Origin of the sequence: Stutzerimonas stutzeri (genome assembly GCF_024448695.1) — a bacterium.
GTDB classification, from domain to species: domain Bacteria; phylum Pseudomonadota; class Gammaproteobacteria; order Pseudomonadales; family Pseudomonadaceae; genus Stutzerimonas; species Stutzerimonas stutzeri_T.
The window spans coordinates 1-50,353 of the sequence record NZ_JAMOHY010000023.1 but is presented as its reverse complement, the minus strand read 5'-3'; the positions used below and the strand labels follow the sequence as shown (position 1 = coordinate 50,353).

At 62.9% G+C, this 50,353-nt stretch carries 40 protein-coding genes; 26 read left to right on the top strand and 14 right to left on the bottom strand.

Features of this window, described 5'->3' with window-relative positions; translation table 11 throughout:
• Window positions 1-154: 154 nt before the first annotated feature.
• Complete coding sequence (locus NAV32_RS14525; RefSeq protein ID WP_256053509.1) at window positions 155-1,606, bottom strand: glyceraldehyde-3-phosphate dehydrogenase; 1,452 nt, start codon at window positions 1,604-1,606, stop codon at window positions 155-157.
• 158 nt (window positions 1,607-1,764) lie between these two features.
• Between NAV32_RS14525 and mfd the strand changes: the two genes are divergently transcribed.
• From mfd to ureC, 10 genes are all read left to right on the top strand, one after another.
• Window positions 1,765-5,214 (top strand): transcription-repair coupling factor, encoded by a 3,450-nt coding sequence (gene mfd, locus NAV32_RS14520; protein ID WP_256053508.1) that lies wholly within the window; start codon window positions 1,765-1,767, stop codon window positions 5,212-5,214.
• 59 nt (window positions 5,215-5,273) lie between these two features.
• A complete protein-coding gene (locus tag NAV32_RS14515; protein WP_423836438.1) occupies window positions 5,274-7,580 on the top strand; it encodes a DEAD/DEAH box helicase in 2,307 nt (768 codons plus the stop codon).
• Between the two features lie 30 nt (window positions 7,581-7,610).
• Window positions 7,611-8,162, top strand: coding sequence for a hypothetical protein (locus NAV32_RS14510; protein ID WP_256053506.1), 552 nt, complete (start codon window positions 7,611-7,613; stop codon window positions 8,160-8,162).
• A 176-nt stretch (window positions 8,163-8,338) separates the two neighbouring features.
• Window positions 8,339-9,352, top strand: coding sequence for a ligase-associated DNA damage response exonuclease (locus tag NAV32_RS14505; protein ID WP_256053505.1), 1,014 nt, complete (start codon window positions 8,339-8,341; stop codon window positions 9,350-9,352).
• Between the two features lie 46 nt (window positions 9,353-9,398).
• Window positions 9,399-11,096, top strand: a complete 1,698-nt coding sequence (locus NAV32_RS14500) for an ATP-dependent DNA ligase (RefSeq protein WP_256053504.1) — start codon at window positions 9,399-9,401, stop codon at window positions 11,094-11,096.
• Window positions 11,097-11,483: 387 nt separating this feature from the next.
• Window positions 11,484-12,317, top strand: coding sequence for an urease accessory protein UreD (locus NAV32_RS14495; protein WP_256053503.1), 834 nt, complete (start codon window positions 11,484-11,486; stop codon window positions 12,315-12,317).
• A 51-nt stretch (window positions 12,318-12,368) separates the two neighbouring features.
• A complete protein-coding gene (ureA, locus tag NAV32_RS14490) occupies window positions 12,369-12,671 on the top strand; it encodes an urease subunit gamma (protein ID WP_256053502.1) in 303 nt (100 codons plus the stop codon).
• 11 nt (window positions 12,672-12,682) lie between these two features.
• Window positions 12,683-13,237: a GNAT family N-acetyltransferase gene (locus NAV32_RS14485; RefSeq protein ID WP_256053501.1), complete on the top strand. Its 555-nt coding sequence runs from the start codon at window positions 12,683-12,685 to the stop codon at window positions 13,235-13,237.
• Window positions 13,234-13,539: an urease subunit beta gene (locus NAV32_RS14480; protein ID WP_256053500.1), complete on the top strand. Its 306-nt coding sequence runs from the start codon at window positions 13,234-13,236 to the stop codon at window positions 13,537-13,539. The genes NAV32_RS14485 and NAV32_RS14480 overlap by 4 nt, the downstream gene beginning before the upstream one ends.
• 105 nt (window positions 13,540-13,644) lie before the next feature.
• Window positions 13,645-15,345 carry an urease subunit alpha gene (gene ureC / locus NAV32_RS14475; protein ID WP_256053499.1) on the top strand — a complete coding sequence of 567 codons (1,701 nt, stop codon included), beginning with the start codon at window positions 13,645-13,647 and terminating at the stop codon, window positions 15,343-15,345.
• Window positions 15,346-15,397: 52 nt separating this feature from the next.
• Here the strand turns inward: ureC and NAV32_RS14470 are convergent, their stop codons facing one another.
• Together NAV32_RS14470 and NAV32_RS14465 are read right to left on the bottom strand one after the other, a co-directional pair.
• Complete coding sequence (locus NAV32_RS14470) at window positions 15,398-15,841, bottom strand: hemerythrin domain-containing protein (protein ID WP_256053498.1); 444 nt, start codon at window positions 15,839-15,841, stop codon at window positions 15,398-15,400.
• Window positions 15,842-15,927: 86 nt separating this feature from the next.
• Window positions 15,928-16,194 carry a DksA/TraR family C4-type zinc finger protein gene (locus NAV32_RS14465; RefSeq protein ID WP_256053497.1) on the bottom strand — a complete coding sequence of 89 codons (267 nt, stop codon included), beginning with the start codon at window positions 16,192-16,194 and terminating at the stop codon, window positions 15,928-15,930.
• Window positions 16,195-16,491: 297 nt separating this feature from the next.
• On the opposite strand from NAV32_RS14465, the gene ureE reads away from it, so the two are divergent.
• The 11 genes from ureE to pdeM all read left to right on the top strand — a co-directional run bounded on the left by ureE (window position 16,492) and on the right by pdeM (window position 28,427).
• Window positions 16,492-16,992 (top strand): urease accessory protein UreE, encoded by a 501-nt coding sequence (gene ureE / locus NAV32_RS14460; RefSeq protein ID WP_256053496.1) that lies wholly within the window; start codon window positions 16,492-16,494, stop codon window positions 16,990-16,992.
• Complete coding sequence (locus NAV32_RS14455) at window positions 16,989-17,666, top strand: urease accessory protein UreF (protein WP_256053495.1); 678 nt, start codon at window positions 16,989-16,991, stop codon at window positions 17,664-17,666. The genes ureE and NAV32_RS14455 overlap by 4 nt, the downstream gene beginning before the upstream one ends.
• Window positions 17,667-17,734: 68 nt before the next feature.
• Window positions 17,735-18,349: an urease accessory protein UreG gene (gene ureG, locus NAV32_RS14450; protein WP_256053494.1), complete on the top strand. Its 615-nt coding sequence runs from the start codon at window positions 17,735-17,737 to the stop codon at window positions 18,347-18,349.
• Between the two features lie 29 nt (window positions 18,350-18,378).
• Entirely contained in the window at window positions 18,379-18,951 is a 573-nt protein-coding gene (locus NAV32_RS14445) for a HupE/UreJ family protein (RefSeq protein WP_256053493.1), read from the top strand.
• 246 nt (window positions 18,952-19,197) lie between these two features.
• Window positions 19,198-20,466, top strand: coding sequence for an urea ABC transporter substrate-binding protein (urtA, locus tag NAV32_RS14440; protein ID WP_256053492.1), 1,269 nt, complete (start codon window positions 19,198-19,200; stop codon window positions 20,464-20,466).
• A gap of 156 nt (window positions 20,467-20,622) precedes the next feature.
• Window positions 20,623-22,194, top strand: a complete 1,572-nt coding sequence (gene urtB / locus NAV32_RS14435; RefSeq protein WP_256053491.1) for an urea ABC transporter permease subunit UrtB — start codon at window positions 20,623-20,625, stop codon at window positions 22,192-22,194.
• Window positions 22,191-23,270 (top strand): urea ABC transporter permease subunit UrtC, encoded by a 1,080-nt coding sequence (gene urtC, locus NAV32_RS14430; RefSeq protein ID WP_256053490.1) that lies wholly within the window; start codon window positions 22,191-22,193, stop codon window positions 23,268-23,270. Before urtB ends, urtC begins: the two co-directional genes overlap by 4 nt.
• Window positions 23,267-24,079, top strand: a complete 813-nt coding sequence (gene urtD, locus NAV32_RS14425) for an urea ABC transporter ATP-binding protein UrtD (protein WP_256053489.1) — start codon at window positions 23,267-23,269, stop codon at window positions 24,077-24,079. Before urtC ends, urtD begins: the two co-directional genes overlap by 4 nt.
• Window positions 24,080-24,247: 168 nt before the next feature.
• Window positions 24,248-24,946 (top strand): urea ABC transporter ATP-binding subunit UrtE, encoded by a 699-nt coding sequence (urtE, locus tag NAV32_RS14420; RefSeq protein WP_256053488.1) that lies wholly within the window; start codon window positions 24,248-24,250, stop codon window positions 24,944-24,946.
• Window positions 24,947-25,085: 139 nt separating this feature from the next.
• Window positions 25,086-27,674: a ligase-associated DNA damage response DEXH box helicase gene (locus NAV32_RS14415; protein WP_256053487.1), complete on the top strand. Its 2,589-nt coding sequence runs from the start codon at window positions 25,086-25,088 to the stop codon at window positions 27,672-27,674.
• A 96-nt stretch (window positions 27,675-27,770) separates the two neighbouring features.
• Window positions 27,771-28,427 carry a ligase-associated DNA damage response endonuclease PdeM gene (gene pdeM / locus NAV32_RS14410; RefSeq protein WP_256053511.1) on the top strand — a complete coding sequence of 219 codons (657 nt, stop codon included), beginning with the start codon at window positions 27,771-27,773 and terminating at the stop codon, window positions 28,425-28,427.
• A 24-nt stretch (window positions 28,428-28,451) separates the two neighbouring features.
• Here pdeM and NAV32_RS14405 read toward each other — a convergent pair whose 3' ends face one another.
• The 7 genes from NAV32_RS14405 to cysM form a co-directional block, all read right to left on the bottom strand.
• The gene (locus NAV32_RS14405) at window positions 28,452-28,685 is read right to left on the bottom strand and encodes a hypothetical protein (protein WP_256053486.1); all 234 of its coding nucleotides are present in this window, start codon (window positions 28,683-28,685) and stop codon (window positions 28,452-28,454) included.
• 142 nt (window positions 28,686-28,827) lie between these two features.
• Window positions 28,828-28,995 carry a hypothetical protein gene (locus NAV32_RS14400; RefSeq protein ID WP_256053485.1) on the bottom strand — a complete coding sequence of 56 codons (168 nt, stop codon included), beginning with the start codon at window positions 28,993-28,995 and terminating at the stop codon, window positions 28,828-28,830.
• A gap of 93 nt (window positions 28,996-29,088) precedes the next feature.
• Window positions 29,089-29,628: a DUF2058 domain-containing protein gene (locus NAV32_RS14395; RefSeq protein ID WP_256053484.1), complete on the bottom strand. Its 540-nt coding sequence runs from the start codon at window positions 29,626-29,628 to the stop codon at window positions 29,089-29,091.
• 107 nt (window positions 29,629-29,735) lie between these two features.
• Window positions 29,736-30,551, bottom strand: coding sequence for a nucleoside triphosphate pyrophosphohydrolase (gene mazG / locus NAV32_RS14390; RefSeq protein WP_256053483.1), 816 nt, complete (start codon window positions 30,549-30,551; stop codon window positions 29,736-29,738).
• A 190-nt stretch (window positions 30,552-30,741) separates the two neighbouring features.
• Window positions 30,742-32,985 carry a GTP diphosphokinase gene (gene relA, locus NAV32_RS14385; protein WP_256053482.1) on the bottom strand — a complete coding sequence of 748 codons (2,244 nt, stop codon included), beginning with the start codon at window positions 32,983-32,985 and terminating at the stop codon, window positions 30,742-30,744.
• A gap of 100 nt (window positions 32,986-33,085) precedes the next feature.
• A complete protein-coding gene (rlmD, locus tag NAV32_RS14380; RefSeq protein ID WP_256053481.1) occupies window positions 33,086-34,441 on the bottom strand; it encodes a 23S rRNA (uracil(1939)-C(5))-methyltransferase RlmD in 1,356 nt (451 codons plus the stop codon).
• 46 nt (window positions 34,442-34,487) lie between these two features.
• The gene (gene cysM / locus NAV32_RS14375; RefSeq protein ID WP_256053480.1) at window positions 34,488-35,390 is read right to left on the bottom strand and encodes a cysteine synthase CysM; all 903 of its coding nucleotides are present in this window, start codon (window positions 35,388-35,390) and stop codon (window positions 34,488-34,490) included.
• A gap of 174 nt (window positions 35,391-35,564) precedes the next feature.
• Here cysM and NAV32_RS14370 point away from each other — a divergent pair, with 174 nt between their 5' ends.
• Window positions 35,565-37,361 (top strand): gamma-glutamyltransferase family protein, encoded by a 1,797-nt coding sequence (locus tag NAV32_RS14370; protein WP_256053479.1) that lies wholly within the window; start codon window positions 35,565-35,567, stop codon window positions 37,359-37,361.
• Between the two features lie 51 nt (window positions 37,362-37,412).
• On the opposite strand, the gene NAV32_RS14365 is transcribed toward NAV32_RS14370, so the two are convergent.
• Complete coding sequence (locus NAV32_RS14365; RefSeq protein WP_256053478.1) at window positions 37,413-40,166, bottom strand: ATP-binding protein; 2,754 nt, start codon at window positions 40,164-40,166, stop codon at window positions 37,413-37,415.
• Between the two features lie 99 nt (window positions 40,167-40,265).
• Window positions 40,266-40,892, bottom strand: a complete 627-nt coding sequence (locus tag NAV32_RS14360; protein ID WP_256053477.1) for a trimeric intracellular cation channel family protein — start codon at window positions 40,890-40,892, stop codon at window positions 40,266-40,268.
• Window positions 40,893-41,012: 120 nt separating this feature from the next.
• Between NAV32_RS14360 and NAV32_RS14355 the strand changes: the two genes are divergently transcribed.
• Window positions 41,013-41,933, top strand: a complete 921-nt coding sequence (locus NAV32_RS14355; RefSeq protein WP_256053476.1) for an HTH-type transcriptional regulator ArgP — start codon at window positions 41,013-41,015, stop codon at window positions 41,931-41,933.
• Between the two features lie 49 nt (window positions 41,934-41,982).
• Entirely contained in the window at window positions 41,983-42,696 is a 714-nt protein-coding gene (locus NAV32_RS14350; protein WP_256053475.1) for a 4'-phosphopantetheinyl transferase family protein, read from the top strand.
• Window positions 42,697-42,754: 58 nt separating this feature from the next.
• On the opposite strand, the gene NAV32_RS14345 is transcribed toward NAV32_RS14350, so the two are convergent.
• Both NAV32_RS14345 and NAV32_RS14340 read right to left on the bottom strand, forming a co-directional pair.
• A complete protein-coding gene (locus NAV32_RS14345; protein ID WP_256053474.1) occupies window positions 42,755-44,356 on the bottom strand; it encodes an ATP-binding protein in 1,602 nt (533 codons plus the stop codon).
• Window positions 44,353-45,072, bottom strand: a complete 720-nt coding sequence (locus tag NAV32_RS14340) for a response regulator (RefSeq protein WP_256053510.1) — start codon at window positions 45,070-45,072, stop codon at window positions 44,353-44,355. Before NAV32_RS14340 ends, NAV32_RS14345 begins: the two co-directional genes overlap by 4 nt.
• Window positions 45,073-45,785: 713 nt before the next feature.
• On the opposite strand from NAV32_RS14340, the gene NAV32_RS14335 reads away from it, so the two are divergent.
• Both NAV32_RS14335 and NAV32_RS14330 read left to right on the top strand, forming a co-directional pair.
• Window positions 45,786-48,680 carry a ribonucleoside-diphosphate reductase subunit alpha gene (locus NAV32_RS14335; protein WP_256053473.1) on the top strand — a complete coding sequence of 965 codons (2,895 nt, stop codon included), beginning with the start codon at window positions 45,786-45,788 and terminating at the stop codon, window positions 48,678-48,680.
• Between the two features lie 345 nt (window positions 48,681-49,025).
• Window positions 49,026-50,273 (top strand): ribonucleotide-diphosphate reductase subunit beta, encoded by a 1,248-nt coding sequence (locus tag NAV32_RS14330; RefSeq protein ID WP_256053472.1) that lies wholly within the window; start codon window positions 49,026-49,028, stop codon window positions 50,271-50,273.
• Window positions 50,274-50,353: the final 80 nt, after the last annotated feature.

Genomic DNA, 50,353 nt, shown 5'->3' with positions numbered 1-50,353 from the left:
CCTTCGGCTAATCCAGGCTACAAAATATGGGACGCCGTGCAATCTCGTAGGATGGAATCGCCGAAGGCGCTTCCGTCGTTTACCTGAATCCGGAGTCGAGCGCGACTGAATGAAAAACGGGAGCCGAAGCTCCCGTTTTTCATTCAGGCCAGTCTCAACGCGGGAAGGCGGGCGGGTTGACTCCGGCCATGTCTTCCATGACACGCACGACCTGGCAGCTGTAGCCAAACTCGTTGTCGTACCAAACGTACAGGACGACACGGTTGTCGCAGCTGATGGTTGCCTCGGCATCGACGACACCGGCATGGCGCGAGCCGACGAAATCGGTCGACACCACTTCCTGGGAGTTGACGAAGTCGATCTGCTTCTGCAGATCCGAGTGCATGGCCATCTGGCGCAGGTACTCGTTGATCTCTTCGCGAGTGGTGGCCTTCTCCAGGTTCAGGTTGAGAATCGCCATGGAGACGTTGGGTGTCGGTACGCGAATGGCGTTGCCGGTCAGCTTGCCCTTGAGCACCGGCAGTGCCTTGGCAGCAGCTGTAGCGGCACCGGTTTCGGTGATGACCATGTTCAGCGCGGCGCTGCGGCCACGACGACTACCCTTGTGAAAGTTATCGATCAGGTTCTGGTCGTTGGTGTACGAGTGAACAGTTTCGACATGACCGTTGACGATGCCGTACTGATCGTTGACTGCCTTGAGCACCGGCACAATGGCGTTGGTGGTGCAGGATGCAGCGGAGATGATCTTGTCATCGGCGGTGATATCGCCATGGTTGATGCCGTGCACGATGTTCTTCAGCTCACCCTTGCCCGGCGCGGTCAGCACCACACGTGCAACGCCAGGGCACTTGAGGTGCTGGCTGAGGCCTTCGGCGTCACGCCACTTGCCAGTGTTGTCGACCAGCAGCGCGTTTTCGATGCCGTACTGGGTGTAATCCACCGAGGACGGATCGTTGGAGTAGATCACCTGGATCAGGTTGCCATTGGCGGTGATGGTGTTGTTCTCGGCATCGATATGGATGGTGCCATCGAACGGGCCGTGAACCGAGTCGCGGCGCAGCAGGCTGGCACGCTTGACCAGATCATTCTCAGCGCCCTTGCGCACGACGATGGCGCGCAGACGCAGGCCATCGCCGCCGCCGGTTTTCTCAACGAGGATACGCGCCAGCAAACGGCCAATACGGCCAAAACCGTAGAGCACCACGTCAGTGCCCTTGCGGCCTGCGGTATCGGTGCGCTTGCCCGCAACTTCTGCCAGCTCGTCACGCACGAACTGGTCCAGAGTACGGCCATTGCCTTCGGCCTTGAACTTGCCCACCAGCTTGCCCAGGTCGACCGAAGCGGCGCCCAGGTTCATGTCGGTCATGGTGGTGAGGATCTGGTGGGTTTCGTGGACGGACAGTTCCGCCTCATCCGCCTGGCGGTGACGTGCAAAGCGATGCGCCTTGAGAATGGCGATCACCGAGCGGTTGATCAGACCACGGCCATAGATGGAGGTCACCACGTTGTTGTTGCGGTACAGCTGGCCAATCAGCGGAATCATCGCTTCGGCGAGCGCTTCGCGGTCAATCCATTCACCAAGACACTGGTCGGGCTTCTGAGTCACGGGCAGTTCCTTCCAACATGTAGGGGCTGAGAAAAAGGGCTACATTATGCCGACACACCCCAACGCCGGCAAATGCAAAGGACGAAACACTGACAGCCACGCCCTACGATAGTTACAATCCCGGAGATCTATTTCCCCGTCCGGAGTCACGTCCACTCGTGTCCGTATTGCGCCTTCCGCCCATGCCTGCCGCCAGCGGCAAGCAAACCTGGGGCAACCTTCCCGGAGCAGCACTGAGCCTGGCCATTGCCGAATCCGCCAGCCGCGCAGAGTGCTTCACCCTTCTTCTCACCGCCGACAGCCAGAGCGCCGAACGCCTCAAGGAAGAACTCGCCTTCTTCGCTCCGGAGCTGCCGGTGCTGCATTTCCCCGATTGGGAAACGCTGCCCTATGACGTGTTCTCGCCGCATCAGGACATCATTTCCCAGCGCATCGCGGCGCTCTATCAACTGCCCGAGCTGACCCACGGCGTGCTGGTGGTGCCGATCACCACCGCATTGCACCGCCTGGCGCCAAAGCGCTTTCTGCTGGGCTCCAGCCTGGTGCTGGATGTCGGTCAGAAGCTCGACGTCGAGCAGATGCGTTTGCGACTGGAGGCGGCGGGCTATCGCTGCGTGGACACGGTTTACGAGCATGGCGAGTTCGCTGTGCGCGGCGCGCTGATCGACCTCTATCCGATGGGTAGTGCCCTGCCTTATCGCATCGATCTGTTCGACGATGAAATCGAAACGCTGCGCACTTTTGATCCAGAGAACCAGCGCTCCATCGAAAAAGTGGACTCCGTGCGCCTGCTGCCCGCCCGCGAGTTCCCGCTGAAAAAGGAGTCGGTCACCGGCTTCCGCGCGCGCTTCCGTGAGCGTTTCGACGTGGATTTCCGCCGTTGCCCGGTCTATCAGGACCTTTCTACTGGTATTACTCCGGCAGGCATCGAGTACTACCTGCCGCTGTTTTTCGACGAAACCTCGACCCTGTTCGATTACCTGCCGGACGACACCCAGGTGTTCTCCCTGCCCGGCATCGAGCAGGCTGCCGAGCATTTCTGGAAAGATGTGCGCAACCGCTACGAAGAACGCCGTGTCGATCCCGAGCGCCCGCTGTTGCCGCCGGCTGAACTCTTCATGCCGGTGGAGGATTGCTTTGCCCGGCTGAAACTCTGGCCACGCATCGTCGCCAGCCAGGAGGACGTGGAAACCGGCATAGGCCGCGAGCGTTTCCCCGCCAGCCCGCTGCCGGAGCTGGCCATCGAGGCCAGGGCCAGCGAGCCGCTGGGTGCGCTGCGGCGTTTTCTCGACGAATTCCCCGGTCGCGTGCTGTTCACCGCCGAATCGGCCGGTCGCCGCGAGGTACTGCTGGAGCTGCTGGCACGGCTGAAACTGCGCCCGCAGGAAGTCGATGGTTGGCCAGGCTTCCTGCAAAGTCAGGAGCGCCTGGCGATCAGCATCGCCCCGCTGGACGACGGCCTGCTGCTGCAACAGCCGCAACTGGCGTTGATCGCCGAAAGCCCGCTGTTCGGCCAGCGCATCATGCAGCGCCGCCGCCGCGAGAAGGTCCGAGATGCCGGCGAGAACGTCATCAAAAACCTCACCGAGCTGCGTGAAGGCGCGCCGGTGGTACATATCGACCACGGTGTCGGGCGCTATCAGGGGCTGATCACCATGGAATTCGACGGCCAGGCCGCCGAATTCCTCCAACTGCAATACGCCGAAGCAGCCAAGCTCTACGTGCCTGTGGCGAGCCTGCACCTGATCGCCCGCTACACCGGCAGCGACGACGCCCTGGCGCCGCTGCACCGGCTGGGTTCGGAAACCTGGCAGAAGGCCAAGCGCAAGGCCGCCGAGCAGGTGCGCGACGTTGCCGCCGAACTGCTCGACATCTATGCCCGCCGCGCCGCTCGCGAAGGCTATGCCTTTCAGGACCCGCAGCTGGACTACGACACCTTCAGCGCCGGCTTCCCCTTCGAGGAGACGCCGGATCAGCAGGCGGCCATCGAAGCGGTACGCCGCGACATGCTCGCGCCCAAGCCCATGGACCGGCTGATCTGCGGCGATGTCGGCTTCGGCAAGACCGAAGTAGCCATGCGCGCCGCCTTTATCGCCGTCCACAGTGGCCGCCAGGTGGCCGTTCTGGTGCCCACTACCCTGCTCGCCCAGCAGCACTACAACAGCTTCCGCGACCGCTTCGCCGATTGGCCAGTGCGGGTCGAGGTGATGAGCCGGTTCAAATCCGCCAAGGAAATCCAGGCCGCGGTGCAGGAGCTGGCCGAGGGCAAGGTGGACATCCTCATCGGCACCCACAAGCTGCTGCAGGACGATGTGAAGTTCACCAACCTTGGGCTGGTGATCATCGACGAGGAACACCGTTTCGGCGTACGCCAGAAGGAACAACTCAAGGCCCTGCGCAGCGAGGTCGACATTCTCACCCTGACTGCCACGCCGATTCCGCGTACGCTGAACATGGCCGTGGCCGGCATGCGCGACCTGTCGATCATCGCCACGCCGCCGGCGCGCCGGCTGTCGGTACGCACCTTCGTCATGGAGGCCAACAAGCCGACCATCAAGGAGGCGCTGCTGCGCGAGCTGCTGCGCGGCGGTCAGGTTTACTACCTGCACAACGATGTGAAGACCATCGAGAAATGTGCTGCCGATCTGGCCGAGCTGGTGCCCGAGGCACGTATCGGCATCGGCCACGGACAGATGCGCGAGCGCGAGCTGGAACAAGTGATGGGCGACTTCTACCACAAGCGCTTCAACGTGCTGGTGGCCTCGACCATCATCGAAACCGGCATCGACGTACCCAGTGCCAACACCATCATCATCGAGCGCGCCGACAAGTTCGGTCTGGCCCAGCTGCACCAGCTGCGTGGTCGCGTCGGGCGCAGCCACCACCAGGCCTACGCCTACCTGCTCACCCCGTCGCGCAAGAGCATGACTCCGGACGCGGAAAAGCGCCTGGAAGCCATCGCCAATGCCCAGGACCTGGGTGCAGGCTTCGTCCTGGCCACCCACGACCTGGAAATCCGTGGTGCCGGCGAGCTGCTTGGCGACGGCCAGAGTGGGCAGATTCAGGCGGTCGGTTTCACCCTTTACATGGAAATGCTCGAACGCGCGGTCAAGGCCATCCAGAAAGGCGAACAGCCGAACCTGGATCAACCCCTGGGTGGCGGGCCGGAAATCAATTTGCGCGTGCCGGCGCTGATTCCCGAAGACTACCTGCCGGACGTGCACGCGCGGCTGATCCTCTACAAGCGCATTGCCAACGCCACCGATCAGGACGGTCTCAACGAGCTGCAGGTGGAGATGATCGACCGTTTCGGCCTGCTGCCGGAGCCGGCCAAACACCTGGTCCGCCTGACGCTGCTCAAGCTGCAGGCCGAGAAACTCGGCATCACCAAGATCGACGCCGGCCCACAGGGCGGACGCATCGAGTTCGCCGCCGATACGCCGGTTGACCCGATGGCGCTGATCAAGCTGATCCAGACCCAGCCCAAGCGCTACAAATTCGAGGGGGCGACGGTGTTCAAGTTCCAGGTGCCCATGGAGCGACCGGAAGAGCGTTTCAACACGCTTGAAGCGCTGCTCGAACGCCTGACCCCGGCACCTGATCAGTGAAATCAACCACCGGCGCCCGGGCCGTCCCGACACAGAGCGGCCTTCACGGTGAGCTGCAAATAGCGCCCGGCCAGCCGGGCCGCGCTGGCCCCCGGCCACGCCTGACCCTGGGCAGTCATCAATCACTTAACTACCAGCCCGGCAACGGTCGGATGGTCAACGAACAGCAGCATCGCGCCGGTCTCAGCTTCAGCTATGGCCGCATGCTGGTGCACGGCAAGAGCAAGGGCGACGAGCGTTTCCTCCAACTCGACGGCGAGGACCGTCAGGCAATCACCCGCAACCCCAAGGCCGAGCAGGCGTTGCGTCAGCGTCTGCAACAACTGGGTCTGCGCCCTGCCCTTCGCCAGAGCCTGGCGCTGCCGAAGGATTCGGCGGAGATGTACGACCTGTCCGGCGAGGCCGCCTGGCTGCACTTTGTTCAACAGCAGCTGCCGCAACTTCGCGACGAAGGCTGGGAGATCGTCATCCAGCCGGGTTTTGCTTACGACCTGACAGATATCGAACACTGGTACGCCGAGGTCGAGGAATCGCCGGAGCACAGTTGGTTCGAGCTGGTTCTGGGAATCGTCGTCGAAGGTCAGCGCATCAGTCTGTTGCCGGTTCTGTTGGACGTGATCCGCAAGACCCCGACGCTACTGGCTGCGGAACAACTGGCCCAGCGCCGCGACGACGAGGTGATGCGCATCGCCCTCGGACGCCGCGACCGCGAACATCCGCTGCAGGTTCTGCTGCCCTTCGGTCGACTCAAGCCGATTCTCGCCACCCTGGGTGATCTCTATTTGCAGCAGCCCGAGATGGGCGACGGCCTGCGCCTGGGTCAGGCCGATGCCGCACGCCTGATCCACCTCGACACGCTTGCGCTGGAGTGGCGAGGCGGTGAGCGCCTGCGCGAATTCGCCGAGCGCCTGCGCGATTATCGTCAACGGCCCTGCCTGCCACCGGTAGGCCTGAACGCCGTACTGCGCCCCTATCAGCTGCAAGGTTTGTGCTGGATGCAGACCCTGCGCGAGCTGGAAACAGGCGGCATTCTCGGCGACGACATGGGGCTGGGCAAAACCCTGCAGGCGCTGTCCCATCTGCTCACGGAAAAGCGGGCCGGTCGCCTGGATTGCCCCGCGCTGGTCGTGGTGCCCACCAGCCTGATCCCCAACTGGCAGGATGAGGCAGCCCGCTTCACGCCCGACCTGCGGGTACTTACCCTGCATGGCCCGAACCGCCTGAATCACTTTGCCGAGCTGGCCGACTACGACCTGCTACTGACCACCTATGCGCTGCTGCCCCGGGATATCGAACATCTGGCTGAACAGCCTCTGCATGTACTGATTCTTGATGAGGCGCAGAACATCAAGAACGCCACCAGCAAGGCCGCCCAGGCCGCCAGCCGGCTACAGACCCGGCAACGCCTGTGCCTGAGCGGTACACCGCTGGAGAACAACCTTGGCGAACTCTGGTCACTGTTCCATTTCCTGATGCCCGGCTGGCTGGGCACCGCCAAGGAATTCACCCGTACCTATCGCACCCCCATCGAAAAGCACGGCGACAGCGACCGTCTGCAGCATCTGGCCGAGCGTATCCGGCCCTTCCTATTGCGGCGCCGCAAGGAGCAGGTCGCCCACGAACTGCCACCCAAGACCGAGATCCTGCATTCGGTCAACCTGACTCCGGCGCAGCGCGACCTCTATGAGACGGTGCGCCTGGCCATGGACCGCAAGGTGCGCGAGGAGATCGACCGCAAGGGTCTGGCGCGCAGCCAGATCATCATTCTCGAAGCCCTGCTCAAGTTGCGTCAGGTCTGCTGCGATCTGCGTCTGGTGAAGGGCGGAACCGCACGTGTTGCTCGCGGCGGCAGCTCGGGCAAGCTGGACAGCCTGCTGGAGATGCTGCAGGAGCTGATGATCGAAGGCCGCCGCGTACTGGTGTTCTCGCAGTTCACCTCGATGCTGGCGCTGATCGAGGAACAGTTGCTCCAGCGTGATATTCCCTATGTGAAGATCACCGGCGACACCCGCGACCGCCGCACGCCGGTGCAACGCTTCCAGAACGGCGAGGTGCCGGTCTTTCTCATCAGTCTCAAGGCAGGCGGAACCGGGCTCAACCTCACAGCCGCCGACACCGTGATCCATTACGATCCCTGGTGGAACCCGGCTGTGGAGGACCAGGCCACCGACCGCGCCTACCGCATCGGTCAGGACAAGCCGGTGTTCGTCTACAAACTCATCGCACGCGGGACCGTGGAAGAGAAGATCCAGCAGTTGCAGGCGCGCAAGGCCGAATTGGCGACCAGTGTGCTGCAGGGCACGGGCGGCGCGGACTGGACACTGCAGGAAAGTGATATCGAGGCGCTGCTGGCGCCGCTTGGCTAGAATCCGGTCAGCCGTACAAAGGAGATATTCATGAGCCGCTACGAAATCGCCTTTTCCGGGGAGCTGGCGCCCGGTGCCACGCTGGAGCAGGTCGAGGCCAACCTGACGCGACTGTTCCAGGCCGATGCCCAGCGCATCGCCCTGCTGTTCTCCGGTCGGCGCGTCGTGATCAAGCAGGACCTGGATTACGACAGTGTCGAGAAATACCGCCAGGCCATGGCCCGCGCCGGGGCGGTTGCCGAGGTGCGCCCCATGCCGGTGGAAGTCGAGGAAATCGAACTGGCGCCGCCACCTGAGGAAACGCCCACCACCCCGCAGGCCCGTGAGCCCGGCGCAACGCTCAAGCCGTTGGAAGTCACACCGCGCGATGAATACATGGCTGCCTTCATCGATGTTGCAGCACCGGACTTCGGCATAGCCCCGGTGGGCACCGACTTGCAGGACAGGCATCCCGCGACTCCGGCGCCATCACTGGACCTGTCGCAGTTCAGCCTGGCGCCGGTAGGCAGCGACATAAGCGAGCGCCGTCGGGCAAGTGATGTGCCTGCACCGGACACCTCGCACCTGAAGCTGGTGGACTGACGGCAGCCTGCTGACCTGCCTGACGGATTTCAATCCGCCAGGCACAGACCGTCCGACGATGCTTCGCGAGGGCGGAGAAATTTCCGCCCTACAAATTCGGCTACGTTCAGGTGCACGCCGAACTCCGGCCGCCTCCTCAAGCTCCAAATCTGCAAGCGCTCAAAATGGCTGTGTCCATGGATCTTGTCGTTGCCCGTCCCGAAGGCCTCTATTGTCCGCCCGGTGATTTCTACATCGATCCCTGGCGACCGGTGCAGCGCGCGGTCATCACTCATGCTCATGGCGATCACGCCCGCTGGGGCATGGGCCACTACCTGGCGACCGCCGCCAGCGAAGGCATCCTGCGTTCGCGTATAGCCGCCGACATGCCACTGCAGACCCTGGCCTATGGTGAATCCATCCAGCACCACGGCGTCAGGCTCAGCTTTCATCCCGCCGGCCATGTGCTGGGATCGGCCCAGGTGCGACTGGAATACAAGGGCGAAGTCTGGGTCGCCTCGGGCGACTATAAGGTCGAGCCGGACGCGACCTGCGCGCCCTTCGAGCCGGTTCGCTGCCACACCTTCATCACCGAATCCACCTTCGGCTTGCCGATTTACCATTGGCCAACACAGGCCGAGGTGTTTCGCGACATCAACGACTGGTGGCGCGCCAACGCCGCGACAGGTCGCGCCAGCGTGCTGTTCTGCTACGCCTTCGGCAAGGCACAGCGGATTCTTCATGGGCTGGATGAAAGCATCGGCACCGTGGTGGTGCATGGTGCGGTCGAACCGCTGAACCGGGTCTACCGCGAGGCAGGCGTGTATCTGCCGCCCACGCTCTACGCTGGCGATCTGAAGAAAGGCGATCCACGTCTGAAACAGGCCATCATTCTCGCCCCGCCCTCAGCCGGCGGCAGCACCTGGATGCGCCGCTTTGGCGATTACGCCGATGCCTTCGCCAGCGGCTGGATGATGCTGCGTGGCACGCGCCGTCGGCGCGGCGTCGATCGCGGCTTCGTACTGTCCGACCATGCCGACTGGCCGGGTTTGCTCTGGGCCATCGAGCAGACGGGCGCCGAGCGGGTGATGGTCACTCATGGTTCGGTACCGATTCTGGTGCGTTACCTGCGCGAGGTGCGCGGTCTCGATGCCCAGGCCTTTGACACCGAATATGGCGATGAGGACGATACCGCCCGGGAGGCTGAATGACCTACCTGCTCATTCGCATTGCGCCGGGTCACGCCCGGGGTATGAAATGAAAGCCTTCGCCATGCTCTACAGCCGCCTCGATGCCACCACCTCGAGCAACGCCAAACTCGCTGCCATGCGCGATTATTTCCGCGCAGCCGACCCCGCCGATGCGGCCTGGGCGGTGTATTTCCTGGCCGGAGGGCGCCCGCGTCAGCTGGTGCCGACCAAGGTGCTCCGTGCCACGGCCATAGAAGTCGCGCAGTTGCCCGAGTGGTTGTTCGAGGAAAGCTACCAGGCGGTCGGCGACCTGGCTGAGACCATCTCCCTGCTGGTGCCGCAAGCCACACACAGCTCCGATGAAGGCCTGGCCGTCTGGCTGCAGGACAAACTGCTGCCCCTGCGCGGCCTGTCCCCCGAAGAGCAGGTCGCGCGCCTGCCCGAGTACTGGGCGCAGCTGGATCGGTTGAGCCTGATGGTCAGCCTCAAGCTGATCACCGGTTCCTTTCGGGTCGGCGTCTCCAGGCTGCTGGTCACACGTGCTCTCGCCTCCCTCGTCGACCTCGATCCCAAACGCGTCGCGCAGCGGATGGTGGGCTATACCGACCTGTCCCATCGACCCAGTGCCGAGGGCTACCAGATGCTGATCGCCGCCGAATCGGAGCACGAGCATGCCCAGCGTGGTGGCCAGCCCTATCCGTTCTTTCTGGCTCACCCGCTGCAGGCGCCCGTGGAGCAGTTCGAGAAATTGCTCGGCGACCCGGAAAACTGGTTGGTCGAGTGGAAGTGGGACGGCATCCGCGCGCAACTGGTCAAGCGCGACGGTCAGATCTGGATCTGGTCGCGCGGCGAGGAACTGCTCAGCGAACGCTTTCCGGAACTGTGCGAACTGGCCAGCCATCTGCCGGACGGCACAGTGATCGACGGCGAAATCCTGGTCTGGAAGCACGCGGCGGAGAAGGTAGACGCCGCGCTCGGTAAAAGCGTTTCCTCGACGCCAGAGCGCTTGGGCGTACAACCATTCGCGCTGCTGCAACAGCGCATTGGCCGCAAGAATCTCACCGCGAAGGTGCTGCAGGACGCACCCGTCGCCCTCCTCGCCTATGACCTGCTGGAATGGCAGGGTGAAGACTGGCGCCCACGCCCCCAGCACGAACGCCGCAGGCAGCTCGAATCGCTGCTGAAGGATTGCAGCTGCCCGCAGCTGATGCTTTCCCCGCGGGTACAGGGTAGCGACTGGCCGGACCTCGCCCGCCAGCGCGAAGCGTCCCGCGCCCTGGGCGTCGAAGGAATGATGATCAAAGCGCAAGCGGCTCAATACGGCGTCGGTCGCACCAAGGATGTGGGAGTCTGGTGGAAATGGAAGATCGACCCCTATGCCATCGATGCCGTGCTGATCTACGCCCAGCGTGGTCATGGCCGGCGCGCCAGCCTGTACACGGACTTCACCTTTGCCGTCTGGGATGGCAAACCGGGCGACCCCGAGCGCAAGCTGGTGCCCTTCGCCAAGGCGTACTCCGGGCTGACCGATGAGGAAATGCGCAAGGTGGACGCCATCATCCGCAAAACCACGGTGGAAAAATTCGGCCCGGTGCGCAGTGTCACGCCGACATTGGTGTTCGAGCTGGGTTTTGAAGGCATCGCCGCCAGCAACCGGCACAAGAGCGGCATCGCCGTGCGCTTCCCGCGCATGTTGCGCTGGCGTCACGACAAGCCGGTGGATGAGGCCGATACGCTGGAGACGCTCAAGGAATTGCTGGGATGACAGTGCTCCGGCATCTGCGTACCAAAAAACCTGGCCGAACAAGTTCGGCCACCCCGGTCGCTGCACCACTTTCGAGCGCAACAAAAAAGCTGCATGCATCAGGCACCACACTGGTGCAACTTCGGAACGCCAAATCCCTTGGCCGCTCGTTGCGCTCAAAGGTATAGCGACCGTAGCGCCCTAAAATTCACTAGCAGGCCGTTGAAAAACGTAGGCGAGGCAGGCAAGACAAGGCAAAACAGGCGAGGAAGCAGAGTTTAGTGGTCTAAATGAGCATTCCGAGCCTGTTTTTAACGCAGTATTGCCAACGCAGGTAGTTTTTCAATGGCCTGCTAAAGGCACGACTATTGCTGGGCTGGGGTTCAACCATCAAAGAACCCATCCGCGATGACCGTGCTGACTCCACTGTTCACTCCTCACTGGCATGCCGAACTGGAACTCGGCTATGCCCGTTTCGGTGAATCCACGCGCCCGGTGCTGCGACGGCACAGCGGCCCCCTGCGGGTGCAGAAGCATCTGTATGCCGAAGGACCTGAAGTCTGCCAGCACATCATCGTGCATCCGCCCGGCGGGATTGCCGGCGGGGATCGGCTGGATATCAGCGCAACGGTAGGCGCCAACGCCTGGGTACAGCTGACCAGCCCCGGCGCAGCCAAGTGGTACCGCGCTGCCGGCCCGGCGTTTCAGTCGCTGCAGTTGCACGTCGAGGCTGGCGCCACGCTGGAATGGCTGCCGCAGGAAACCATCGTCTACTCCGCTGCACAGGCCGAACTCACGACCACCATCGAACTGGAAGCTGATGCCCGGCTGTTCTATTGGGACATGGTCGCCCTGGGGCGCCCGGCAGCGGACGAGCGCTTCGACGCGGGGCATTTCCAGGCGCGAGTGGATATCCGCCGAGACGGCGAGCTGCTATGGCACGAATGCCAGCGCCTGACAGGCGACGACGGCCTGCTGGATTCACCGATTGGCCTTGATGGCCAGCCCGTATTCGCCACGCTGATCGCCAGCGGCGAGATCGATGCTGAACTGCTGGAACGCTGCCGGATGCTGCCGAACCGGGTTCGCGGAGATCTGACCCAACTGCCCGGGCTCATCATCGGGCGCTGCCTGGCCAGCGAAGCCCTGCATGCGCGTGCCTGGCTGATCGAGCTGTGGCGCCTGTTGCGTCCGGCATTGCTGGGGCGCGAGGCGCTGCCACCGAGAATCTGGAGCACATGAAACAACAGTGGGAAGGGCTTTGCCGTTACCACCCAATGAATGGAGCAAGCGATGGACCTCACACCAAGAGAGAAGGACAAGCTGCTGATCTTCACCGCGGGGCTGGTCGCCGAGCGACGTTTGGCCCGAGGCCTCAGGCTCAACTATCCCGAGGCGATGGCCTATATCTCGGCGGCGTTGCTCGAAGGCGCCCGCGATGGCCGGACGGTGGCAGAACTGATGCACTACGGCACCACCCTGCTCAGTCGCGAACAGGTGATGGACGGCGTACCGGAGATGATCCCGGAAATTCAGGTCGAGGCGACCTTTCCTGACGGCACCAAACTGGTCACCGTGCATCAACCTATCCCCTGAAATGCTGGTCAATGTCTACTGCGAACGACCTTGAACCGTTTTCGAAGGAACTCAACGTGCAGATACGTGACGCCCTGGACGCCGACCTTGAAGGCATCCTGCAGATCTACAACGACGCGGTGCGGAACAGCACCGCAATCTGGAACGACCGGCTTGTCGATCTCGACGAACGCCGCACCTGGCTGGCCGAACGCCATGCCCAGGGCTACCCGGTGCTGGTGTCCGTTGATGAGCGGCAACAGGTGATCGGCTACGCCTCTTTCGCCCCCTGGCGACCGCACGACGGCTTCCGCCATACGGTGGAAAATTCCGTCTACGTGCGCCCCGACCAGCGCGGCAGCGGCGTAGGACGCAGCCTGATGCTAACCCTGATCGAGCGCGCCCGGCAGCTGGGCAAGCACGTAATGGTCGCGGCAATCGAAAGCGAGAACCGCGCTTCGGTGCATATGCATCAGCAGCTCGGCTTCATGCACGTAGGGCAAATGCGCCAGGTCGGCTGCAAGTTCGATCGCTGGCTGGATCTGACCCTTATGCAACTGAATCTGAACAGGACGTCCGCTCCATGATTCCTGGCGAATACCGGATACAGGATGGCGAAATCGAGCTCAACGCTGGTCGCCGTACTCGGGTTCTGACTGTGGCCAACCGCGGCGATCGGCCGATCCAGGTCGGCTCGCACTATCACTTCTTCGAGGCCAACGACGCCCTGACCTTCGAGCGAGCCGCCGCGCGCGGCATGCGCCTGAACATCCCTGCCGGCACCGCCGTGCGCTTCGAGCCCGGCCAGAGCCGCGAGGTGGAGCTGGTCGAGCTGGCCGGCCAGCGTCGCGTGTTCGGCTTTGCCGGGCGGGTGATGGGCGCGCTCTGACGCAGCGTCATTTCGCAGGGTGGACAACGCCGAAGGCTTTTCCACCACCCAGATTGCCGGTGGACAAGCTTCGCGTTGTCCACCCTACGGACAGGATGAGATTCGATGAAAATTTCCCGCCAAGCCTACGCCGACATGTTCGGTCCCACCGTTGGCGACAAGGTGCGCCTGGCCGATACCGAGCTGTGGATCGAGGTCGAAAAGGACTTCACCACCTACGGTGAGGAAGTGAAGTTCGGCGGCGGCAAGGTGATCCGTGACGGCATGGGCCAGGGCCAGCTGTGCGCCGCCGACGTGGTCGACACGCTGATCACCAACGCGCTGATCCTCGACCACTGGGGCATCGTCAAGGCCGATGTCGGCCTCAAGGATGGCCGCATCGCCGCCATCGGCAAGGCCGGCAACCCGGACATCCAGCCAGACGTGAGCATCGCCATCGGTGCGGCAACGGAAGTGATCGCCGGTGAGGGCATGATTCTCACCGCGGGTGGGATCGACTCGCACATCCACTTCATCTGTCCGCAGCAGATCGAAGAAGCCCTGATGAGCGGCGTCACCACCATGATCGGAGGCGGTACCGGTCCGGCCACCGGGACCAACGCCACCACGGTCACGCCCGGCCCCTGGCACATGGCGATGATGCTCAAGGCCGCCGACGCCTTCCCGATGAACATCGGTTTCACCGGCAAGGGCAACGCCTCGCTGCCGGAGCCGCTGATCGAGCAGGTCAAGGCGGGCGCCATCGGCCTCAAGCTGCACGAAGACTGGGGCACCACGCCCGCGGCCATCGACAACTGCCTGAGCGTGGCCGACCAGTACGACGTGCAGGTGGCGATCCATACTGACACGCTGAACGAATCGGGTTTCGTCGAGACCACCCTCGGCGCGTTCAAGGGCCGCACCATCCACACCTACCACACCGAGGGTGCCGGTGGCGGCCATGCGCCGGACATCATCAAGGCTTGCGGTCTGCCCAACGTGCTACCCAGCTCGACCAACCCGACGCGGCCTTTCACCCGCAACACCATCGATGAGCACCTGGACATGCTCATGGTCTGCCACCACCTCGACCCGAGCATCGCCGAGGACGTGGCTTTTGCCGAGAGCCGCATCCGCCGCGAGACCATCGCCGCCGAAGACATCCTGCATGACCTCGGTGCGTTCTCGATGATCAGCTCCGACAGCCAGGCCATGGGCCGTGTCGGTGAGGTGATCACCCGCACCTGGCAGACCGCCGACAAGATGAAAAAACAGCGCGGCGCCCTGCCCGGTGATGGCGAAGGCAACGACAACTTCCGCGCCAAGCGCTACATCGCCAAGTACACCATCAACCCGGCGATCACCCACGGCGTCAGCCACGAGGTGGGCTCCATCGAAGTGGGCAAATGGGCCGACCTGGTGCTCTGGCGCCCGGCCTTCTTCGGCGTCAAGCCGACGCTGATTCTCAAAGGCGGCGCCATTGCCGCGAGCCTGATGGGCGACGCCAACGCCTCGATCCCGACACCGCAACCGGTGCATTACCGACCCATGTTTGCCAGCTACGGCGGCTCGCTGCATGCGTCGAGCTTCACCTTCATCAGCCAGGCAGCCTTCGAGGCCGGCGTGCCTGAGCAGCTGGGCCTGAAGAAGAAGATCGGCGTGGTGAAGGGCTGCCGCTCGGTGCAGAAGAAAGACCTGATCCACAACGACTACACGCCCGATATCCAGGTCGACCCGCAGAACTATCAGGTCCGTGCGGACGGGCAATTGCTCTGGTGCGAGCCGGCCGACGTGCTGCCGATGGCGCAGCGGTACTTTCTATTCTGAGCGGCTGTTCTGAAGCGACCGCTCTGCAGGGGCCGTGTCGCAGGGCACGGGTTCAGAAACGCTTCTTGAGCGTGGCGTATTCATCCAGATAGGCCTTGGCCAACTGTTCCTTCTGGCGCTCATCGAGCAGCTTGCCGGCCATCTGGAAGAACTTGTGCTCTTCTTCCTCAAGATGGTGCTCAACGGTCTCGCAGAGTTTTTTCGCCAGCGGCAGCCAGGCGGAGCTGCTGAACTCCAGTGCCTCCAATTCCTCGATCATCTCGTCCATCTCATGATGCTCGGCAATGGCGTGACGCGACAGATCAACGCCCAGGTCGTCCTGCATCAAGGGGATATAGAAATGCCGTTCCTCGGCTGTTTCATGGGCTTCCAGTTCGGTCTTGAAACGCTCGAACACTTCATGACGTTCCGGTGAGTCGCCGGAGGTCTGGCGCAGCTTGTCGGCCAGTTCGCGCTGGATCTCGTGACTCTGGCGCAACGCTTCAAATATGGTCATCAGCCTGTCCTTGTTTCCATTTTCATGACCTTCGCTTGGACCCGCCGCTGCGCTTTCGGTGCCCACTGGCGATGGCAAAAAATATTTCAGCGCAGCTGGCTGTCCTTGCTGCCACGACGGTTATAGCCGCTGAACAGGGCGTCCTGCTTATCCTGCTCAGCCTGGCACTGCACACATAACCGCACGCCGGGTACTGCCTGGCGCCGCGCCTCGGGAATCTTCGCGTCGCACTCTTCGCAGTGCGTCAGGCTCTCGCCCTGCCCCAGCCTGCTGCGGGCACGCTGCACCGCATCATCGATGGTGCTGTCGATCTGTTCCTGCACCGCACCTTCCTTCGCCCAGCCAGTAGCCATTGCAACCTCCCGCCTGCCAAGGGCAGCTCATGGGTATTCAATGAATTGGAACAGCAGGGAGACAGGCCGTTCAGTGCTGGACATGGGCTCCGGCTGCTGCGCCGAAGATTACTCACAGCCTGCACGCAACGGGAAGCCTTGCACCAATGTGAGGCGCACAAGTGTCCCGTGCACCATGGCGAGCCGGATCGATCCCTCTTTCGAGGCACACCCGCCTGCGAAACCCGTAAAACACCTCCGTTCCAAGGTTGGCAAGGGCCTTGCTCTGCTTGCTCCATCCCGGAAGCGGAACTCCCCATGCTGGTCATTCATCAACGCACCACCTCCCAGGCCACCGGCGACGCCGAACTGGAACTGACCTATGAGGCGCGCAGCAAGTCGCGCCTGCGCTGCTTTACCACCACTGGCGAAGAGGTTGGCCTGTTTCTCGAACGCGGCCAGCCTCCTCTGCATGATGGCGAGGCGTTGCTGGCCCAGGATGGCCGCATCGTTATCGTGCGCGCCCGCGCCGAGCACTTGCTCCACGTGACCTGCGCCAACAGCTTCGAGCTGACACGGGCGGCCTACCACCTGGGCAATCGTCACGTTGCCCTGCAGGTGGGCGACGGCTGGCTGCGCCTGCTCGATGACTACGTGCTCAAGGACATGCTGTTGCAACTCGGTGCCCAGGTCGACGCCATCCAAGCACCCTTTCAGCCGGAGCATGGCGCCTACGGCGGCGGCCACCACCACTCCCATGCCGGCGAGGCCGAGTTCAGCTACGCACCACGCCTGCATCAGTTCGGTGCACGCAGGTGAATCAAGCGGCGTTCGCCTTGCTGCGACTGGCCAGCCCGCAGCTGCCCATCGGCGGCTACAGCTATTCCCAGGGTCTGGAAATGGCGGTGGAGCAAGGCCTGGTGTGTGATGAGGCCAGCGCCAGAAGGTGGCTCGCCGACCAGATGCTGCTGAATCTGGCGCGTTTCGAGATGCCATTGCTGCTGGCCCATTGCGAGGCAGCCGCCGCCGAAGACTGGCCCGAACTGACGCGCCTGGCCGCCCGCCATCGCGCCAGTCGCGAAACCCGGGAACTGCGCCAGGAAAACCGACAGATGGGCTACTCACTCAAGCAGCTCTTGAGCAACCTGCCGGAACTGGACGAGGCCGCCCAAAGGTTTTTTGCAGCCACCGATGAACCCGGCCTCGCCCTGGGCTGGGCGCTGGCTGCACGGGCCTGGGCCATCCCGGCGGAAGATGCGCTCGGCGCCTGGCTCTGGGGCTGGCTGGAAAACCAGCTGGCCGTGCTGATGAAGACCCTGCCGCTGGGCCAGCAGGCCGCCCAGCGACTGACGTCCGATCTGTTGCCAACCCTGCAACAGGCCCAGCGCGAGGCTACGGCAATCGACCCGCAGCACTGGGGCAGCGCCTCCTTCGGTCTGGCGCTGGCCAGCATGGCCCACGAGCGCCAGTACAGCCGGCTGTTCCGCTCATAAGCGCGACAGACAGCGCCCCGAAAATCACCAACGCACCCGCACCCATTACCGCAACAGAGGACATCACCATGAACACCCAACCCCTGCGTGTCGGCATCGGTGGCCCGGTCGGCTCCGGCAAGACTGCGCTGACCCTCGCCCTGTGCCTGGCGCTGCGCGAGCGCTACAACCTGGCCGTGGTCACCAACGACATCTACACCCAGGAAGACGCCCAGTTTCTGGTGCGCAACGAAGCCCTGGCGCCCGAGCGCATCATCGGTGTGGAAACCGGCGGCTGCCCGCACACGGCGATCCGCGAAGACGCCTCGATCAACCTGGAGGCCGTGGAGCAACTCAACCGGCGCTTTCCGGGGCTGGACCTGATCATCGTCGAATCCGGCGGTGACAACCTCTCAGCCACCTTCAGCCCCGAACTGTCCGACCTGACCCTCTATGTGATCGACGTTTCTGCCGGCGACAAGCTGCCACGCAAGGGTGGGCCGGGCATCTGCAAATCCGATCTGCTGGTGATCAACAAGATCGACCTGGCGCCGATGGTCGGCGCCTCACTGGAGGTCATGGACCGCGACACCCGCAAGATGCGCGGTGACAAGCCCTTCGTGTTCAGCAACCAGAAGCTTGGTCTGGGCCTGGAGGAGATCATCGCCTTCATCGAAAAACAGGGAATGCTCCGCGCAGCCTGACACCCGAATCCAATCCAAGGAGATCATTGATGAACCTTCGCACGCCCTTCGTTGTGACTGCCCTGCTACTGACCCCTGCCCTGGCCTTTGCCCATCCGGGACACGACCACTCAGGCCTGATGTCCGGCATCAGCCACCCAATTCTGGGTCTCGACCACCTGCTGGCCATGCTTGCCGTCGGTCTGTGGGCCGCTCAACAGCACGGCAGTGCGCGTCTGGCGCTGCCGCTGAGCTTTGTGGTCACCATGCTTGTCGGCGGCCTGCTTGGCTTCGCCGGCGTCCAGTTGCCCCTCATGGAAACCGGTATTGCTGGTTCAGTTCTGGCGCTCGGCCTGCTGGTGGCACTGGCGGTACGCCCGTCCATGCCGCTGGCAATCGGCCTCACCGCGCTGTTCGCGCTTGCCCACGGCATGGCCCACGGCCTGGAACTGCCGGAACTCGCCAGCCCCTGGGCTTATGCCACCGGATTCATCGTCGCCACGGCCGCCCTGCATGCTGCCGGCTACGGCTTGGCCCGCAGCCTGCCGCACACCGCTGCACCCTTGATTCGCATCGCAGGCATCGCCTCGGCACTGGCCGGTGCCTGGCTGCTGGCCAGTTGAGGCACGCCTTAACCCTCGCCCCTCTGCTCGCGCACCATGAGCGAGCAGAGCGCTGCTCCAGAACGGTTCCACCGCCCCGTTTTCTTCCCTCCACACCGTGTTGCACCTAGCAACGCATTCGCAGAATTCCCCTCAAACCCTAGTCCCACAAGGCTTTCAGCAAATTGGCACGGATGCTGCCATTAGTCTTGGCGTCCCGATGGACCAACTCACTGCTACCTACGGACAGCCAAGGAGCCGCCCACAATGAAACGCCGTCCCCTACTGAAGTCCACCCTCGCCGCCAGTGCCCTGATGCTCAGCGGTCTGTTCCCGTTCACCCTGCAGGCTGCCGAGACCATCAAGGTCGGCATCCTGCATTCGCTGTCCGGCACCATGGCCATTTCGGAAACCTCGCTGAAAGACATGGCGCTGATGGCCATCGACGAGATCAACGACAAGGGCGGCGTTCTCGGCAAACAACTCGAGCCGGTGGTGGTCGATCCTGCCTCGAACTGGCCGCTGTTCGCCGAGCGTGGCCGTCAGTTGCTGACCCAGGACAAGGTGGCCGTGACCTTCGGTTGCTGGACCTCGGTATCGCGTAAATCGGTGCTGCCGGTCTACGAGGAACTCAACGGGCTGCTGTTCTACCCCGTGCAGTACGAAGGCGAAGAGCTGTCGCCGAACGTCTTCTACACCGGCGCCGCGCCAAACCAACAGGCCATCCCTGCCGTGGAATACCTGATGAGCGAGGACGGCGGCAGCGCCGAGCGCTTCTTCCTGCTGGGCACCGACTACGTCTACCCACGCACCACCAACAAGATCCTGCGCGCTTTCCTGATCAGCAAGGGCGTGCCGGAGTCGAGCATCGAAGAGGTCTATACGCCGTTCGGCCACAGCGATTACCAGACCATCGTTGCCAACATCAAGAAGTTCTCCGCGGGCGGCAAGACCGCAGTGGTCTCGACCATCAACGGCGACTCCAACGTGCCCTTCTACAAGGAACTGGCGAACCAGGGCCTGGACGCCACCGACGTCCCGGTCGTGGCCTTCTCCGTGGGTGAGGAAGAACTGCGCGGCATCGACACCAAGCCGCTGGTTGGCCACCTGGCTGCCTGGAACTACTTCCAGTCCGTGGAAAACCCGGTCAACACCGAGTTCGTCAGCAAGTGGAAGGCCTATGCCAAGGCGAAGAACCTGCCGGGCGCCGACAAGGCCGTGACCAACGACCCGATGGAAGCCACCTATGTCGGTATCCACATGTGGGCGCAGGCGGTCGAGCAGGCAGGCACCACCGACGTCGACAAGGTGCGCGAGGCCATCTACGGCCAGACCTTCGACGCGCCGAGCGGCTACACCCTGACCATGGACAAGACCAACCACCACCTGCACAAGCCGGTGATGATCGGCGAGGTCCAGGAGGACGGCCAGTTCTCGGTGGCCTGGGAGACTGAAAGCCCGGTCCGCGCCCAGCCGTGGAGTCCCTACATCCCGGGTAACGACAAGAAGCCGGACTACGCGGTGAAGTCGAACTGATCGATGCGGTTGCGGTGGATGGATGAAGCGCCATCCACCCGACCACTCGGATTTCACAGGGTGGATCGAGACGCGGAGTCGACGCTTTTTTCATCCACCTTTCCACGCCGCAAGCTCCAACAAGAGAGCACTCGGCGCCCTCTGGGGAATGCAAAGATGAACACTGCCTTTCACCGATTACTTCTGCTGCTCCTGCTGGCCCTGCCCTGGGCCGTCAACGCCGGAGATGCAGCCGATTACGCCAAGGCCAGCCCTGCCAAACAGGCGAAGCTGCTGGAGGCCTGGTCCAGCGCGCCTGCGCCCGAGCGGCTGGCGCTGATCGAAGCCCTGCGCGCCAACCGCATCGCCGTTGACGATGACAAGACCCCGTTCATTGAAGAGAACGGCGGCTACCGTGCCTTTGAAGGCAACGCCGAACCCGCCGGTACCCTGAAGAAACTGCGGCTGAACAACCGCCTGCGCGGGCTGCTGAACACCGCACTGGCCAGCCATCAGCTGTTCGCCGACGACCCCGCACAGCGCCTCAGTGCTGCCAAGCGCCTACAACGCAGCGCCACACCGGAACAACTGCCACTGCTCGAACAACGCCTCGAAGCGGAAGACGACCCTGCGGTGAGCGAAGCCCTGACCCTGGCGCTGGCCAACCTGCAACTGACCGCGACCGACCCGGCGATCCGTCTGGCCGCCATGCGCCTGCTTGGCGAGACCGGTGCACCGCTGGCCCGCGTGCGGCTGGAAAACCTGCTGGCCGATGAGGCTGAAACCGATGCCGCCGTACGCAAGGCCGCCGAAACCAGCCTGGCGCAGGTCAAGCGCAAGCTGCTGATCGGTGAGCTGCTCGGCCAGGCCTTCAGCGGGCTTTCGCTGGGTTCGATCCTGCTGCTGGCGGCGCTGGGCCTGGCCATCACCTTCGGCCTGCTCGGGGTAATCAACATGGCCCACGGCGAGATGCTGATGCTCGGCGCCTACACCACCTACATGGTGCAGGTGCTGATGGCACGTCTCGCCCCCGACGCCCTGGCGTTCTACCCGCTGGTGGCGCTGCCGGTGGCCTTCTTCGTCACCGCCGCCATCGGAATGGCGCTGGAGCGCACAGTGATCCGCCACCTGTATGGCCGACCGCTGGAAACCCTGCTGGCGACCTGGGGCATCAGCCTGATCCTGATCCAGCTGGTACGCGTCACCTTCGGCGCGCAGAACGTGGAAGTGGCCAACCCGGCCTGGCTCTCCGGCGGCTGGCAGGTGCTGCCGAACCTGGTGCTGCCCTACAACCGCATGGTGATCATCGGCTTTGCGCTGTGCGTGGTGCTGCTGACCTGGCTGCTGCTGAACAAGACGCGCCTGGGCCTGAACGTGCGTGCGGTCACCCAGAACCGCAACATGGCCGCCTGCTGCGGCGTGCCCACCGGGCGCATCGACATGATGGCCTTCGGCCTGGGCTCCGGCATTGCCGGCCTCGGCGGCGTGGCGCTGTCGCAGATCGGCAACGTCGGCCCGGACCTCGGCCAGGGCTACATCATCGATTCCTTCCTGGTGGTGGTGCTCGGCGGTGTCGGCCAGCTGGCCGGCAGCATCTTCGCCGCGTTTGGCTTAGGGATAGCCAACAAGATTCTCGAACCACAGATCGGCGCGGTGCTGGGCAAGATCCTGATCCTCGCGCTGATCATCCTGTTCATCCAGAAGCGTCCGCAGGGCCTGTTCGCCCTCAAAGGGAGGGTCATCGATTGAACCAGCCACTCACCCTGACCGCCGTGCAAAAGGCCGGCCCGAAACTCACCGCCGTCGCCCTCGGCATCGTACTTGTCGCCCTGCTCGCCATGCCGCTGCTGCACCTGTTGCCGGCAGACAGCACCTTCCACGTCTCGGCCTACACCCTGACGCTGGTCGGCAAGATTCTCTGCTACGCCATCGTCGCCCTGGCGCTGGACCTGGTCTGGGGTTACGCGGGGCTGCTGTCGCTCGGCCACGGTCTGTTCTTCGCGCTCGGCGGTTACGCCATGGGCATGTATCTGATGCGTGAAAGCGCCGGCGACGGCTTGCCCGCCTTCATGAGCTTTCTCGCCTGGAACGAGTTGCCGTGGTACTGGTACGGCACGTCCAGCTTCCTCTGGGCGATGTGCCTGGTGGTGCTGGTTCCGGGCGTGCTGGCCTTCGTCTTCGGTTACTTCGCCTTCCGCTCGCGGATCAAGGGCGTGTACTTCTCGATCATGACCCAGGCGCTGACCTTCGCCGGCATGCTGCTGTTCTTTCGCAACGAGACCGGTTTCGGGGGCAACAACGGCTTCACCGACTTCAAGACCATCCTCGGCTTCTCGATCTCGGCCCCGGCCACTCGCGCCACGCTATTCCTGGCCACCGTCGCCCTGCTCGTAGGCAGCCTGTACCTCGGCTGGCGCCTGGCACGCAGCAAATTCGGTCGCGTGTTGACCGCGCTGCGTGATGCGGAAAACCGCCTGATGTTCTGCGGCTACGATCCGCGCGGCTACAAGCTGTTCATCTGGACCCTGTCGGCGGTGCTCTGCGGTCTGGCCGGCGCGCTCTACGTGCCGCAGGTGGGCATCATCAACCCCAGCGAGATGGCACCGACGCAATCCATCGAGGCCGCCGTCTGGGTCGCCCTCGGCGGGCGCGGCACGCTGATCGGGCCGCTGCTGGGTGCCGGTCTGGTCAACGGCATGAAGAGCTGGTTCACCGTGGCCTTCCCCGAATACTGGCTGTTCGCCCTCGGTGCACTGTTCATCATCGTCACCCTGTACCTGCCCAAGGGCGTAATCGGTCTGCTGCGCAAGGAGAAAGAGCAATGAACGCTGCCACCTACCAGGCCGACCTGCCGCTGGACAAAGGTCAACTGATCGGCAAGGCCGTCAACGTCCGTCACGGCACCATCCTTACTCTGGAGGGAATCAACGTCAGCTTCGACGGCTTCCGGGCGTTGACCGATCTCAATCTGTACATCGGCATCGGCGAACTGCGCTGCATCATCGGTCCCAACGGCGCCGGCAAGACCACGATGATGGACGTGATCACCGGCAAGACCCGGCCCGACAGTGGCAAGGCCTGGTTCGGCGAGCAGTTTGACCTGACTCGCATGAGCGAAGTCGAGATCGCCCAGGCCGGCATCGGTCGCAAGTTTCAGAAGCCGACGGTGTTCGAGGCGCTTTCGGTCTTCGAGAACCTTGAGCTGACGCAGAAAGCCGACAAGTCAGTGTGGGCCAGCCTGAAAGCGAAGCTCTCCGGCGAGCAGAAGGACCGCATCGACGAGGTGCTGACCACCATTCGGCTGGAGGGCGCACGACGCCGCCCTGCCGGGCTGCTCTCGCACGGCCAGAAGCAGTTCCTGGAGATCGGCATGTTGCTGATGCAGCAGCCGCACCTGCTGCTGCTCGACGAGCCGGTAGCCGGCATGACCGATGCCGAAACCGAATTCACCGCCACGCTGTTCAAATCACTGGCGCGGACGCACTCGTTGGTCGTGGTCGAGCACGACATGGGCTTCGTCGGCTCCATCGCCGATCACGTCACCGTGCTGCACCAGGGCCAGGTGCTGGCCGAAGGGTCGCTGGAGAAGGTCCAGGCCGATGAACGGGTGATCGAGGTTTATTTGGGGCGGTGAATGATCCGGAGGGTCGATAACGCGTTTTTCCCACCCATGGCAGTCCGCGGTGGATGGATAAAGCGTCATCCACCCTACGCCCGCCAAACGCCCATGCCCGCATCAACGCAAACCTAACCGTAGGGTGGATAACGCCAGAGGCTTATCCACCAAGTGAAGGAGTCGCACATGCTGCAAGTCCAGCAATTGCACCAGTACTACAGCGGCAGCCATATCCTGCGCGGCCTGTCGTTCGAGGCGAAAGTCGGCGAAGTTACCTGCCTGCTTGGCCGCAACGGCGTTGGCAAGACCACCCTGCTCAAGTGCCTGATGGGCCTGATTCCGGCCAGGGAAGGTTCAGTCAACTGGGAAGGCAAGCCGATCACGGGACTCAAGCCTCACCAGCGGGTGCAGACCGGCATCGCCTATGTGCCCCAGGGCCGGGATATCTTCGGTCGGCTGACAGTCGAGGAAAACCTGCTGATGGGCCTTTCGCGTTTCAGCGCCAGGGAAGCCAGGGAAGTGCCGGGTTTCATCTACGAACTCTTTCCGGTACTCGAGGAGATGAAGCAGCGCCGTGGTGGTGATCTCTCCGGTGGCCAGCAGCAGCAACTGGCCATTGGCCGGGCGCTGGCCAGCAAGCCACGCCTGTTGATTCTCGATGAGCCCACCGAAGGCATTCAGCCCTCGGTCATCAAGGAAATCGGCCTGGTGATCAGAAAGCTGTCTGCCCGCGGCGACATGGCCATTCTGCTGGTCGAGCAGTTCTACGATTTCGCTGCCGAACTGGCCGACCAGTATCTGGTGATGAGCCGCGGCGAGGTGGTTCAGCAGGGCCGAGGCCAGAACATGGAAGCCGAGGGTGTGCGCGGGCTGGTGGCGATCTAAGCAATCGGCTTCGAGCAGAGTCCGTCCGTGTGCTGTCAGAGCTGGTGGCGCTTGCAAAAGGCCGGACCCCTTCCTGACAAAAGGGATCTGAGCCGACCGGAAAGGTCTGCAGGCAAAATTCCACCAGACGGTATGACGCATGCGCGAGGCTTCACCATCGTCAGGCAGCAATCTTGCCGAAATCTGGTTCTTACGCCGCGCCTGGCAGCCCTTTCCCTTCCAGCGGGAAGTCTGGCAGGCGATACGTCAAGGCGAATCCGGCCTGCTGCACGCCACCACCGGTTCGGGAAAGACCTATGCGGTCTGGCTCGGGGCACTGGAGCGCTTTGCCAGCGTCGCGGCCAGCCCTGACAAGCCGGCTTCGCTTACCGTCCTCTGGATCACCCCCATGCGCGCCCTGGCCGCCGACACCGCCCGTGCCCTGCAGACGCCAGTGGATGAGCTGGGCATCCATTGGCGCATCGGCCTGCGCACTGGCGACACCGGCAGTGCCGAACGTGCACGCCAGAGCCGACGCCTGCCCAGTGCGCTGGTGACTACGCCGGAAAGCCTGACCCTGCTGCTGACCCGTGCCGACGCCCGGCAGGCCTTCGGCCAGCTGCGCATGGTGATCGTGGACGAATGGCACGAGCTGCTGGGCAACAAGCGCGGCGTACAACTCCAACTGGCGCTGGCGCGACTACGTCGCTGGATACCGGAGCTGATCGTCTGGGGCCTGTCCGCCACCCTGGGCAACCTGAAGGATGCGAAGGACATCCTGCTATACCCCGCTCAGGGCCGGCTGGTTCAGGGCCGTATCGACAAACCATTGGCCATCGACAGCCTGCTGCCGCCGAGCATCGAGCGTTTCCCCTGGGCCGGGCACCTGGGCTTGCGCATGCTGCCGCAGGTGGTCGAGGAGATCGAATCAGCCGCCACCTCGCTGGTATTCACCAACACCCGCTCGCAGGCCGAGCGCTGGTATCAGGCGCTGCTCGAAGCGCGCCCGGACTGGGCCGGGCTGATCGCCCTGCACCACGGCTCGTTGGCCCGCGAAGTGCGCGACTGGGTCGAGCTGGGTCTGAAACAGGGTGCGTTGAAGGCGGTGGTCTGTACCTCCAGCCTGGATCTGGGCGTGGATTTTCTGCCAGTTGAACGGGTCCTGCAGATCGGCTCGCCCAAGGGCGTGGCGCGGCTGATGCAGCGTGCCGGGCGTTCCGGCCACGCACCCGGTCGCACCTCGCGAGTGACGCTGGTGCCGACTCACAGCCTGGAAGTAATCGAGGCCGCCGCGGCTCAGGTGGCAATCGCCGAACGCCGGATCGAAGCCCGAAGCGCCCCGCACCAGCCGCTGGACGTGCTGGTGCAGCATCTGGTCAGCATGGCGCTGGGTGGCGGTTTCCGCCCAGATGACCTCTTTGCCGAAGTGCGCCAGGCCTGGTCCTATCGCGAACTGGAACAAGCCCAATGGCAATGGGCACTGGCCTTCGTCCGCCACGGCGGCCACTCGCTGACCGCCTACCCGGATTACCAGCGGGTCGAGCCCGACGAGAGCGGCCTGTGGAAGGTGCCGAGCAAGCGCGTCGCCCTGCGTCACCGAATGAGCATCGGCACCATTGTCAGCGATGCCAGCCTGACGGTGAAATTCTGGGCCAGAGGGGGCACCGGACGCTCGCTGGGCAGTGTCGAGGAAGGCTTTATCGCTCGCCTGCGTCCCGGCGACTGCTTTCTCTTCGGCGGACGGCTGCTGGAATTGGTGCGGGTGGAGAACATGACCGTCTACGTCAACCGCGCCACCAGCAGAAAGGCAGCGGTGCCACGCTGGAACGGTGGGCGGATGCCGCTTTCCAGTGAACTGGCCGATGCCGTGGTGGAGCAACTGGGCGCCGCCTCGCGTGGTCACTTCGACAGTGACGAGATGCGTCTGGTGCAACCGCTGCTGCAGGTGCAAATGGACTGGTCGTCGCTGCCCAGCGAAACCACACTGCTGGCTGAAGTGATGAAATCCCGCGAGGGCTGGCATCTTTTTCTCTATCCCTTCGCCGGTCGCCATGTGCATCTGGGGCTGGCCAGCCTGCTGGCCTGGCGCATGGGCCAGCGCCAGCCACTGACCTTTTCCATTGCGGTGAACGACTACGGCCTGGAATTGCTTTCAGCCACCGCCGTGGACTGGCTGCACGAGCTGACCCCGACACTGTTCGACACGGACGACCTGTTGCACGACGTGCTGGCGAGCCTCAACGCAAGCGAGCTGGCTCGCCGGCGCTTTCGCGAAATCGCACGTATCGCCGGGCTGGTCTTTTCCGGCTACCCCGGCGCACAGAAGAGTGCCCGCCAGCTGCAGGCGTCCAGCGGGCTGTTCTTCGACGTGTTTCGCCAATACGACCCGGCCAACCTGCTGCTGACCCAGGCCGAGGAAGAAGTGCTGCGCCAGGAGTTGGAAATCGAACGACTGGAGCAGACCCTGACCCGCCTGCAGCAACGCCGACTGGCTGTACACCAGATCAAACGCACCACGCCGCTTGCCTTTCCTTTGATGGTCGAACGTTTCCGGGAAAGCATGAGTTCGGAAAAACTGGCCGACCGAATCCGGCGCATGGTCGCCGAGCTGGACAAGGCCGCCGGCCCCGGCGGCTACCAGCCCGAACCCCACTCCGACATCACCGTCGAACGTGAAACCCGTCGGGCCCGTAAGCCCCGCAAGCGCAAGGACGGCACGCCAGCGCCACCTGGGACGAAGCCAAGGTGAACGGCTTAACTCGTTCAGCCTTGTGCAACGATGAACGACAGTCGAATGGATCAAACCTACGAGCAGACAATTCCCGAGGCCAACATCAGGACAGCGATGAATCCCTTTCTGCCCATCGAACTGGAACGGACCGAACTCTGGCTGCTGGCCGACAAGGCCATCTACTGGCCTGCCGAACAGACGTTGCTGATCGCCGACATCCATTTCGGCAAGGCCGCCGCCTATCGCCGACTTGGCCAGCCGGTGCCGAAAGGGACCACCAAAATCAATCTCCAGCGCCTCGATACGCTGCTGCAGCAGTACCCCAGCCAAGGGCTGATCTTTCTCGGCGATTTCCTGCATGCGCCTGAATCTCGCACGCCCGAAACACATGCTCAATTGCTTGCATGGCGCAGACGCCATCGGTTACTGGAAATCACGCTGATACGCGGCAACCATGACCGGCGCGCCGGCGACCCGCCCGTGGAGTTGGGGATCACCGTCGTGCCTGAACCGCTGCTGCTCGGCCCCTTTGCCCTGCAGCACGAACCCGAGCCGCATCCGACCCATCACGTCCTGGCCGGTCATCTGCACCCGGCCTTTCGCCTGCACGGGCGTGGTCGACAGAGCCTGCGCTTGCCGTGTTTCTGTATCGGCGAGCGAGTCAGCCTGCTGCCGGCCTTCGGCAGTTTTACCGGCATGATGGATATCGGCGCCGGCGTCGCTCAGCGCCTTTACGTAACAGGTCAGGGGAGTGTCTGGCAGGTACGCTGAAGCCGCGTATCGGCCTTCGGCCATTCAGGCTTGCGTGATACCGGTGATGGTGATGCCGTAGCGCTCGGCCAGGCGGGTAGCCGGCGTATCCTCCAGATCGGGATCGTGCTCATGCTCCACATCACCCTCACCCAATTCTCGACGGGCCATTCGGGTCACAAGCTCTACCGCCTCGTCGATATCCGGCCGATGCTCGGAATCGGTTTTCAAGGTCGAGGTATTGCCGTCTCTGTTGTAAGCGATGATCCAGGTGGTCATGGGCAGCCCCTCTCTAAAAAGCGCCTTCGGCCGGAAAAGTCCGCCGACATCGACGTCTGCCTGTTAGAGAGGTCATCGCCTCTTTCAGTTCGGTAGCTCGTGTAATGCTGAGCCAGCTGGCTTCGCATTCAGCCTCGAAGTTTCAGGCCACCGGTGCTGGCGGCGGCTGATCAGGCTCCATTGGCACGCCGGGTTCGGTGGGCTGGTCCGGTACGCCGGGCTCTTCCGGATCGCCCGGTACGCCACCGGCTTGCTGACCGAGCCTGTCGATGTCGAATTCGTCGGAATGACGGATAAATTCGTTACCCATAGCGTGATACTCCACTGAGGCAATCGGACGATCCGATCGGGTCTATCGGTAGAGAGCTGTGGCGCGTTTTCTATCCGTCCTTCCGTCGGCGGTTTACCACATCAGGTCATCGGGGATCTGGTAGGCGGCGTATGGGTCATCGGCATCCGGTGCTTCGGTCTGGGTGTTGAGCTGGATGATGCGGCGTGGATCACGCTCCTGAATCTTCAAGGCCGCTTCACGCGGAATCACTTCATAGCCGCCGCCGTGACGGACGATGGCCAACGAACCACTGGAGAGTTTGTCGCGCATCAGCTTGTTCACCGACAGGCGCTTGACCTTCTTGTCGTCGACGAAGTTGTAGTAATCCTCAGTGGTCAACTTGGGCAGGCGGCTGGTTTCGATCAGCTGCTTGATCTGCGCAGCGCGAGCCTTTTGTTCGGCCTTTTCCTTCTGCTGGCGGTTCAGTTCCTGATCACGCGCCAGCTTCTCGGCTTGGGCCTTGAGGGCGGCCTCACGCTGCGAATCGTCCTTCTCAATCTGGCCTTTGTTCACCAGACGCTGCTGTTTCTTTTGCTGCTTGCCGGCCTGTTTGACCTGCTTCTCATTGACCAGCCCGGCTTTGAGCAGCTGATCGCGAAGGGAAAGACTCATGTGTCGGTTCGTCTCGTCGTATTCAAATGGACGTGGGGATCGCGTCTATCGACCCATGGAGCGGAGTGTGGTGGATGTGAAAAGCGACATCCACCCTACTCGCCGAATTACAACTGCTGCTTCTTCGCTTCGCCCCAAAGGGCATCAAGCTCTTCCAGGTCACAATCATCAATGGGCCGCCCCGCTTCCCGCAAGGCCTGCTCAATGTAACGGAAGCGCCGCTCGAACTTGCGGTTGGCTGCGCGCAGGGCGTTTTCAGGATCAACCTTCAGATGCCGCGCCAGATTGACCGTAACGAACAACAGGTCCCCGATCTCCTCCGTGATGGCCTCGGCGTCGTTTTCGCTCATGGCCACCAGCACTTCATCCAGTTCCTCGCGCACCTTGTCGATCACCGGCAAGGCATCCGGCCAGTCGAAACCGACCTGGGCGGTGCGCTTCTGCAGTTTGACGGCACGACTCAGGGCCGGCAGCGCCCCAGGCACGTCATCGAGCAGCGACAACTGCTCCGGCGCGGCGGCTTTCTGCGCACGCTCGGCGGCCTTGATCTCTTCCCAGCGCCGCTTGACCGCAGCCTCGTCGAGGCGCGGAAGATCGGTCGAACCGTAGAGATCGCCATCAGGAAAAACGTGGGGATGGCGGCGAACCAACTTGCGGGTGATGCCATCCACCACCTCGGCAAAATCGAACCGCCCTTCTTCCCTGGCCAACTGGCTGTAGTAGACGACCTGAAACAGCAGGTCACCCAGCTCACCGGGCAGATGATCGAAGTCGCCATTCTCGATGGCATCGGCCACTTCGTAGGCCTCCTCCAGCGTATGCGGCACGATGCTCGCGTAGTTCTGCTGCAGGTCCCAGGGGCAACCATGCTGCGGATCGCGCAGCCGGGCCATCAGGTGCAGAAGATCGTTGAGTTGGTACATGAATTCCTCGATGAAGATGGGCGGTGATCGTCGTGGGCGTAAAGCGACATTCACCTACGGATTCAAGTGAAGCCTGACCGTAGCGAGCGAAGGCTAGACAAGGCGAAAGCCAGTTGAAAAAGCGGAGTTGGCTGTTGCCAATGAGCATTTTTCAACTGGCTTTCAACGCAGTATGGCCGAGCGCAGTAGGTCAGGTGGCTCGCTGGCGCTTGGCCTCGATGATATTGGGCAGCTGAGAGATCCGGCTTAGCAGCCTGCCAAGCGCATTCAACCCCGGAATCTCGATGGTCAGCTGCATCTGCGCCGTGCTGTCTTCCTTGTTGGAGCGAGTGTTCATCGACAGCACGTTGATCCGCTCGTTGAGCAGCATCTGGGAGATGTCGCGCAGCAAGCCGGAGCGGTCGTAAGCACGGATGACGATATCCACCGGATAGGTTTTCTCCGGGATCGGGCCCCAGCTGACCTGGATGATCCGCTCCGGCTCGCGGCTTGCCAGTTGCAACACCGAGCCGCAATCCTGGCGGTGGATGCTGACGCCACGGCCAACCGTGATGTAGCCGACAATGGGATCACCCGGCAGCGGCTGGCAACAGCCGGCCATCTGCGTCAACAGGTTGCCAACGCCCTGGATCTGCACGTCGCCGCGCTTGCCCGGCTTGTAGGGTGCCGAACGGCGCGGAATCAGCTCCAGCTGGTCCTGGCCACGCTCCGGTTCCACCAGTTGCTGCGCCAGGTTGACCAGATGCGCCAGGCGCAGATCGCCGGCACCCAGGGCGGCAAACATGTCCTCGGCAGATTTCAGGTTGGCTTTTTCCGCCACCTTGTCGAAATCCACCGGCGGCAGGTCCAGGCGCGCCAACTCACGTTCGAGCATTGCCTTGCCGGCAGCCACGTTCTGGTCCCGGGCCTGCAGCTTGAACCAGTGGACGATCTTCGCTCGCGAACGCGAGGTGGTGATGTAGCCCAGGTTGGGATTCAGCCAGTCACGGCTCGGTGAGCCCTGCTTGCTGGTGATGATTTCCACCTGCTCTCCGGTCTGCAGGCTGTAATTGAGCGGCACGATGCGCCCGTTGACCTTGGCGCCGCGGCAGTTGTGGCCGATCTCGGTGTGAACGCGGTAGGCGAAATCCAGCGGCGTGGCGCCCTTGGGCAGGTCGATGGCGTGCCCGTCCGGGGTAAAGACGTAGACCCGATCCGGCTCGATATCGACCCGCAACTGGTCGGCCAGGCCGCCGATATCGCCGAGTTCCTCATGCCATTCGAGGACCTGGCGCAACCAGGCGATCTTTTCTTCGTAATGGTCGGAGCCGGAATTGACGTCGGTGCCCTTGTAGCGCCAGTGCGCGCACACGCCCAGTTCGGCCTCCTCATGCATGGCCTTGGTGCGGATTTGCACCTCCAGCACCTTGCCTTCAGGGCCGATCACGGCAGTGTGCAGTGAGCGGTAGCCATTTTCCTTGGGGTTGGCGATGTAATCGTCGAACTCTTTGGGAATGTGTCGCCACAGGGTGTGCACGATACCCAGCGCGGTGTAGCAGTCGCGCACTTCCGGCACCAGCACGCGAACGGCACGAACGTCGTAGATCTGGCTGAAAAGCAGGCCTTTCTTCTGCATCTTCCGCCAGATGGAATAGATATGCTTGGCTCGGCCATCGATATCGGGCTCGATGCCTGCCGCGGTCAGCTCGTCACGCAGTTGCTGCACCACGTTGTCGATGTACTGCTCGCGATCCAGGCGCCGTTCGTGCAGCAACTGGGCGATCTGCTTGTACTGCTCAGGCTCCAGATAGCGGAAGGACAGGTCCTCCAGCTCCCACTTGATATGGCCGATACCCAGCCGATGCGCCAGCGGCGCGTAGATATCAAACACCTCGCGGGCAACGCGGTGGCGCTTGTCATCGTCGGCGTTCTTTACCGCGCGGATGGCGCAGGTGCGCTCGGCCAGCTTGATCAGCGCGACGCGCACGTCATCGACCATGGCCACAAGCATTTTGCGCAGGTTTTCCACCTGGGTCTGGGAACCCAGCACCAGGGATTCGCGCGGGTTCAGGCTGGTGCTGATCGCCGCCATGCGCAGCACGCCGGCGATGAGTTTGGCGACCACCGGCCCGAATTGCCGATGGACATCGGCCAGCTGGATCTTGCCCTCGCGCACGCCGCGATAGATCACGGCGGCGACCAGGCTTTCCTGGTCGAGCTTGAGGTCGGCGAGAATTTCGGCAATCTCAAGGCCTGTCTGGTAACTGGACGTGCCTTCGCTCCACAGGTTCTGTGCCGCGTTGGCCTGCTGCTCAGCCACGCGGGCGTAGTCGCAGGCTTTCCTCAGTGCGTCACGGTCGAGCGCCGGGACCATGCCCAGCACATGATCGAGCCAGCCTTCGAGATTGATGCTGCCGTCGGTATTGATCGGCTGAAGTGCTCTGACCTGAACCATCTGTTTACCTTCCCTCTACGCAGTATCTGCGTCGAATACGCCGAATTTCTAGGAATCGGTCGGTTGAACTGGCAGGCTACTCGCCCGCCGAAAATACCCGCTACACGGGTCGCACGAAAAGCGCCATCGCCTCTACATGCGCTGTTTGCGGAAACATGTCCAGCACACCGGCCCGTTCGAGCTGATAACCCTGACGGACCAGCTCGGCTGCATCACGCGACAACGTCGCAGGGTTGCACGAAACATAAACCACGCGCCGTGCGCCTAAAGTAGACATCTGCCTGACCAGCTCCAAGGCACCGTCACGTGGCGGGTCCAGCAGCACTGCAGCAAAGCCGCCATTCGACCATTCTGCCTCGAGCAGCGGCTTCGACAGATCCGCCTGGTAAAAGTGCGCATTGGGCAGGCCGTTACGCACCGCATTGGTGCGGGCACGTTCGACCATTTCCCCCACCCCTTCGACCGCCACCACTTCCGCGCCGTTGCGTGCCAGCGGCAAAGCAAAATTGCCCAGACCACAAAACAGATCCAGCACCCGCTCCCCGGCTTCGGGCGCCAGCCAGTCCAGCGCCTGGGCGATCATCGCCTCGTTCACCGGGGCGTTGACCTGGACAAAATCACCGGGTCGCCAGTCCAGCTGCACATCCCATTCAGGCAGGTGATACCCCAGCGCAGAGTCCGGCTCAAGCGGCTGCGGCAGACCTTTACCCTGCAGCCAGAGCTGAACACCCTGCTCCCGCGCAAAGTCCGTCAAGCGTTGCAGATCCGCCGACGCCAGCGCCGCCGTGTGGCGAACCAGCACGGCATCGGCGAAGCCACTGAACAGCTCTACATGCCCCAGCACCTGGGGGTTTTCCAGAGCGCGCAGCGTCGCCAGCAAAGCGGGCAACAGCGCCTGCAAGGGTTGTACCAGTACAAGGCATTCACGGATGGAAACGATATCCTGGCTGACAGCGGCACGAAAACCTACGTCCAGCCGCTGCGAACCTGCATCCCAGCGCACCGCCAGCCGGGCTCGCCGGCGATAGCCGAACTCGGGACCACTCAGCGCGGGCGCCCAGGCCTTCGGCTCGATCCCGGCCTGGCGCGCGAGTTGATCTGCGAGGCTGCGCTGCTTGAGCGCCAGCTGATCACTGGCTGGCAAATGCTGCAGGTTGCAGCCGCCACAAGTTCGCGCATGGACACAGGGCTCGGCACGGCGCTGCGCGCTGGGGTTCAACACCCGCTCGCTACGCGCCTCGACCACCTTGCTGCGCGCCGCCAGCACACGCGCCTCGACCTCTTCACCGGGCAAGGCGCCCTCGACAAACCAGGTTCGTCCCTCGACAAAGGCAATGCCGCGCCCATCGTTGGACAGGCGTTCGACGTTCAGCCGCTGTTTTTTGCCCACCGGAATCTGCAGCTTTCTCTCGCCACCGCTGGGTTGGAAGCGTAAGCCGCCGCCGTGTCTGGCCATCAGTTGCTCCAGCCAATCAGGCTTACGTTACTCAAGACAGCGCTGCTCATTGGGGTTCGTCGTAGACGCCGGTCGACAGGTAACGGTCGCCCCGGTCGCAAATGATCGCGACGATCACCGCATTTTCAACTTCCTGCGAAAGGCGCAACGCCGCCGCCACCGCACCGCCCGAGGACACGCCGCAGAAGATACCTTCCTCGCGCGCGAGCCGACGCATCACCTGCTCGGCCTCGGCCTGGGACATGTCGACCACTCGATCAACCCGCTCGGCCTGATAGATCTTCGGCAGGTATTCCTGCGGCCAACGACGGATGCCGGGAATCGCCGCGCCTTCCATGGGTTGCAGGCCGACGATCTGGATCGCCGGGTTCTGTTCCTTGAGGTAGCGCGAAACACCCATGATGGTGCCTGTGGTGCCCATGGAGCTGACAAAATGAGTGATGCTGCCGCCGGTCTGCTGCCAGATTTCCGGGCCGGTGCTGCTGTAGTGCGCCTCGGGATTGTCGCCATTGGCAAACTGGTCGAGCACCTTGCCACGGCCTTCGGCCTGCATCTTCAGCGCCAGGTCGCGGGCACCTTCCATGCCCTCTTCCTTGCTCACCAGAATCAGCTCGGCGCCATAGGCGGTCATCGCCGCCTTGCGCTCGGCACTGGAGTTGTCCGGCATGATCAGGATGAATTTGTAACCCTTGATCGCCGCCGCCATGGCCAGGGCAATGCCGGTATTGCCGGAGGTCGCCTCGATCAGGGTATCGCCGGGCCTGATGTCGCCCCGTGCTTCGGCGCGGGCAATCATCGACAGCGCCGGACGGTCCTTCACCGAACCGGCCGGGTTGTTGCCTTCGAGCTTGACCAGCAGCGTGTTGCTGGTTTCACCGGGCAGGCGCTGCAGGCGCACCAGCGGTGTGTTGCCGACGCAATCGGCAATGGTCGCGTACTGAATAGTCATGGCGTGGTAGAACCGCACGGCGTGAAAAGGCGCACATGATACCGGCAACGACCGCCAACGGGCATTGCTTTGAGGCGGGAGAGCGCTCGACGGCACCCGCCGGCCGGGAAGGATCACACCGGCGGCTTTTCTGTAAGCTGTCGAGCCGACCTTATCGCCAATGGGTGAATCGCCATGTTCAACGCACGCATCGCACTTCTTTCAGGCCTGCTGCTGATCGGTGCGAGCGCCTGCCATGTTCCGCGGCATTCCCCTGAAACGGCCAGGATTGCCCCTGAAGCCGCCAGCGGCTTCACCCACAAGCCCGGTTGGGCCGTCGAACGTTTCGCAGTGGCCGCCGCCAACCCGCTGGCCACCGAAGCGGGCTACGAGATCCTCAAGGCCGGTGGCAGCGCACTGGATGCCGCCATCGCTGTGCAGATGGTGCTGACCCTGGTCGAGCCGCAATCGAGCGGCATTGGCGGCGGTGCCTACCTGCTGCACTGGGATGGCGAACGGGTCGCCGCCTTCGATGGCCGTGAAACGGCACCGGCAGGCGTGGATGAAAATCTCTTCATCAGTGCCGATGGCACGCCGATGGGCTTTCTCCAGGCTGTGGCGGGTGGCCGCTCGGTGGGGGTTCCCGGCGTTCTGAAGATGCTCGAACTGGCCCACGGGGAGCATGGCAGGCTGCCTTGGAAAGACCTGTTCCAGAGCGCCATAGACCTCGCTGAAAACGGCTTCGAAATCAGTCCGCGCCTGCACGCCCTGCTCGCACGCGACCCGGCACTGCGCAACACCCCGCAGGCTGCCAGCTTCTATTACCAGACGGATGGCTCACCATTGCCGGTCGGTCACCGCCTGCGCAATCCCGCTCTCGCCGCGCTACTTCGAGAGATTGCCGAACAGGGCAGCGCAGCTTTCTACAGTGGGCGCAGCGCCAAAGCGCTGATTGCTCAAGTGAGGCAGCACCCAGACAACCCGGGATACCTGACACTTGCCGACCTGAACGACTACACGCCCCGTCAACTCGACGCCATCTGCACCCTCTGGCAGCAGCGTTACCGGGTCTGCGGTTTCCCGCCGCCTTCCTCGGGGCACATCACCCAAATGCAGATTCTGGGGATGCTGGAGCAGCTGTCACCGCTCCCGGCGCTTGAGCATGGCGTGCCTTCCGCAGACTTTCTGCATCGCTACACCGAAGCGGCACGGCTGGCCTACGCCGACCGTGCGCACTATCTGGCCGACCCGGATTTCGTGCCAGCCCCCGGCGGCAACTGGAGCAGCCTGCTCGCACCCGGCTATCTGAAACAACGCGCCGCACTGATCGGCGAACGCAGCATGGGCACCGCCAAAGCCGGCAAACCGGGATCAATGCCCATCGCGTTCGCCGCGCAACCCGAGCAGCCCGAGTACGGCACCAGCCACATCAGCATCGTCGACGCACAGGGCAACGCTTTGGCGATGACCGCCAGCATCGAGCAGGCCTTCGGTTCGCGCCTGCTCAACGACGGCGGCACCGGCCTGCCCGGCGGCTACCTGCTGAACAACGAGCTCACCGATTTTTCCTTTATGCCGCGTGATGCCAAAGGTCGGCCCATCGCCAACCGCGTCGAAGCGAACAAACGCCCGCGTTCGAGCATGAACCCCACGCTAGTTTTCGCTACCGAAGATAATCGGCTACTGGCCAGCGTCGGCTCACCGGGTGGTTCGGCGATCATCCACTTCACCGCAAAAACCCTGCTGGGCCTGTATGGCTGGGGGCTGGATGCACAACAGGCAATCGATCTGCCGAACTTTGGCAGCTTCAACGGGCCGACGGTGCTGGAGGCCGGACGCTTTCCGGCAAGCACCGTCAAAGCGCTTGATGCGCGCGGCCACAAGGTTACCGAAACGGCATTGACCAGCGGCCTGCAAGCCATCCAGCGCACTGCCAGCGGCTGGTTTGGCGGCGCCGACCCACGCCGCGAAGGCGTGGTGATGGGTGAATGATCACCAGCCTATCCAGCCCAAAGACACAGCGTTCGACATCCGCCGGTTCGTTCAGCTAACCAGGGCTTCGCGCTGCAGGCGTTCGATGGCCGTATCCAGCTCATCCAGCGCATGGGCGGCGTTGGGGTGATTCTGCTTGAGCAGGGTTTCACTGCGTTCACAGGCCGCGCGCAACTGCGGAACACCGCAGTAACGCGTAGCGCCATGCAGCCGATGCACTCGATCGATCAGTGCCTGGCGATCAGCCGCCAGCCGCGCCTCACGGATGGACAGCCGATCGGCATCCAGCGAAGCCAGCAGCATGCTGATCATTTCTGCCGCCAGATCTGGCTTGCCCGCCGCCAGACGCAAGCCTTCCTCGGCATCCAGCACCTTGAGGTTGTTTTCAGGTGGCGCAGGCTCGACAGGCGCGACACCGGTGCTGCGCGGCAACGGCAGGCCGGTCCACTTCAGCACCACCTGCGCCAGCTGGCGTTCGCTGATCGGCTTGGTCAGGTAATCATCCAGACCGCTCTGCAAGAGTGAACGCTTCTCGCTGGACAGCGCGTGGGCCGTCAGCGCGACGATCGGCAAAGGTGCCTGACCGCTGTCGGCCTCCCACTGCCGGATCGCTTCAGTGGTCTGCCGACCATCCATGCCGGGCATCTGCATGTCCATAAAGACCATATCGAAGGTGTTGCACCTGACAGCCTCAAGCGCCTCCTGCCCACTGCTCACTGCCTTGACCTCACCGCCCATGTGGATCAGCAGGGTTTCCAGCAGCAGCAGGTTGGCGGGGTTGTCGTCAACGCAGAGAACCCGCGGCGGACGGCTTGTGCTGATGACCACGGGCTCGACACGCCCCTGCTGCGGGTGCAGCAGATCGAGCAGTATTCGCTGCAGTTTGCGCGTGCAGGCGGGCTTGCCTTGCAGCTGGGCATGGGTGTGTGATTCGGGCAGTGCCTGGTGAAATTGCGCCTGCTCACTGGTTGGACAGAGCACGATGCACTTGCAGCCAAACCCCTCGAACGTCCACAAACGCTGACGCAGCTGTTCTGGCGCAATCTCGCGGCTGCTCACACCAAGCACGGCAGCCTCTATCGGCTGTTCACCTGTCCGTTGCGCGGCGACCGCTTCCTGCAACAGATCCAGGCTGTCGAACGGCAGCACCTGCAGGCCACAGCTTTCGAGTTGGTGGCGTAGCGCCTCGCGGGCCAGCGGATGCTGTTCGAACAACGCGACCCGACGCCCAAGCAGCCCCGGTCGCGGCAGATCCTCAATATCGTCATGGGCCCTTGGCAAGCTCAGGCTGATCCAGAACTCCGAGCCTTCATCGGGAATGCTGTCGACCCCGATTTCACCTCCCATCTGCTCCACCAGGCGCTTGGAAATCACCAGGCCCAGGCCAGTTCCGCCCGGCTGGCGCGACAGCGAATTGTCCGCCTGACTGAACGCCTGGAACAGTGCGCGCAGGTCCTGATCGGTCAGGCCGATGCCGGTGTCCTGCACGCTGATGCGCAACTGGGCGCGATCCGCGCGCTCATCCTCGACCATGGCGCGCAGGACGATGGTGCCTTCATTGGTGAACTTGATGGCGTTGCTGACCAGGTTGGTCAGTATCTGCTTGAGGCGCTGCGGATCGCCTACCAGCGACAGCGGTGTGTCGCGATACACCAGACTGATCAGCTCCAGTTGCTTGGCGTGCGCCGCCGGTCCGAGGATGGTCAGGGTCTCCTCGATAATGTCGCGCAGGTTGAAGGGCACGTTTTCCAGTATCAGCTTGCCGGCTTCGATCTTGGAGAAGTCGAGTATCTCGTTGATGATGCCCAGCAGACTGTCGGCGGACTGCTCGATGGTCGCCAGATAGTCCTGCTGACGCGGTGTCAGGTCGCTTTTCTGCAACAGGTGGGTGAAGCCGAGTATTCCATTGAGCGGCGTGCGTATTTCGTGGCTCATGTTGGCGAGAAACTCGGATTTGATCCGGCTCGCCTCCAGGGCTTCCTTGCGCGCCAGGTCCAGCTCGATGTTCTGGATTTCGATGGTTTCCAGGTTCTGCCGCACGTCTTCGGTGGCCTGATCGATGCTCTGTTGCAGTTCCTCGCGGGCGCTGAGCAGGGACTCGGCCATGCGGTTGATCCCGGCGGCCAGCTCATCCATCTCGTGGCTGCCCAACGCCGGCAGGCGGGTTTCAAGATGGCCGTCCCGGAGCTGCGCCACGGCTGCCTTAACCTTGTGCAGCGGCTTGCTGATAGCGTTGCTCATGCGCAACGCCAGCAAGGCGGTAATGATCAGCCCGGCGCCAATCAGCAACAGGCTGGTGAACATGCTGCGGTAGCCACGCAACAGCGTGCCCTGATGCGACAACTCCAGTTCCAGCCAGCCAATCTGACGCTGATCGTTGTTCGAGGTATCTCCGGCCAGGTTCAGATGCTTACCCAGTATCGGCAGCAGAATGCGCGTGTTGTCGAGGCTGCTGACCTGGGTCAGTGCTTCCGGATCAGCCGGTGGCGAAGGCGTGACCATGTTCGGCCCGGCATGGGCCAGCAGGTTGCGCTCGATATCGAGCACCATTACCGCGCGTACATCCGGCTGATCGAGCACCTGATTGAGAATGCGCTGCAAACGCCGGCCATACCCCTGTGCCATGGCCGGTGCAGCCAATGGGGCCAGCTGCGCGGCAATCAGCTGGCCACGCTCATCGAGCTGGTGTCGCATCTCCGTCAGTTGCATCCAGGAGAAATAGGCCCCGAGCACCAGCGCCAGGGCGGTCCCCGGCAGTAATGTCAGCAGCACTACGCGACTCTTTATTCCCAAGTCTTTGAGCATGGATCCATTCCCATGATTGCCAGCTTGGCAGTGTAGCGAGTCAATGCACGGGAATCTGCCCTGTCAGACCCGACCCGGATCGACCGGAACCGGATGAAATCAGTCCAGACCGCGTATTTCCTTGCCATTGAAGTCCGGCAGCCTCCAGCCAAATTTCATGGCCAGCACCCGGAACAGGAAACCACAGCCCAAAGCCAGCAAGGTGGCGACCGAGCTGTTGACTTCAAGCCAGAGCATGCCCACGTAAAACACGCCGGTGAACAGCGCTACCGTGGCATAAAGCTCGCGTTGCAGCACCATCGGCACCTGATTGCAGAGGATGTCGCGCATCAGGCCACCGAATATCCCGGTAATCACGCCAGCCAGTACCACGATGGACGGGTGCGCATCCATTTCCATCGCCACCCCGCAGCCAATGACCGTAAAGGCCACCAGCCCCAGGCCATCGACCAGGAGAAACACCTGACGCAGGTGATGCATATGCCGCGCGATCATGGCGGTGACGATGGCCGCGCCGATGGTGAAGCTGAGGTATTCGGGGTTGGCGATCCAGCCCACCGGGTAGTGCCCCAGCAACACGTCACGCGCCGTGCCGCCGCCCAGTGCGGTAACGGTGCCCAGCAGGCAGATGCCGAACAGGTCCATGCCGCGCCGCATGCCCATGATGGCTCCGGACATGGCTTCAGCCGTGATTGCGATCAGATAGATGGTGTGCAGCAGGGTCACGGCAACTCCAGAACGGGCATGGGTTAAAGGCAGCGCGATTATGAGGCACACTGCAGCCAAATTGTCTTGGCTAAGCAAATTTAGGCAATGCCAACATTTACTTAATCGGAGCACCGCACCGTGAACCTGGACCCCAGACAGACCGAGGCCTTTCGCGCCGTCATCCAGACCGGCAGCTTCGAGCAGGCCGCCCTGCACCTGCACCTGACGCCACCTGCCATTTCACAGCGCGTGCGCGCACTGGAAAGCGCACTGGGCAACGCACTGGTGGTGCGCAGCCGTCCCTGTCGACCGACCGAGATCGGTCAGCGGCTGTTGCAATACCTCAAGCGTGCCACCCTGCTGGAAGCCGACCTGCTGGCCGATCTGGCCGAGCGCAGCGATGCACCGCTGGTGGTGGTCGCGGCGCTCAATGCCGACAGCCTCGGCACCTGGTTCTTCCCGGCCCTGGCCGAGGTGCTGATGCGCGAACGGGTGCTGCTCGACCTGAACGTCGAAGACCAGGACCACACCTACAGTCTGCTGGAAACGGGCCTGGCCATCGGCTGCATCAGCACCGAACCCAAGCCCATGCGGGGCTGCAGCGCAAGCCCGCTGGGCAGCATGCGCTACCGGCTGGTGGCCTCCAGCGATTTTCGCCAGCAGCACTTTGCCAACGGCCTGACCCGCAACGCGGCGCGCAAGGCCCCGGTGGTCGCCTACACCCGCAAGGACCGCCTCACCTCCTCCTTCCTGTTGCGCCAGCTGGGCTTGCCGGAAGGCGCCTACCCCTGCCATTACGTCCCCGGTACCGAGCCGCGCTTCAGTGCCATTCGCTACGGCCTGGGCTACGGCATGGTGCCGGAACTGTTGCTGCACGACACCCTTGCCCAGGGCGCCCTGGTCGATCTGGCCAGCGATGCGCCGCTGGATATCTCGCTGTACTGGCACACCTGGAAGGTGCAATCGCCGAGGATGGAAAACCTCTCGCGGCAGATTCTCGAAGCCGCACCGAAGATCCTCGCTCGCCCTGAAGCTGCCATGCCAGCTTCTAAAAAATGAGTTCCGGAGTTGCTGCGTCTTGTCGTTTCGATCAGGCACACTTGCGCCCATGAATCCTCAGCCGCCCTTTCCCGCCTGCTGCTCCCCCCTGCAGGATCACTGGCCCCTGCCACGTGCCCTTCCCGGCGTGCAATTGCTCAGCACCCGTTTCGATCCTGGCCTGCTGGATATCGAGGATTTCAGGCGCTGGGGCATTCCGGCTCCGGACGCGGTAAGCAAGCGCCAGACCGAGTTTCTCGCAGGACGTCTCTGCGCCTACGAAGCCCTGCGCAGAGCCACCGGCGTGCCTGGCGTTCCTGCCGTTGGCGAAGACCGCGCGCCCTGCTGGCCCATTGGCGTGGTCGGTTCCATTACCCACGGCGCCGGCTGGGCGGCGGCAGTAGCAGCACGCAGCGAATATTGGCGAGGGCTGGGGCTGGATGTGGAAAGGCAGTTACCGAGTGCACGGGCTGATCGTCTGGTCGGCGAAATCCTCACCCCTCGCGAGCAGGACGGTTACGCCGCGCTGGATGACACGCAACGGGCGCTGCTCGTGACCCTGACCTTCTCCATCAAGGAAAGCCTGTTCAAGGCGCTCTACCCATTGGTGAACAAGCGCTTCTATTTCCAGGATGCCGAGCTGATCCAGCACGACAGCAGCGGCCACACACGCCTGCGCCTGCTGAGTGATCTTTCGCAAGAGTGGAAAAGGGGCACCGAGCTGGAGGGTCAGTTCGTGCAGTTCGAGGGGTATCTGCTGAGTCTCGTCAGCATTCCGAGATAGGCCGTCGCTTCGCCAAGATCACGCCGTAAGGCCAAACGTGTTCGGCTGCCACCTCGACCTACTGGACAGCCTGCCTGCGTGGCCAGGCCAGGCTGAAGCAGGCGCCACCCAGTTCGCTGCGGCTGATCTGTGCCCGTCCGCCATGCCAGTAGGCAATCCGCCGCACGATGGACAACCCCAGGCCATGTCCACCGGACGTCCGCGTGCGGCTGTCGTCGAGACGCAGGAACGGGGTGAAGACCTTCTCCCAATCCGCCTCCGGCACCCCTGGCCCGTCATCATCGACGCTCAGCCGCGCCCGTTCGGCATCCAGCACGAAGCTCACCAGCACCCGCGTTTCGGCGTGTCGCATGGCGTTGCTCACCAGATTGATCAATGCCCGTCGCAGATAGTGCGGCTCGGCCTCGACCTGATTGTCATCACCGAGCGTCACGCAAGCGCCACGCTCGATATGGATATCCGCACGCAGCGGCGCCAGCTCGGCGATCACCTGATCGACCAGCGCCCCAAGGTCGATGCTGTGGAAGTTCAGCGTCGGCGAGCCGCGTTCAAGCCGGGTATAGACCAGCATTTCGTCCACCAGACGATCAAGATCGTCGATGTCGGCATCCATACCTTGCAGATACTTGTCGCGCGCCTGGGCGCTCTGAGCGTCGCCGGCCATTTCCAGACCAAAGCGCAGGCGCGCCACTGGCGTGCGCAACTCGTGGGCCACCGCGCTGACCATCTCACGCTGCACCGCCAGCAGGCGTTGCAGATGAACGGCCATGCCATTGAAAGCCGTTGCCAGCTGGCCCACCGAGTCTGTGCCGGCATCCGGCACACGGGTTTCCAGGTTGCCACGGGCGATACGCGTGGCGGCGCCCTCCACCTCGCGCAGGCGCCGCTCCAGTTGGCGCACCAGCAGATAGACCGTCAGCCCGATCAGCGTCAGCCCGAGGGCGCCGATCAACAGCAGCAGGTGCGGCGGATAAGGATTGAACTGATACAAAGGCCCCAGCGCCATGATCCACGACGTACCGGAAACCGCCGCGAAGACGCGAATCGCCTTGCCGCCCTGATCGAGCGCCATCACCGTATCGCCTTCGTCGAGGCGACGGCGCTGGTCGTCATCCAGGCTCGCGCTGTCCCGCGTGAGCAGTTCAAGCGCATAACCGAAGCCGTGCAACTGCTTGAGCCCGGCCAGCCGCAGCGGCTGTTCGTCTTCGGGAAAGCGGATCAGCTCATCGATCAACAGATAGATGGTTGCGCGGGCCAGTTGCTCGCTGACCTGCTCAACCTCGCCGGTCAGCACCAGCCGGTCGGTATCGCTGACCAGCGAAAAAACCGTCGTACTGTGAGGGCGCAGCTGTTCCACCAGCACCTGCCCTCGCAGCAACCGCGCCTCCAGCCGGCTCTCCAGGCTGACGTCACCCAGGGTCCGCACCCGCAACGGTACACCGAGCAAACGCCCCCAAAGATTCGCAGCCTGACGCCGCTCGATGGGCGTCATGCTCTGCATGTTGTGCGCCATCAAACGAAAGGTGCCGCTGGCCAGCGCTTCCCGATGGCGGTCGGCACGCACTTCGTTGAGCAACTGCAGGCCGCCGGCGCCCAGCAGGGCGACCAGCACCAGCACGGCAAGCATGCCGCCATAGATGCGCAGGAATATGGAGTTCACTGTAGCGCTTGCGCCGCTTCGGAAACGAACAGGTAGCCCTTGCCACGCACCGTCTTGATCAGCCGAGGGTGCTCGGGGTCATCACCGATGCGGGGGCGGATGCGCGAGATGCGCACATCGATGGAGCGATCCTGCCCGTCGTATTCGATACCGCGCAGTTCGGAAAAAATCTCCTCGCGGGACATGATCCGGCCCGGATTGGACGTGAGCAGCCAGAGCAGGTCGAATTCCGCCCCGGTCAGCTCGATGCCTTCGCCGCGAAGCCAGGCCTCGCGCAGGGCGCTGTCTACCACCAGCGGGCCATACTGCAGCCGCTTGCTGCTGGTGGCCGGCACCTCAAGATGTTCACGACGCCGCAACAGGGCGCGAATACGCGCCAGCAGCAGGCGGGGCCGCACCGGTTTGCAGACGTAATCGTCGGCGCCGGTTTCCAGACCCAGCACCTGATCGAGATCATCAGCGCGGGCGGTCAGCATCAGGATCGGCCCTTCATAGCGCGCCCGCACCTTGCGGCAGATACTCAACCCATCTTCGCCCGGCAGCATCAGATCAAGCACTACCAGATCGGGCCGCTCGTTGATGATGCGCTCAACCGCCCGGGTGCCATCGGCCTCGATTGATACCTGCAGGCCGTTGCCTTCGAGATATTCGCGGGTCAACTCAGCCAACCGCTGATCATCTTCGACAATCAGAATGTTCCACGATTCTTGCTCCACCATGCGCCCTCCCCCAGAAGCATCCGCGGCATTGTAGCCTCACGCTGCAACGGGAAAAGCGCCGCAACCGTCGCAGCAGACACTCCGCCCCCTCGCAACGCCTCGCCGGGTGCACCGTGCCGTTTTGACAAACCACTATATATAGTGGTTGGTGAAAAACCCCTCCTACCCTCAATGAAGCACTCTGAAGAGACATTCAGTTTGCTTGCCCGCCAAACCGCCTGGGGCACTGGCCGGCAGGTTTTCACCCACAAATCGCCCACATGTTATCCACAGCTTGTTCATTTTCATTGCCTTGCAAGGAGCGAAATCCGGCATTATCGTGTCGACTCCACGGCCCAAAACCCCACATGTTGGGCCAAACCAAAGACACAGACACAACGCAAGAAAAAGGCAAGCGAAATAATTTTACCGCCTTGTTTTTCAGACCAAGCCCCTTCAGACCAGTGCAAAACGGCTCTCGGAACGCAACCCTGACGCCATCAGGCTTGATTCTGCTCAATTCCACAGAGGGTGTATCCGAGGACCAGCGCACACTACATGTTGTGTTTTGAGGTTGTGCAGTTCACAACTCATGACTATCCTTCGGGACACGATTCGCCGGCCCAGGCTGGCACGAAATATCCCCTTTTGTTGTCCGCGCCGGCTCGCCGGCGTGCTTGTTGCTATACACACCTTACGTGCTACCGAGACAGAGAGAATCCGGAGACCCCATGCAGAACGAGTCCATTCGCGAGAACCCACAGGCAGCCGATAGCACACTGGATCTGGCTACCACCGCGCCGGGCCAGCTGCGCGTGATCAAGCGCAACGGCACTGTCGTCGCCTACACCGATGACAAGATCACCGTCGCCATCACCAAGGCCTTTCTCGCCGTGGAAGGCGGCAATGCCGCCGCCTCGTCGCGCATCCACGACACCGTCGCGCGCCTGACCGAGCAGGTCAGCGCCACCTTCAAGCGCCGCATGCCCTCCGGTGGCACCATCCACATCGAAGAAATCCAGGATCAGGTCGAACTGGCCCTGATGCGTGCCGGTGAGCAGAAGGTTGCCCGCGACTATGTGATTTACCGGGAATCACGCGCGCAAGAGCGCAAGCGCAGCGTGGCCGAAGCGCCAGTCGAAGCCCACCCGAGCATCCGCATCAAGCGTGCCGACGGCAGCCTGGCACCGTTGGATCTGGGCCGTCTGAACACCATCATCAGCGAAGCCTGCGAAGGCCTCGAAGAAGTCGATGGCGCACTGATTCAGAAAGAAACCCTGAAAAACCTCTACGACGGTGTCGAGCAGACCGACGTCAACACCGCCCTGGTGATGACCGCCCGCACCCTGGTCGAGCGTGAGCCGAACTACTCCTACGTCACCGCCCGCCTGCTGATGGACACCCTGCGCGCCGAAGCCCTGAGTTTCCTGGAAGTCGCCGAAGCCGCCACCCATCACGAAATGGCCGACCTCTACGCCAAGGCATTGCCCGCCTACGTGGAAAAAGGCGTGCAGTTCGAGCTGCTCGACCCGCGCCTGAAGGAATTCGACCTGGCCAAGCTGGGCGCCGCGATCAACCACGAGCAGGACCAGCAGTTCACCTACCTCGGCCTGCAGACGCTTTACGACCGCTACTTCATCCACAAGGACAACGTCCGCTTCGAGCTACCGCAGATTTTCTTCATGCGCGTCGCCATGGGCCTGGCCATCGAGGAAGAACAGCGCGAAGCCCGCGCCATCGAGTTCTACAACCTGTTGTCGTCGTTCGACTACATGGCCTCCACGCCGACCCTGTTCAACGCCGGCACCCTGCGCCCGCAGCTGTCCTCCTGCTACCTGACCACCGTGCCGGACGACCTGGGCGGCATCTACGACGCCATCCGCGATAACGCCCTGCTCTCCAAGTTCGCCGGCGGTCTGGGCAACGACTGGACCCCGGTGCGTGCACTGGGTGCCTACATCAAGGGCACCAACGGCAAATCCCAGGGCGTCGTGCCCTTCCTGAAAGTGGTGAACGACACCGCCGTCGCGGTCAACCAGGGCGGCAAGCGCAAGGGCGCGGTCTGCGCCTACCTGGAAACCTGGCACCTGGACATCGAGGAATTCCTCGAGCTGCGCAAGAACACCGGTGACGACCGTCGCCGTACCCACGACATGAACACCGCCAACTGGATTCCGGACCTGTTCATGAAGCGCGTCTTCGACGACGGCAAGTGGACCCTGTTCTCGCCCAGCGAAGTACCCGACCTGCACGACCTCACCGGCAAGGCCTTCGAAGAGCGCTACGAGTACTACGAAGCCCTGATCGAATACGGCAAGATCAAGAACTACAAGACACTGCAGGCCAAAGACCTGTGGCGCAAGATGCTCTCCATGCTGTTCGAAACCGGCCACCCGTGGCTGACCTTCAAGGACCCGTGCAACCTGCGCAGCCCGCAGCAGCACGTCGGCGTGGTGCACAGCTCCAACCTCTGCACCGAGATCACGCTGAACACCAACAAGGATGAGATCGCCGTCTGCAACCTGGGCTCGATCAACCTGCCGCGCCACATCGTCGACGGCAAGCTGGACACCGCCAAGCTGGAGCGCACCGTGCGTACCGCCGTGCGGATGCTCGATAACGTCATCGACATCAACTACTACTCGGTGCCGCAGGCGCGCAACTCCAACCTCAAGCACCGCCCGGTGGGCCTGGGCATCATGGGCTTCCAGGACGCGCTGTACCTGCAGCACATCCCGTACGGCTCCGATGCCGCCATCGACTTCGCCGACAAGTCCATGGAAGCGGTCAGCTACTTCGCCATCCAGGCGTCCTGCGACCTGGCCGACGAACGCGGCGCCTACGAAACCTTCCAGGGTTCGTTGTGGAGCCAGGGCGTGCTGCCGCTGGATTCGCAGCAGATCCTCATCGAAGCACGTGGCCAGAAGTACATCGACGTCGACCTGACCGAGTCCCTGGACTGGGCCCCGGTGCGTGCCCGTGTCAAGAATGGCATCCGTAACTCGAACATCATGGCCATCGCGCCGACCGCAACCATCGCCAACATCACCGGCGTGTCGCAGTCCATCGAGCCGACTTACCAGAACCTGTACGTGAAATCGAACCTCTCGGGCGAGTTCACCGTGATCAACCCCTACCTGGTTCGCGACCTCAAGGCGCGTGGCCTGTGGGATGCGGTCATGATCAACGACCTCAAGTACTACGACGGTTCTGTACAGCAGATCGAGCGCATCCCGCAGGAGTTGAAAGACCTCTACGCCACCGCCTTCGAAGTGGAAACCAAGTGGATCGTCGACGCCGCCAGCCGCCGCCAGAAGTGGATCGATCAGGCCCAGTCGCTGAACCTCTACATCGCCGGCGCCAGCGGCAAGAAGCTCGACGTGACCTACCGCATGGCCTGGTACCGTGGCCTGAAAACCACCTACTACCTCCGTGCCCTGGCCGCGACCAGCACCGAGAAGTCCACCGTCAACACCGGCAAGCTCAACGCCGTGTCCAACGGCAATGGCGACGGCTTCAGCGGCGCCCCGGCGAAAGCGGCTCTGGCTCCTGAGATGTCTGCCGGCCCGGCACCAGTGCCCAAGGCTTGTGCCATCGACGAACCCGACTGCGAAGCCTGCCAATAAGTAGTAGTTAGCTGGCGCACGAAGCGGAGCGGACTGCGCGTTGTTGTCCACCAAGCCGGCCCCCATCACGTACATGCGTACGCTCAGGGGCTCCGGCCTGGCAGACGCCTAGCGCTGCCTCGCTCCGCTTCGCGCTCGCTCCGAGCTGACTTTGTAAAAGCGGGTCGTAAAAGCGGGTTCGCTCGCGTACAGATTCCGTAGGGTGGATGCCGCCTTTTGCATCCACCGATGGGCACCACCCCGCTGCCCACAGACACAACAGATTCCGCGCTTTTGCGTGCACAACCAAAAGCCACCCAAACATTTTTGACCGGCCGCGCCGGTCCCCAATCAGGAGAAACCGCCATGCTGAGCTGGGACGAATTCGACGAAGAAGAAACCACCACCGCCGCGCCGGCTGCTGCCGCTGCGCAGCCAGCGCCACAGAACACCGCCAAGCTGGACAACCAAGCTGCCGGCTCCGTCGAGGAGTCCCGCGCCGTTTCCGCCAACGACTCCGCCGCCGTCGCCCGCGCCAAGCAGGCGCTGGACGATCTCGACATCCAGGAAGGCCTCGCCGAACTGGAAGGCGAATCCGCCCGCGTTCAGGTCGGCGACAAACAAATGATCAACGCCCGTGCCGACCTCAACCAACTCGTCCCCTTCAAGTACGACTGGGCCTGGCAGAAATACCTCGACGGCTGCGCCAACCACTGGATGCCGCAAGAGGTCAACATGACCACCGACATCGCCCTGTGGAAGAGCCCGGACGGTCTCTCAGAGGACGAGCGCCGCATCGTCAAGCGCAACCTCGGCTTCTTCTCCACTGCCGACAGCCTGGTCGCCAATAACCTGGTGCTTGCCGTGTACCGCCTGATCACCAACCCCGAATGTCGCCAATACATCCTGCGCCAGGCCTTCGAAGAGGCGATCCACACCCACGCCTACCAGTACTGCATCGAATCGCTGGGCATGGATGAAGGCGAGATCTTCAACATGTACCACGAGATCCCTTCGGTCGCGAAGAAAGCCTCCTGGGGCCTCAAGTACACCCGCTCGATCTCCGACCCGACCTTCAACACCGGCACCGTCGAGACCGACAAGGAATTCCTGCGCAACCTGATCGCCTACTACTGCGTGCTGGAAGGCATCTTCTTCTACTGCGGCTTCACCCAGATCCTCTCCATGGGCCGCCGCAACAAGATGACCGGCACCGCCGAGCAGTTCCAATACATCCTGCGCGACGAATCCATGCACCTGAACTTCGGCATCGACGTGATCAACCAGATCAAGATCGAAAACCCGCACCTGTGGGATGCCGCCATGAAGGACGAAGCGACCCAGATGATCCTCCAGGGCACCCAACTGGAAATCGAATACGCCCGCGACACCATGCCCCGTGGCGTGCTCGGCATGAACGCCGCCATGATGGAGGACTACCTCAAGTTCATCGCCAACCGCCGCCTGACGCAGATTGGTCTGAAGGAAGAGTATCCGGGTACGACCAACCCGTTCCCGTGGATGAGCGAAATCATGGACTTGAAGAAGGAGAAGAACTTCTTTGAGACGCGGGTTATTGAGTATCAGACTGGTGGGGCGTTAAGCTGGGATTGATAGCTCTTTGATATCACTGTAGATTGACCCTACACCTGCCATGGATGTTGGGGTTGAGCTTTATAAAAAGCCCCTCCTAG

Excerpts from the sequence above, each read along its gene's own strand:
- NAV32_RS14510 (WP_256053506.1), top strand. The coding sequence starts at position 7,611 with ATGAGCCGCTACGAAATCGCCTTTTCCGGGGAGCTGGCGCCCGGTGCC.
- NAV32_RS14505 (WP_256053505.1), top strand. The coding sequence starts at position 8,339 with ATGGATCTTGTCGTTGCCCGTCCCGAAGGCCTCTATTGTCCGCCCGGT.
- NAV32_RS14500 (WP_256053504.1), top strand. The coding sequence starts at position 9,399 with ATGAAAGCCTTCGCCATGCTCTACAGCCGCCTCGATGCCACCACCTCG.
- NAV32_RS14495 (WP_256053503.1), top strand. The coding sequence starts at position 11,484 with ATGACCGTGCTGACTCCACTGTTCACTCCTCACTGGCATGCCGAACTG.
- ureA (WP_256053502.1), top strand. The coding sequence starts at position 12,369 with ATGGACCTCACACCAAGAGAGAAGGACAAGCTGCTGATCTTCACCGCG.
- NAV32_RS14485 (WP_256053501.1), top strand. The coding sequence starts at position 12,683 with ATGTCTACTGCGAACGACCTTGAACCGTTTTCGAAGGAACTCAACGTG.
- NAV32_RS14480 (WP_256053500.1), top strand. The coding sequence starts at position 13,234 with ATGATTCCTGGCGAATACCGGATACAGGATGGCGAAATCGAGCTCAAC.
- ureC (WP_256053499.1), top strand. The coding sequence starts at position 13,645 with ATGAAAATTTCCCGCCAAGCCTACGCCGACATGTTCGGTCCCACCGTT.
- NAV32_RS14470 (WP_256053498.1), bottom strand. The coding sequence starts at position 15,841 with ATGACCATATTTGAAGCGTTGCGCCAGAGTCACGAGATCCAGCGCGAA.
- NAV32_RS14465 (WP_256053497.1), bottom strand. The coding sequence starts at position 16,194 with ATGGCTACTGGCTGGGCGAAGGAAGGTGCGGTGCAGGAACAGATCGAC.
- ureE (WP_256053496.1), top strand. The coding sequence starts at position 16,492 with ATGCTGGTCATTCATCAACGCACCACCTCCCAGGCCACCGGCGACGCC.
- ureG (WP_256053494.1), top strand. The coding sequence starts at position 17,735 with ATGAACACCCAACCCCTGCGTGTCGGCATCGGTGGCCCGGTCGGCTCC.
- NAV32_RS14445 (WP_256053493.1), top strand. The coding sequence starts at position 18,379 with ATGAACCTTCGCACGCCCTTCGTTGTGACTGCCCTGCTACTGACCCCT.
- urtA (WP_256053492.1), top strand. The coding sequence starts at position 19,198 with ATGAAACGCCGTCCCCTACTGAAGTCCACCCTCGCCGCCAGTGCCCTG.
- urtB (WP_256053491.1), top strand. The coding sequence starts at position 20,623 with ATGAACACTGCCTTTCACCGATTACTTCTGCTGCTCCTGCTGGCCCTG.
- urtD (WP_256053489.1), top strand. The coding sequence starts at position 23,267 with ATGAACGCTGCCACCTACCAGGCCGACCTGCCGCTGGACAAAGGTCAA.
- urtE (WP_256053488.1), top strand. The coding sequence starts at position 24,248 with ATGCTGCAAGTCCAGCAATTGCACCAGTACTACAGCGGCAGCCATATC.
- NAV32_RS14415 (WP_256053487.1), top strand. The coding sequence starts at position 25,086 with ATGCGCGAGGCTTCACCATCGTCAGGCAGCAATCTTGCCGAAATCTGG.
- pdeM (WP_256053511.1), top strand. The coding sequence starts at position 27,771 with ATGAATCCCTTTCTGCCCATCGAACTGGAACGGACCGAACTCTGGCTG.
- NAV32_RS14405 (WP_256053486.1), bottom strand. The coding sequence starts at position 28,685 with ATGACCACCTGGATCATCGCTTACAACAGAGACGGCAATACCTCGACC.
- NAV32_RS14400 (WP_256053485.1), bottom strand. The coding sequence starts at position 28,995 with ATGGGTAACGAATTTATCCGTCATTCCGACGAATTCGACATCGACAGG.
- NAV32_RS14395 (WP_256053484.1), bottom strand. The coding sequence starts at position 29,628 with ATGAGTCTTTCCCTTCGCGATCAGCTGCTCAAAGCCGGGCTGGTCAAT.
- mazG (WP_256053483.1), bottom strand. The coding sequence starts at position 30,551 with ATGTACCAACTCAACGATCTTCTGCACCTGATGGCCCGGCTGCGCGAT.
- relA (WP_256053482.1), bottom strand. The coding sequence starts at position 32,985 with ATGGTTCAGGTCAGAGCACTTCAGCCGATCAATACCGACGGCAGCATC.
- rlmD (WP_256053481.1), bottom strand. The coding sequence starts at position 34,441 with ATGGCCAGACACGGCGGCGGCTTACGCTTCCAACCCAGCGGTGGCGAG.
- cysM (WP_256053480.1), bottom strand. The coding sequence starts at position 35,390 with ATGACTATTCAGTACGCGACCATTGCCGATTGCGTCGGCAACACACCG.
- NAV32_RS14370 (WP_256053479.1), top strand. The coding sequence starts at position 35,565 with ATGTTCAACGCACGCATCGCACTTCTTTCAGGCCTGCTGCTGATCGGT.
- NAV32_RS14365 (WP_256053478.1), bottom strand. The coding sequence starts at position 40,166 with ATGCTCAAAGACTTGGGAATAAAGAGTCGCGTAGTGCTGCTGACATTA.
- NAV32_RS14350 (WP_256053475.1), top strand. The coding sequence starts at position 41,983 with ATGAATCCTCAGCCGCCCTTTCCCGCCTGCTGCTCCCCCCTGCAGGAT.
- NAV32_RS14335 (WP_256053473.1), top strand. The coding sequence starts at position 45,786 with ATGCAGAACGAGTCCATTCGCGAGAACCCACAGGCAGCCGATAGCACA.
- NAV32_RS14330 (WP_256053472.1), top strand. The coding sequence starts at position 49,026 with ATGCTGAGCTGGGACGAATTCGACGAAGAAGAAACCACCACCGCCGCG.